Genomic DNA, 57,671 nt, shown 5'->3' with positions numbered 1-57,671 from the left:
ACCGGTTTCTCGATGGCCTCATCCACTTCCTCCAGGGTGTAGAATTTTCGGTTGATGTCCCGCAGTTCACCGGTGCTTTCCATCAACTCCCGATCGTTCTCGCCGGCCAACAGGCCAACGTAGTACACCTGGGGAATCCCCGGCGCAAAAAACTGAATGGCGCGGGCAGCAATGTAGGCGTCATCGTTCTGCATCATGGCATCATAGAAGGTGCAGGTGAGCTGATAAATGGCGCCGACGCTGTGCACGTTGGCCGCCGAACGACGCAGAATCGGGTCCGCACTGCGGGCGTCGATATTGTCGATCAGGGCTTTGATTTTATCGTCCGGCAGCACCCCTTCCACATCGGGAATGCAGATGCCGTCGTGGGTGTCCAGCACCGTCACCATATTGCGGGGGCACATGCGCAGCCAGTTTTTCAGGTGCACACTGTTGGCATCCAACAGGGAATACAATAGCAGGGGCGGCAGGGCAAATCCGTATGGATGCATATTGCGGCGCGATATCGCGTATTGGTAGCTGGTGTGATCGTGCACTTCCGGCAAGCAGGCTGCGCCGTGCTTCTGTGCCACCTCGTTCACCCATTCCAGCAACCGGTACACATCCGGCTCCACCAGAAAACAACTGGTGCCGATTTTTTTGGTGGTGTAGCCGAACGCGTCCAACCGAAACAGGTTCACTCCCTTGCCTGCCAGGAACCGGATGTAACGTTCCATGAGCGCATAGGTTTTTTCAGACTGGTAATTAAGATCAATCTGGCGTTCAGTGAACGTACACCAGACGGAAGCGCTGCTGCCGTCGGCAAAGGTCACTTTACGGAACGGTTCTTTCTCTTTGCGGATATGAATTTTGGCCAGGTCGTCGGGGCTGATTTCACCCAGCTTCTCCACGTGGACAAACAGGTCCGCGTATTCGGACTCAAAACCCTTGGCAATAAAGTCCTTGAATTCATCGGACTCGTCAGAAATGTGATTCACCGTCAGATCTGCACACAGATCGTATTTACTGGAAATACGTTCGATATCCTCCCAGGTGCCCACTGCAGGGTCCACTTGCTCATGACTCAATGGTGAGAATCCACCATCTGCATTGGAAGGATAAAACGGCAGTATGTGCACTCCCCCGATGGCATCGTGCAGGTGTTTTTCAATCACCGTATGCAGATCACGAAGATTGTCACCCAAACGATTGGGGTAGCAGATCAGTTGTACGGCGTTGCGTAGTGACATGAAAGACTCCAATCAATGGCGATGCTTTTTTACCATACCGATTTCAATTCCAGTGTGCAAACCGGATCAGGCGATCCAGATCTGCTGGGTGTTGACGAATTCCCGAATGCCGTGGGGGCCCAGCTCACGACCATAACCGGACCGACCAATGCCACCAGAGGGCAAGCGGGGGTCGGTTTTCACGATACCATTCACTGCCACCTGGCCGGCCTGCAAGCTGGTGATGGCCGTCTGGATGATCTTGTCATCGCGGGTCCAGATGCTGGCTCCCAGCCCGTACTCGGTGGCGTTCGCCAAATCCAGTGCCTCGCCAAACGTCGAAAACGGGGTCACCGCCAACACCGGGCCGAAGGTTTCCTGCTCGAACACCGGCATACCCGGTTTCACATCCAGCAGCAACGTGGGCGGATAAAAATAGCCGGGGCCGGCAACCGGATCGCCCCCTAAAATACAGCGGGCACCTGCCGCGATACTGTCCATCACCTGGCGCTGCAACGCGTCCCGCAGATCAGCCCGGGCCAGTGGCCCCAATTGGTTGCGCGTATCCAGTGGATTACCCATAACGATTGCGCTGAAACGTTGCCGCAGCAGGTCACAAAAGCGGTCGTAGACTGAAGCTTCCACCAGCAGACGCTTGGCGGCGATGCAGGACTGACCCGCGTTGATCATACGCGACAGGGTCACCACGTCTGCCGCTTTGTCCAGGTCCGCATCGGCCATCACGATGCAGGGATCAGAGCCACCGAGCTCCAACACCGCCGGTTTCAAACCCGCCGCCGCCTGCGCTGCCACCCGCTGCCCCGCCACCGAGGAGCCGGTGAACGACACCGCCTTGACCCGTGGGTGGTCAATGGCCGCGCCCACATCGGCCGTTTCAATGGGCAGGTTATCCATAACGTCTGCGGGCAGGCCGGCGCTGTGGAACAGCGCCGTCAAGTGTTGGGCCGTGGCAGGTACGTGCGGGTCCGCTTTCGTTACGCAGGTGTTCCCCGCCATCAGGGCCGGCGCCAGAAAACGCAGCGCCAGCCATACCGGCGCATTCCACGGCAGTATGCCCAGCACCGTACCCAACGGGGGATATTGCACGTAGCTGTTGCTGGCATCCGAGGGCAGCGATTCCGGCGCCAGAAACGCCTCGGCCTGTTCGGCATAATACTCAGCGCAGAAGGCACTTTTCTCCACTTCTCCCAATCCTTCTGCCAGCGGTTTGCCCATTTCCATGGCCATCCGTTCGGCGAGTTCCTGTTTGGCATCCCGCATGGCCGCCGCCATGTTCATCACAACATCCGCCCGCTGCCGGAAGCTGCGTTGTTTCCAGTGAACAAAACCGGCCGCCACCCGATCGATTACCGCGGCCGCGCTGGCCGCATCCAGGCTCGGCACTTCCGGCAACGCAACACCGGTGGCCGGATTAACAGGTTTCAACATCGCTCGTTCTCCTCAGGCCGACGAGGCCGCTTGTTTGCGTTTCGGGTCTGACGATTTATTGCCCTTGATACCGCCATCGTCGGCCGGCTCTGTTTTGCGGGCGGCGGACAGATCGATACAGTCGGGGGACGCGCTTTCGCTTTTCACCGTGAAATCACGCGCCAGTGAGAAGAAGGAGCGGCATCCATCCTCCGTAATCACAATGGTGTCGGAGATACCGCAGGTTTTGTCGCCTTCGATGCCCCACATCCATGGAATCATATGGAAAGTCATGCCCTGTTTCAGGATGGCGGAGTTACCTTGTTTGAGGCTGATGATGTAGCCCTCATCCCAACTCGGCGGAAACGCAATGCCGATGGAATATCCGGAGCGGGTAATCAGGCGGGCACCGACTTCGTTGTCGGTAATGATGTTACGCACCAGATTATCCACGTCGGATACGGTCATGCCCGGTTGCACCATATTGTGAATGGCATCCAGCGCCCGCTTCATGGTTTCCTGGGCCTGGTACATGGCATCGGACATTTCCCCCAGGATCACCGTGCGCATCATGGCGGTGTGATAGCGTCGATAGCAGCCCCCCACTTCCAGAAACACATGCTCGCCGGGTTGCACCACCCGCCCCTCGAAGGTGGCATGGCCGATCATGGTGCGCGGCCCGGAGGTCACGTAGGGCATCACCGCCGGCGTTTCACCCCCGGCACGGAACATGGCTGCACTGATGGCCGCACCGATTTCATTTTCCGTCACGCCCGCATGGCAGGCCTCGATGCCGGCTTTCATACCCGCCTCGGTGGCGATGGCCGCTTTGCCCATGATTTCCAGCTCGACAGCGGACTTGCAGATCCGCCCCTCTTCCACGATGCCGAAACAATCCAGCAATTTTCCATCTTTGAGCGAGGTATGAATGCAATCCTGTTGATACGCCGGAAAAAAGTAACTGTTGCGTTCATAACCGATGCGTTTGTCCGCCAGGCCAAACTCCCGTAAGGCATCCACCAGCATCTGGATGGCATCCCCGGTATCCGGGTAAGGCCGCGTCAACTCCACCCAGGTGCGGGCAAATACATTGGATTCCTCCAGCGCCCGGGTAATCATGAAAGGCTCTTTTTCCAACGGCACCACCAGGGCCTGAAAAAACGAGTAACCGGTGGTTTGGTAATCCGTCAGATAGGTGATGTTCTCCGGATCTGTGATCACCACCGCATCCAGGTGACGCTCGGCAATGCGTTGGCGCAGCTCATGGAGGCGGCGCTGGAATTCGGAGAATGGAAACGTCATATCATCCCGTTCAATCATGCCGCTGCCTCCATTACTGAACGTACAGAGTTGATCAGAATGTCCAGGCCCTCCACCAGATCCTCCGCGGGAATGGTGAGGGGTGGAATCAGTTTCAGAACCCGCCCGCCGGTACCGCAACTGGCGATGATCAGGCCCTCGTCAAAGCACCGTTTCACAATCGCTGCGGCCCGTTCACCGTCCCCCACATCCAGCCCCAGGATCAGCCCTTTGCCGCGCAGCTGCAGGCTGTGGTCGGCATCCAGTAACGGTTGCAGTTGTTGTTGGGCAAGCAGGGCCTTCTCGGCCACTTCATCCATAAAATGGTGGGTCTGGAAATAACTCAGGGCCTCGGCTCCCGCCACAAACGACAGGTTCTGGCCACGAAAGGTGCCGGTGTGTTCCCCCGGGGACCAGTGTCGATCCAATTCCGGATGCACCAGATTCATGGCCATGGGCGTTCCCACGCCGCCGATGCCCTTGGCCAGGCAAATGATGTCCGGCTCAATACCCATGCCATCAAAACTGAAGTACGATCCTGTGCGCCCGCAACCCACCTGAATCTCGTCCACAATCAGCACCGAGCCCACCGCTTTCGCCAGCGCCGCCAGCTCACGCAACCAGGCAGCGTCCGCCACGTTGACGCCCCCTTCCGCCTGGATCACCTCCAGCAGAAACGCCGCCGGCGGCGTGACCCCACTGGACGGATCGCGATAACGGGAGGCCAGTTCCTGCAATGTTTGCGGGCAACCAAACTCTGCGTGTTGCACATGCAGCAACGGCACACCGGCGGCACCGCGAAAATACTGGTTGGCAGTGGCGGCAAGCGCCCCCAGGGTCATGCCGTGGAAGCCGTGGCAAAAGGCCACAATGTCATGGCGCCCGGTGGCGCGCCTGGCCAGCTTCATAGCCGCCTCCACCGCATTGGTGCCGGTGGGCCCCATGAACTGCATACGATGCGGCATGTTGCGGGGTGCCAGGATCACATCGGTAAACCGTTGCATGAATTTGGCTTTGGCGGTGGTCTGCATGTCGAGGCTGTGCAGCACGCCATCCTGCTCCAGGTATTCAATCATCGCCCGTTTCATGCGCGGGTTGTTGTGGCCGAAATTCAGCACCCCCGCACCGGCAAAAAAGTCGATGTACTCCCGCCCCTGATCATCCATCTGACGGGCATTTTTCGCCGTGGAAAACACCGCAGGATACATCCGACCATAGGCCCGGATATTGGATTCTCGCTGTTCAAAGATGCTCATGCTGTCTCCTTCTGTGGTGTTTGATCCGGTTTGGGCAAGCCGGCCAGTTGACAAAACCAGCGACACACATCCGCAATCAAACGATCGTTGAAATCGTAATGGGGGCTGTGACAGGGGATATGGTGACCGCTCCCGTCATCACTGCCGATCAGCGCAAAGGCGCCGGGAATTTCCTGCAGAAAATAGCTGAAGTCTTCCGATGCCATGATCGGAAGTGGATGACCGTGATCCAACATGGAGGCACCATACAGATCCTGCCAGGCCTGTCGGGCTAACGCCGCCGGCGCCCCGTGATTGATGGTGGCCTGATAGCGGGGCTCATGGCGCACTTCACAGCGGGCGCCCCAGGCGGCGGCCGTATGAGTGGCCACGTCGGTTATGAGTTGATTGATGTGGTGGCGGGTGGCTTCATCGGGAACCCGGATACTGCCCACCAGCTGGGCCGTTTCCGGTATCACCGTAGGGGCAGACCCGGCATCGAACTGCGTCACGCTGATGACCGCCGCGGCCTGGGGTGACAGGCGCCGGCTCACCAGTTGTTGCAGCGCCAGGGTTATGGCACTGGCGGCCAGGATCGGATCAATGCAGAGCTCCGGTTGACTGGCGTGACCGCCCTGCCCGATCACGGTGATGGTGAAGGTACCGTTACCACACATTACCAGGCTATCCGGGCAGGCGATGGTGCGGTACTTCAAGGCCGGCCAGTTATGCCAGCCATAGATGCAGGCAACATCATCAAGCGCGCCATCGCGAATCATTTCCCGCGCGCCATGAAAACCTTCCTCCGCCGGCTGAAAAATCAAAGTCACCGGCTGTGGCAGCAGGGATTCGTGAAGTTTGAGCCAACGGGCAGTGGCCAGCAGGGTCGCGGTGTGACCGTCATGACCACAGGCGTGCATGCAGCCGGGCACCTGGGATGACCAGGCTTTTTGCGTTTGTTCTGTGATGGGCAGCGCGTCCATATCTCCGCGCAGCGCGATGCTGGCACCCGGGCTCCCCCGGTTCAGCCAGGCTACGGTTCCTGTGTTCGCACAGGCGCGCCACGGAATGTCCATTGCGTCCAGTGCGTTGCGCACGGCCAAAGCAGTTTGGTGTTCCTGCCAACTGAGTTCCGGTTGCGCGTGTAGTGTTCTTCGAAATGCCTGCGCAAATTCGACGGTGTCTTGCCAATGGTCCGGCATTCAGCGTCTCCAGCCTGGTGTTCCCATGCCTGACGCAACACTCCCGTGAGCGCCCGGCGCGTTATCAGTGCGGCCGACTGATAACGGTGCAGGTGCAAGGGGCGTTCCACGTGCTTCAAGACAGCTTCAGGAAAAGCCGAAAAGGTCGGAAAAAAGCGCCGTATAACAGCAGGATAATAGGATCGGGTTTTTCCCGGAAGGAAGCGTTGCCAGTCAGTGCGCGCACCAGCATGCGGCAACTGTTCACATACTGGTGCGCTGTAAGACCGAAACTACACAGCGGACGAGGAGCGGGATGCCTCTGTGTTTTTGTGGCGTTCGTAGGCCTTTTTCTTTTCTTCAATGCGCCCCAGTTCCTCCAGGGTCACCAAGCCTGGGCCGTGAATGCCCAGCATCACCAACAAGGCCACCGGGTTATAGCGCATGACCCGGGGCACCAGTCGCGCGTAGAGCTGCAGACGCCGACAGAGTTTTTCATAACGGGCCTGATCATGTGCACTCCAGGGCAGGTCAAAACGCTGTCGATAGAGCGGATGCAATTGACCGATCACCGTGAGCTTCATGGTGGGATACACCAGTTTTTGATACGCGGAATCGGCATAGGGCTGGGCCGCTTTGACGTACTTGAAGCGGGCCGGCAGCTCAATGGCACGGGTGGTCAGGTACTTCACGGTATCGTTGTACGTCATTTCCGTCATGATCAGATTTTCGTAGTACTCGTAAAAATCCTTCAGGGTGGGCTCGATGTCTTTTTCCTGGATCCCCAGCAACAGGCACAACTGCACGTATTCTTCATACAGGGTGGCCTCTTCTGCCGGGCTCAGTGGACGGCCCATGTCGCGCCGAATGCGAATCACGCCGTCCAGAAACGTATCCGGCACAATGCGAAAGGTTTTTGGATTGAGGGCAAAGTATTTGCGGCCGTCATCCAGGGTGCCTTTGATATTGGCATGCAACGCCCGCAGATCCTGGGCCTCGCGCCGGGCAAAATCCCCACCATCGTACAAAAACCGAATCATGGACCAGTTGGTCCGGCGGCCGCGGGCCTGGGGATCGGATTTGTAGATGCCATATTTGTTCACCGCGGTCCCCACCGCGGGCAAAGCGGACTGCATGATGGCAATGGGCGGCATCAGGGGCAGGTGCGCCATATCTGTCAGGGTATCCCACATGATGGAACCCCGGCCCGGCGCGCGGCCCTGGACATTGACGCCGGCGATGGCTCGGGGCGTGCCCCGGGTGGGCGCTTCCGTTGGATGTGCCATTTGACCTCCTACTCTGGGGTGAACGATACTTCGATTATTCTAATGCGAGAAAACCTGGCTGACTCTCGCGTTTTAACAACGCGCGTTGAATCTGGCAATGTGTGTTAGAAGCCTTTTCAATCAATGAGTTAGTAACCGGCGCAAGGGACTCATCACGGTGACAGGCGCCCATCGCAGCCAATCATTCGTATTTTCAACACCGCTTACCGCAACACCAACAGGAGCCCCCGTTACCGCCATGAGACGCAAGATCAGCCAGCGCCGCAAACCCAAACAGGCCCGCGCCGTGCAGAAGTACAACGAGATTCTGGATGCTGCCGCCCGGGTGTTGGTGTTGTTGGATTACGGCGACACCACCATGAGCGAAATCCACCTGGAAAGCGGTCACCCCTACGCCACCATCTACCAGTATTTCGGCAACAAGGAGGACATCTACCTGGCGTGGATCGAGCGCTTTATGGACGCCGCCATCTTCGAATTGACCGATCGCATCCGCCGTACTGACAGCCGTGATTTTGAATCCCGCCTGGAAATCAGTGTCCGCTATTCCCTGGAGCAGATTGCGTCTGAACGCCAGGTACTGGGAAAATTGCTGAACGGAATGGCGCTGGTGTCATCGCGCATGGTTGAGCACCTGGAGGAAAAAACCCGCCACTGGATACTGCAGGCCTTTGGCCCGAAACTGCAATTGCCCCGCCACCGCGAACCGCTGGAAAAAATGTTAACCGCCGCCCGCGCCACCAACGGCTACTGGTTGATGTTGATGCTGAACACCCAGCAGGAGATCCACATCCAGGAGGAAACCCGCCGGGTGAGTTCGCTGATCAAGGCGCTGCTGGCGTAACGAAAAAACCGACAGGCGTTTGACCTGCCTGTCAGCCGGAGCGGTATTTGGAGGCATCCGTGGTGTATTCCGGATGCCCGTACTCCACCAACAGTCGATTGATCTTGTTGATCAGCACCTGATCCACCATTTGATCCACAACGGGTATCCGCTGCGCCACCCGGGTGGCAACCATCTGCGGCAGCACATACGCGGTGACCATGGCAAACGAAAGGTAATCCAGCGGCGAGGCCGCCACCCGCATTTTCCTGGCCAATGAGCGATTGCCTTCACTGAGGAAGACGCGGTTGAAAAACACCTTGGAAAAGCCTTTTTCCACTTCGTTGTACAAACGGCTTTTCAGGGTTTTGTCGCGGGGGCGATAAGCCCCCATGGTAGCCCGCACCAGGGCGCCACAGGTTTCATCGTCATAGCCATCCCGCAGGGTGCCGGCGTAGGTCATCATCACATCGACGATTTCCTGCGGGGTGGCTGGCAACAGCTCTTCCGGCAATCCCAGCAGATAACTCTGGTAGCGACACAACTCCACAATGGCCCGCTCTTCCGGGGTAAATTCCGGCTTTTTTCGGCCAATGGCGGTAAAGGCCGTGAGGAAGGCGGGAATGGTACCCGCCGGCATCTGATCCACCTGGGGAATCGGGATACCGTACACCGCCACATCCCAACGTTCGGAGCGGGTCAGCAAATTGAAGCGCACCATGGAATGCATCAGCCGCACCATGGCCGCGGCCTTGAACCCGACGCCATAACGACGCAATGCTCCCGGCAGGGTGGCCGTGGTGAAGAAGCTGGCGGTTTCATTCACCCGCTGTACCGCTGCCTCCCCGGACAGTGCACCGGTGAGCGCCATGGGTAGCCCGGAATACTGGTTCATGAAGGTGGCAATGAACGTGCCACGGATGGCAAAGGGCACCAGGTTGGCCATCTGGTTACGGCTGATGCGGGCGCCTTTTTCCACCAGGTCCAGATCCACCCATCCGGGCACCTGTTCCATGGCCTGGATAAATTCCACCAGTTCCCGGGGCGCATCCGGCACCGCATCCAGCCCCTGGTCGCAGGCCAGTTTCAACATGTTAATCAACGGGCGAAACCCGTAACGGGGCATCAGGGCTGCATAGGCATCGGCGACGGAATCCCCCAGCAGCGTGTAAGCCCGGGCCCGCTCCACCCGTTCCCGGTCCGCCAGCAGGTTGTCCCGGAAGCGCTTTTCCAGACGCCGGGGCAACTGGCTTTTGACCTGGGGATCATCGGTAAAGCGAAACGGGGTCTGCTCAAAGTCCACCGCTCCATACAAGGAGGGAATGCGGGCTTTTTGGGCGTGCACTTGTTGTTGTAATTCTTGTAAGGTGATCGTCATCGTGCTGACCTCTTTTGCAGTCCGTATCGTTACAGTATAGCGCTGACTTCAACCGGTCTGTGATCGCATCCACACCGCCAGGCCCTGGGCGTTCAGCTCCATATCCATGCCTAATACCCGCTGCAGAGCATCAGTATCCAGGGTGCAGCCATGGTGGCCGGCGCGGGCAAAGGTGTAGTCCGTCAGCTGTTGCCGCAAGAAGGGTTCCCACTGTTCCGTTGGCTCCCTCCGCGCCCGCGCCGCTATCTCAAGATACGCCCCGATCTGCTCGATCAGTGCCGATCCCAGCGGTGCCGGATGCTCCACCACCCCATAGTGGGTCAGGAACATGCGTTCCGGTTGCAGCGCCAGCAACCGTTTGATGGACTGCTGCAATGCCTGCGGATCAAACTGCACCGGCGTGGTGGTGGGAATAATGAAAGGGCCGGCCGCTGTGGCCAGCTCGGGGTAGGCCAGACCGAAGGTATCACCGGTGAACAGCCCATTGGATAAGGCATCCTGGACACAGAAATGGTGGCGGGCATGACCGGGGGTATCATGGAAGGTCAGCACCCTGTCACCCAGATTCACCTGCGCCCCATCCTCCATCGCCTGCACCCGGTCAGCGTCGACCGGGATTACATCCCCATACACCCGGGCGAATTGATCCGCACCGTATACGGCAATGGCGCCGGCTTTAAGCTTTGCGGGATCGACCAGATGACGGGCCCCCTTGGGATGGACCAGCAGGGTGGCGTCGGGAAAACACTGCATCAGGCCACCGACACCGCCGGCGTGATCGAGATGTACATGGGTGGGGATGATGTACTTCAATTGCGGCGGTGCAATGCCCCGTTGTTGCAACAACGCCTGAATGGCGGGAATGCTGTGATGGGTGCCGGTTTCCACCAGGGCGCATTCACCCCCACTCTGCAGCAGGTAGAGGGCCGCCAGCCCTGGCCGGATCATACCGCTGTCGATACGGGTTATGCCGAAGCCGAGATCGTCGTAGTCCAACGTTGCGGGAGCGTTTGCTGATGTCATGAGTATCCTGTTTTTCAAGAGGACGAGCGGATGTCTTGGCCCTGCAGAGCGCTCGTCATCCAACGGAGAACGCCAACAGGGGACTCAGGCTCGAGCAAACCGGTTCGAGCACAGGGATCGGTTTAGATTACACGCCGGTGTCTGGTCAATAAACAGTAATGCTACCTTACGCTAACCACTGCGGCTTTACTGTACTGGAATGATCGGGTTTTTTGCATATTTATCAACCATCTAGAACCAATCAGTGTCGAAAATATTTACATGCTTTGTAAATGTCGACTCAATCCAAAAGTGAATAATTTAATAAAACCATAAACCGACCTTATGATATAAAGACTCCATGGTTAGCAGCCACTTAGACATAACAGTATTCCCATTTGGTATATGGTTTGCTTAATAAAGTTACCTTGCAAATTACTATCCTCACTGGACCGAGGTATTCATGAAACTGGCGTATAAAATTCATTCCAAATTAGCCGTATTGGCCCTGACTTTGACATTTTCCTCTTTATCCCAGGCTCTGACCGAGTATCCGCGCTGGTATGATGGCACCTTCGATTCGGTCACCGTGTCGTTCGGGGATCTGGAATGGCTACGTTGGGATCAGACCCTGAGCATGTCCATCAATGAAGCCCTCACCACCTTTGAAAGTGAAGGCTGGCGCCTGGCCACCAACGAAGAGATGGCTGATCTGCTGAACAGCTATTTCCCCCTGACGGACGAGACGTTTGTTTACGGTGCGCCCTCCTCAGATCCCAGCAAGGTGTTTGACGCCAATGAAAACGAAACCTACCAGTCCTGGGATCCGGCCACCCACCCTGGTTACGGTCGATTTGAAAGTGACTTCGGGCTGACGGACTTTGCCTGCGACCCGTACGAGTACTACGGTTGTGAAGCCCATGCTGCAGCACTTTTCGGCGGCGATGCTGACGGTGACAACCAATACAATATTGCCAACGTCTACTACACCTACTATTCGGACAACTCCTATTCCACCGTGGAAACAACCCGTGATCGCTATAGCGCGGACTACGCCCCGGATGGCCTGGCCGATAGTGAATTCTTCACCTACGCAACCGGGGTCGCGCTGGTACGCAACTCCGCTGTCAAAGTGCCCGAGATAAACGGCAATGGTACAATGATCGCCCTGGCCTTATTGGGTGGTTTGCTGCTGGTATACCGGGAGCGCCGCACTGTTTAGATTTAAGCATCCGGTTTGAGGAGTAACCTCAAGCGCAACCAGCGCTGATGTCCAGACCAGAGGAGGAAGCTCAAGGCATTCCTCCTTTTTTTTGCGCTGTGAACTGACGGCTGATCAGGCCTGCACCGGCGTACCGGTAAATTTCAATTTGGCCATGGCCACCTTGATAAAGCCGCTCATGTTGTTGTCGTCGTCCACGGTGGCGGTGTATTTGAGGGTCAGCTTCATGGGCTTGGTGGTTTTGCTTTTCCAGGTGAGTGTCTCACCATCGAACTTGCCGTCTTCTATTTCCTGAACACCATACTCCTCGCTGTTCATGGTGCCGGTGAGGGTTTCCCCTTCCGACTTCAGGCTGACGATGCTTTTTTCCTCTTTCCCGCCGGGGGCTTTCACCACAAAATCCCAGGTGCAATCGATTTGTTTGGACATGGCTGCTCTCCTTGTGTGCTGTACTGCTTTGTTGTTTTTAAGGCTGCTTCTGTTTGTACTTCTTATGCTTCTGCTTTTGCTTGGAATCTTGTGCTGCGGTTCTCATCCGGTGTTCTATTCCGGTGTCGGCTCGAGATCGTGGAACACCGTGGTTTCCGCCAGCCCGGCCCGTCCGATGCGGGCATTGTTGATGGGGTCGCTGGTGTCCTCATAGCCAAAGGAAATACCGAACAGCAACTTGTGACTGGCATCCACCTCCAGCACCTCCCGCACGGCGTCGGCATGAAAGCCCAGTGACGTTTGCGGGCAACTGCCCAGGCCGTGGGCGGTCAGGGCCAGCATCAGGGTTTGAGCATACATACCCACATCGGCGGCTTCCCGCAGACCGAAATGTTCCGGCAGAAACAGGAACGCCACATGGGGTGCACCAAAGAAGCGATAGTTGCGCATAAACACTTCCAGTCGTTCTGCCTTGTCCTTGCGCTCCAGGCCCACCGCCCCATACATCTGATTGGCCGCATCAAACTGCCGTTCCTGATACACCCCGTGATATTTGGGTTCATAGGGAAAATCCAGGGTCATGCGGCCGCGCTGGGTATTCAGGGGCAGGATGTCCCGCAGTTGTTCCAGCTTGCCGCCGCTGACCACATGGGTGGTCCAGGGCTGGGTGTTGCAATTGGACGGCGCACGGCTGGCCAGCGTAAACACATGCTCGATCAAAGTCCGTGGCACCGGCGTATTCAAAAAGCCGCGCACCGAGCGGCGTTGGTTGACCACCGCATCAAAGCATTCCGCCAAGGTGGCTTGTTCCAGATTCATCGTTGTTCCCCCTACAGAAAATCGCACTCAGGAACGACCATAATAATATACCTGACCGATCAGTTCCCGTTTTGTGCGCCCCTCCGCCAGCAGGTAATGAAGATGCGCCACCACCTCCCCCACCGCCAGAAAATTCTGGAAGGGTTCCAAAGACTTATCGAACAATTCTGTGGTCAGCGCCTGGGCTGACTTGGGGCGGTCCATCAACGCCAGCAAGGCTTCCAGCCGTTCCCGGTGATGCGCCACCACCTCCTGCAAGCGGCCGTGCAGTCCCGTGAACGGCAGTTGATGGGCCGGCAGCACCAGCACCGAATCCGGCACCCGTCGGGCCATGGTGGCGTGGGCCTGCAGCCAGTCCTGCAGCGGATTGTCGGCAGGCGCTGTGGGGGACACGCTGACGTTGGAGGTGATCTCGGGCAGTACCTGGTCACCGGAAATAAGGATGTCCAACTCCCGACTGTACAGGCACAGGTGCTCCGGAGCATGACCCCGGGTGGTGATGGCCTCCCACTGCTGGCTGCCAATCTGCAAACGCTGCCCATCCTGCACCCGGTGGTACGCAGTGGGAACAGAGGACACCAGGTGGTTGTAGTCTTTGTTGTCAAGCAGCGCATTGCGATCGGTGTCGGATATGCCGGTCTGGTTGAAATAGCGGGTAACTTCCCAATAGGGGCCCTGACGGCTGGCATCACCGGAGGCGCCGTTGAGCGCACAGGTGTAGAGATATTCTGCTTCCGTTGTAAACAGTGGCACCCGGTGGCTGTCGCAGAGCCATCCCGCCAGCCCCACATGATCCGGGTGATGATGGGTGACGATGACCCGGGTGATGGGTTCGCCATCCAGCTGGGATTCGATGACATCCAACCATTGCTGACGGGCAGCGTCGCCATTCATGCCGGTATCCACAACACACCAGCCACCCGTGTCCCGCAACAGATAGCAGTTGATGTGATTGAGGGACATTGGCAAGGGGGAACGCAGCCATCTTACATAGTCATTGATGGCAATGGCTTCCCCCTGGCCGGGCGCCGTTTGCAGCGGGTAGCGTTTGGCGGTATGCGAGTGGCTTATGGGTGAGTGGCTCATAGACGTTTCGCCACTTCGCCGTACATCACCTCCGTGGCGCCACCACCGATGGTCAACACCCGGGCATCGCGGTACATGCGCTCAATCACACTTTCCGCCATAAAGCCCATGCCGCCGTGCAGTTGCACACAGTCGTACATGACCTCGTTGGTGACTTCGCAGGCCCAGGCTTTGAGGCCGGACACTTCCTTGATGCAGTCGTGACCCTGGGCATCCAGCCAGGCCACGTAGTACAGGAAATTGCGGGCCGCATCCACCTTGGTTTGGGCCTGTGCCAGTTTCAGGCGCACAACATCTTTGTCGAACAGGGCGCCACCGAAAGCCTGGCGCTGCTTTACGTTTTCAATGGTGAGGTCCAGCGCTTTCTGAGCTTCTCCCACCCCCATGGCCGCCAGCATAATGCGTTCATGCTGGAAATTTTTCATCACGGCATAAAAGCCTTTGTTTTCTTCCCCCAACAGATTTTCTGCCGGCACCCGCACGTCCTCGAAGAACAATTCTGCGGTGTCGGAACTGCGCCAACCGTGTTTTTTCAGGCTGCGACCGATGCTGAACCCCGGCGTGCCCTTTTCCACAATAAACATGGAAATACCACGGGAACCCTTTGCGTTGGGATCGGTTTTCACCGCCACAAAATAAATATCGCCCTGCACGCCATTGGTGATGAATATCTTGCTACCGTTGATGATCCAGTTATCCCCGTCGCGCACGGCCCGGGTTTTGATGCCTGCCACATCGGACCCGGCGGCAGGTTCGGTCACACAGACTGCGGTGATTTTTTTACCCTGGATGATGTCCGGCAGATATTTCTGCTTTTGCGCAGGGGAACCCGCCAATGCCAAATGCGGTGAGGCCATATTAGTGTGTACCAGCGCGGTGATGGTGACGCCGGCAAAGGTACAACGGCCCAGCTCTTCCGCCAACACGGTGGCCGCCCGCACATCCATGCCACTGCCACCGTAGTCGGTGTCATGGGTCAGTCCAAGGAATCCCAGTTCCCCCATTTTCAACAGCAGTGCGCGGGGCACACAGCCGACCTGCTCCCAGGCATCGCCATTGGGCAGGATTTCTTTTTCCACAAACCGCCGTACCTGCTCCCGCAGCATGTGGTGTTCTTCCAGAAAATACGGTGTGGGCAGCACGGATCAGTCCTCAGTTGCAGGTTCGATGGTAATCAGCAGGGCGCCATCTTCCACTTTGTCACCGGCAGCCACTCTCACCTCCTTCACCACACCGCTCACCGGGCAGGGCAAATTATGGATCAGTTTCATGGCTTCCATCACCGCCGCGGTCGCACCGGCGCTGACCACATCACCGGCCTGCACCAACACGTCGGTGACCAGGCCGGGCATGGCGGCGCGCACTTCGTTGCCGGCATTCTTGCTGCCGGCGACCGCCCCCAACTGGCTCTCCTCCAGGCCGACAAACTGATAGCTGCGGCGCAAACGTGGCGAGCTGAGCGAGACATGCCGATCACGAATCACAATATCCAGGTTGCGATGGGTGCCCTCCAGCTCCACCCGCCATTGACCGGAGCTTTGCTGCGGCGAATTCAATTGCGGTGGATACAGCAGAACGGGAAAACTCACCCATTCCACCTGCTCATCCTGGCCTTCCTGCAGACTCACCTGATAATGGCCCTGCCGTCCCTGAATCCGAATCTCCTGTAACCCGGCCGCACTTTGCAGCCACAACCGACTGGTGGCCGGAGTGCCACTCAACTGTGTGAGACGCCACGCCCCCATGGACTGCCAGGGTGATCCGCTCAACGGGTCAGCGCTGTGCAAGGTTTCCTGCTGCAGGGCACAGGCGGCTGCGGCAATCGCCGCGTGCATGGATTCACCCCAGGGCTGCCAACCGTTGGGAAATTGTTGCGCCAGGTATTGAGTACTGAGTTCCTGGTGAAACGCCGGCCGGGTAATGATGCTGGTGAGGAATTCCTGATTGGTTTTCACGCCGCCGATGGCAAAGTGGTTCAGGCCCTGCAGCAGGCGTTGGGCTGCCAGCCCCCGGCTGCCACCGTGGGCGATGATCTTGGCCACCATGGAATCGTAAAATGGGGTGATCTCGGAGCCCTGGGCCACACCGCTGTCGATGCGCAGCCCTTCCGCCACCGGTTCGCGATACAGCGTGATGGTGCCGATCTCCGGCAGGTAATCATTGGCGGGATCTTCTGCATTGACCCGGGCTTCAATGGCATGGCCATTGGCATGGATAGCGTCCTGGGTGAACGCCAGGGGCTCACCCCGGGCAACGCGGATCTGCCATTCCACCAGATCCAGTCCGGTGACCATCTCCGTGGTGGGATGCTCCACCTGCAGACGGGTATTCATCTCCAGAAAATAGGCAGCGCGGCTGTCGGCATCCAGAATAAATTCCACCGTACCGGCGCCCTGATAATTCAGGTGCTGGCCCAGGCGCACGGCACAATCGAACAGTTCCTGGCGCACTGATTCATCCAGGTGGCTGACCGGCGCTTCCTCAATCACCTTCTGATAATTGCGCTGGATGGAACATTCCCGATCCAGCAAATGCAGCACATGGCCGTGATGGTCACCCAGCAACTGCACTTCAATGTGACGGGGACGAACGATGTATTTCTCCAGCAACACCCGATCATCGCCAAACGCGCTCAGGGCTTCCTGGCGCGCCTGTTTCAGCGCGCCTTCAAACTCGCCGGCCGCATGCACGATGCGCATGCCTTTACCGCCACCGCCGGCACTGGCTTTGATCAACAGAGGAAAGCCGATGCTGTGGCCTTGATCGAGCAGGGTTTCCAGATCCTGAGCCTCACCGTTATAACCGGGCACCGTGGGAATATCCAGGGATTGGGCGATGGCTTTGGCCTCGATCTTGGACCCCATGGCCGCAATGCTTTCCACACTGGGGCCGACAAAAATAATGTCCTGCTGCGCGCAGAGGGAAATCAGCGCGGTACTTTCCGACAGGAAGCCATAACCGGGGTGGATGGCATCGGCACTGATTTTGCGGGCGGCCGCAATGATGGCCTCTGCATTCAGGTAACTTTCATTGGCCGCCGAGCCGCCGATGTGCACGGCCATGTCCGCCTGCTGCACGTGCTGGCTGTGACGGTCCGCATCGGAGAACACCGCCACCGATTCAATACCCAGGCGCTTGCACGCCCGGATCACCCGACAGGCAATTTCACCCCGGTTGGCCACCAGCAATCGTTTTATGGCACTCATTTCTGTCTCCAACGGGGGGTTTCCTTATTAAAAAAGCAATGGATGCCTTCCTGCCCTTCTTCCGATTCCCAGGTGTCCGCCAACAGGTTCGCGGTGTAAATCAGGTTGGTGTCAGTATCGTGGCTGTCCACATAAAAAATCAGTTTTTTGGTGGCGGCAATGGCACCGGGCCCGCACTGCAATACATAGTTGAGCTCTTCTTCCACCGCGGCATCCAGTTGATCGTCCGGCACCACTTCATCCACCAAATTTAATTCCTTGGCTTTGGCAGCGGTGAGCGGGCGGGCATTAAGGAATGTGCGACGGGCATTGGAGCGGCCCATTTTGGCCACCACAAAGGTGGAGATGTTGGCGGGGGTCAACCCCAGACGCACCTCGGTGAGGGCAAAGTTGGCAGACTCCACGGCGATGGTGATATCGCACACCGACATCATGCCGGTACCGCCCCCATAGGCCTGGCCGTTGATGCGGCCAATCAGGGGCTTGGACAGTTCGTTCAGGGTGCGCAACATGCGCGCCAGTCGGGCGCTGTCTGCCACCCGCTCGGCACGGCTGGCGTCAAAGATGCCCTGCATCCATTTCAGGTCGCCGCCGGCGCAGAAGGATGCGCCCTGGCCGGTCAACACCACGGCCCGTACCTGGGGGTTGTTATCCAATGCGACGGCGGCTTCGGTTACTTCCCGAATCAGTTCATCGTTCATGGCATTGTGGCGCTCAGGCCGGTTCAACAACAGCGTCGCCACGCCGCGGGCATCGATGGTCACTTGAATGGTGTTGTAATTCATCTTTAGTTCACTCGCTTTCAGAATCGGGTACGGTGACGCAGGAAGGTGGAAGTGCGGTTTGGGAATCGCTGCAAGCACATCCCTGTGCGCTCGACAGCGGCCGTCCATGGCCGCTGACGCTCCCAAACCGCACTTCCACCTTCCTGCATCCCCTCTGTGCCATCCTTCTACATCCGGTACACGTAACTGCGCTCGTCATCTGCAGGCAGCGTGGAGGCTACCGACAGGCACAGCGCCAACACATCCCGGGTTTGTTCCGGCTCAATGATGCCGTCATCCCAGATCCGCGAGGTGGCGTAGTAGGCATTACTTTTTTCGGCGTACATGGCGCGGGTTTCCCGATCCAGTTTTTCTAGGGATTCCGGTGTCGCCTTATTGCTGATGCTGGACCTGGCCAACTCCATCACCACGTTGGTGCCAATGTCGGGGCTCATGGTGGCCACCACCGAATTGGGCCAGGCAAACATCAGGTTCGGTCGAAAGCCCCGCCCGCACATGCCGTAGTTTCCCGCACCGTAGGAGCCGCCCACCACAATGGTGAAACGCGGCACCCTGGCACAGGACATGGCATACACCAGCTTGGCACTGTGCTTGGAAATCCCCCCCTGCTCCGCCGCTTTGCCCACCATGAAGCCCGGCACGTTTTGCAGGAACAGCAGGGGGATGTTGCGTTGCTCACAGAGGGAAATAAAATGCGCGCCCTTCACCGACGCATCAGCAAACAGCGGTCCGTTATTACCGAGAATGCCCACCGGATAGCCGTCAATGTGGGCGGTGCCACAAATCAGGCTGGTGCCCCACTGGGGTTTGAATTCCTGGAATTCACTGGCATCCACCAACCGGGCAATCACCTCCCGAATGTCGTAGGGCTGGGCAAAATCCCGGCTCACGATGCCTTTCAACTCATCGATGTCGTAGACCGGCGGCTTGCTGTCTTTGCGCCGTTGCTGGCAGGCCGGCTTGCGATTCAGTCCCGCCACAATGTCCCGCATGCGGGCCAAGGCTTCCTGCTCGGTTTCGGCAATATAGTCCGACACTCCGGATACGGTGGTGTGCATCTCGGCACCGCCCAGCTCCTCCGGACTGATGTCTTCATTGATGGCGACTTTAACGATGGAGGGGCCGCCCAGGTGGATGGTGGCATTGCCGCGCACCATCACCACTTCATCAGATAGCGCCGGAATATAAGCCGCACCGGCGGTGGAGACACCGAATACCGCCGCCAGTTGCGGCAGACCCCGGGCCGACATATTGCATTGGCGGAAGAAAATATTGCCGAAGTGATCCCGGTCCGGAAACACCCGGTCCCATTCATGCAGGTAGGCACCACCGCAATCCACCAGATAGATGCAGGGCAGGTTGTGCTTATCGGCAATTTCCTGGGCGCGGATGTGCTTTTTTACGGTCTCCGGATAATAGGCGCCGCCTTTCACCGTGGAATCATTGGCCACGATGACGCAATGGGCTCCATGAATCACACCGATGCCGGTCACCACACCGGCACTGTGCACCCGCCCACCGTACTGCTCATAAGCTGCCAGGGTGGAGAACTCCAAAAACGGCGTACACGGGTCCACCAACAGGTCAATACGTTCCCGTGGCAGCAGCTTTCCCCGCCGGCGATGCCGTTCGATCAGGTGATCCCGGCCACCGTTGATGGCCTCTTCCATGCGACTGCGGAGTTGCAATGACAACTCAGTGTGATACGCGTAGTTATCACGGTAGGCGTCGGCATTCTTGTTGACGTTGCTCGCTATTCTGCTCATTCAGATTTCCAACTACTTAGTTCGGCCTGTGCCTTCCCAGTACGGCGCACGAATCAGTTTGCGGCTCATCTTGCCCACCGGGGTGCGGGGTAAGGGTGTGGTCTGGATTTCCACCTTGATGGGCTTTTTGTATGACCCCAATTCCTTGGCACACATTTCAATGAGTTCCTGCTCGGTCACCTGTGCCGGGTCATCCACCATGACGATGGCATAAGGGGATTCACCGAAGCGTTCATGGGGCACACCAAAGGCCACCACCTCAATCACCTGTTCATGGGTGGCCAACACATTTTCCAGCTCCGTCGGCCAGATGTTGAAACCACCGGAAAGAATCATGTCGTCTTTGCGGTCGAACATATACAGGTAACCATTGTGATCCAGGTAACCTACGTCTCCGGTGTGAATAAAGCCTCGCACCACGGTCTTGGCAGAAGCTTCCGGGTTTTCCCAATAACCACTCATCTGACCGTCGTTACGGAAACAGATCTCGCCCTCCTCACCATAAGGCAGCGCCTGCTGGGTTTCCGGATCGCGAATTTCCACTTCACAGAACGGATGCACTTTGCCCAAGGACCGCAGTGGATTGGAACCGGCCACCTCCGTCACCCACTCTGATGCCATGGTCATGGTGACCGGCACGCCTTCCGACTGACCGTACAGCTGACACAGCGCATCGCCCCAGATGCCATGGGCTTTGCGCACCGAGGCTTCGGTAATGGGCGCCGCACCGATCATCAATACCTTCAGGCTGGAGTAATCCCGCGTCTCCACGCCTTTGACGTGCATGATGTCGTTCACCATGGTGGGTGCCACAAACATGTACGCCACTTTTTCGTGTTCCATCAGATCCACCACCGCATCGGCCTGGTATTTTTCCACCACCAGGTTGACACCCCCCATCAACCAGATTGGCACAAACATATAACCGGAGGCGTGGGAGATGGGTGCGATGTGCATGCACACATCCCCGGGGGAAACCGGAGGCAGGGTGAAAAACCAGTTGCGACCGATCTCGAGCCAGGAGCGGTGGGTAAAGGCCACCCCTTTGGGTTTGCCGGTGGTGCCGCCGGTATGGCGAATCACGTAGTTCTGTTCCGGCTCCACCGCCACATCGGGGTCCGTATCCGGAAAGCTGGCCAACCAGTCCTCGTAACCGCTTTTCTGCCGCACGATGATGTGCTCCAGTTCTGCCAGCTCGTGGTTCATGCCTTCCAACTGATCTGCGTAATGTTCGGCCACCACCACCGCTCGACAATGAGTGTGTTCCATCATGTACTGGTGGCTGCTGCGGGCGTTACGGGCATAGAGCGGCACCCGCGTGATGTTGGCAATGGCCGCCCCCAGGAAGAAGTCCACCGCCTCCAGAGTATTGTCCTCCAGCGACGCCACCGCATCGCCGGGTTTCAGGCCCATGGACAACAACAGGTTCGCCATGCGACACCCCCGCTGCCAGGCCTGGGCGAACGTCAATCGTGATGTGCCGGCAATGATGGCGGGTTTATCCGCATGGAACTGGGCTGAACGACGCATCATGTCTCGAATATTCATCGTATATTCCTCGTTGTAATTATGTCTGTCCCGGTTAATCTGCGTGCCATACCCACTGCAATGGCGATCTGGTTATTACTGTCTGGTTATTACTGTGCGTCCACCCCGTGCGCTGCCTGATCGCGAAACCCCCGGCGGGGTGCGGGCGGCATGCCGTCCACATAGGCCGGATACAGGGCCTGCATCACACCATCACGCTCAGCCACCAACCGCCGGGCCTCCATATGATCGCTGTGTAGGGCTGTGGCCATATCCCGAACCACATTGAAGCAACACGCCACAGGATCAAAACGCGCCTCGCATTCCGTCACCGTGAGCTCGGCAAAATAGCGCTCCAGTTCTGACTGCAATGCGGTTTGTGGTAACGGGTCGTGCATGCGCGCCAACCATTCCGGTCGGCCTGCCGCCTCACAGAACGCCTGCCAGAATTTCGCTTCCACCGCCCCCAGCGCCACCCGTTGCCGGTCTTTCGTCTGATAGGTGCGGTAGCGGGCTGCCCCGCCGTTCAACAACGCTTGGGCGCGGGGCATTCCGGAACCGTTCTGCTGTGCGTCCACCAGTGAAAACGCCATCAACGGCATCACCGCATCCGCCAACGCCACTTCGATGTGACAGCCTTGTCCACTGCGTTGCCGTTCCAATAAGGCGGCCAGGACACTGCTCAACCCGAACAGGGATGCCGAGCAATCCGCCAACGGCGGCCAGGGTGCTATCGGTTGGTCTGCGGTGCCAGTCCCTTCCAGCACGCCATTCATGGCCAAGTAGTTGATGTCGTGACCCACGGCTTGCTGCAGCGGCGATTGCGTGCCGTAGCCATTGAGGGAACAGATCACCAGTTGCGGATACCGTTTCCGCAAATCCGCCACCGACAGATCCAGCTTATCCAGCACTCCGGGGCGGAAGGATTCGAACAGCACATCCGCATCCTGCAACAACTCCGCGAGCCTGGCCTGGCCTGCTGCGGATTTGAGGTTTAACTGCAACCCCACTTTGCCGCCATTCACCGCATCAAAATAAGCGGAATGCCCGTGCTCACCCGGCGGCCCGATGAAACGCAGCTCCTCCCCATCTGGGGGTTCCACCTTGATCACGTCCGCCCCCAGGTCCACCATCATCAACGTGGCCAGCGGGCCGGGCAGGTGGCGGCTCAAATCCACCACCTTGATGCCCTGCAGGAATTGATTGATGCGACTCATGGATGCTCCGCGTGGGCTTGATTGCGACCTCAGGTGAAGGTCACATCCAGTCCCAGTTCCTTGGCAATGATCATGGTCTGGATCTGGCTGGAGCCGTCGCCAATGCGGGTAATGCGGGTATCGCGCAGATAGCGGGACACCGGACAATCATTCATAAAGCCATAACCACCGTGCACCTGTACGGCCAGATCGGCCACCTCCGATGAGGATTCGCAGCAGTAGTACTTGGCCATGGCCAATTCATAAATACTGGCGGTGCCGGCATCGGCTTTCATGGCCGCGGAGCGTGCCAGCATGCGCGAGGTTTCCACTTTCACCGCCATGTCGGCAATCATCTTCTGCACCAGTTGCAAACCACCCAGGCTGCGGCCGAAAGCCTGGCGCTCTTTGGCGTAGGCAATGGAATGATCCAGGCAGGCCTGGGACAAGCCCAAGGCACAGGCGGACAGGAAGCAGCGGGCGGATTGATAGGTTTTGTGGACGATGTAACGGCCATCCCCTTCGTTGCCCACCATCATTTCGTCGCCCACTTCCGCGCCGTCCAGATAGATAGGGTGCGTGTCGGAGGAACGCCAGCCCAGCTTGTCATAGGACTTGCCGATGGTGACACCGGGGGTTCCTGCGGGCACCAGGAACAAACTCATTTTGGTTCGCTCTGCGTCTTTCGGGCTGGTCACGGCCCCCACCAGGTTATAGGCGGTAATGTCCGTGCCGGAGTTGGTGATAAAGGCTTTCTCGCCACTGATGGACCACTTGTCGCCTTTCTTGTCGGCACGGGTGGTGAATCCGGCAGTCCAGGACCCGGCCTGGGGCTCGGTACCGGCAATGGAACCCACCGCTGTTCCGGCGACGATACCGGGCAGGAATTCCTGCTTCTGCATGTCACTGCCGAACGTCTGCAGGGTCAGGCCGGTGGCCACCGCCACCATCACCGACAGGGCAAAGGTCTGATCCGCCCGCGCCAGCTCTTCAATGGCCAGGGACATCTCCAGAATGCCCAGCCCCAAACCCCCGTGTTCTTCTTTGAACGGAATGGCGCAGACGCCGATATCCTGATTCATTTTCAGGTAGAGGTCGGTGGGAAACTGGGCTTTCTGGTCCAGTTCATAGGCGATGGGGGCCAGCTCGGATTGGGCCCACTCCCGGACGGTGTGTTGCAAGTTCTTCTGGTCTTCCGTCAATTCAAACATCGTGAGGATTCCGTTATTGGTTCGGCGTTGAAATCATTATGCGGACAACCCCCTGGGCACCCATCGTCCAAGTGGACTAGGACATTCCAAAGCACCTGCAATACCTTTTGAATCCAGCTTTTAGCCCCAAAAAACCATAACAATTCATAACCAATTACAACAACAGAGGCTGACATGCATTCACGGTGGTTCCTGCACCTGATAACGTCGATAACGGTATTGCTATCCGGTTGTTCGGTCCGGGACATGGCCGCCTCGGGCATGGTCTCTTTCGGCAATGAGTACATCAGCCCCTGGTTTATGGCATCCGACGATACCGACGTCATGTGCGCCATGGGGGAAGGCATGGGCGCCATGACATTTCCGCTGGGGCCTAATGTGGACCCCATGATTCCCATGTTGACCCTGGCGTCCGGCATGTGCGCGGACGAGAAAGCCAAAGAGGAGGAACTGCGTTTTCTGCGCGCCATGCGCAAGAACGACGTGGCCACCGCCCAGGATGCCCGCACCCTGCAAAAACGCTGGACCACGCTGGCCGCCCGCCGCCAGTACATGGGCTACCAGGCGGTGGTGCGTTACTTCGGCGACCCCACTGACGGCTGCCCGCAGTTCGACGACCGGCACGAAGAAATGAGTTATCTGTTCGGGATGTTCGGCGGGCTGCAGGCATTTCAATCTGACCTGAACACCGGCGGTGCTGCCGGCGTATCCCTGGACACCATGCCGAAAGCCCTGGCGGGATTACAGTGCGTGAACAGCGATGCATTCTGGGGCATCCCCAATGGGGTATTGGCGGTGACCGACATCACCAAAGCCAGGCTGGACAATAACACGGCGGCCGAGCAAGCCGGCCTGGCGCGCCTGCAACAGGCAGCGGCCAGCGGTGAACAGCAAGGGGTACGGATGGTGCACCTGCTGGAAGCCACCCTCTATGCCAGCCAGGGGGACGAAGCCAACATCAAAGCGGTGGTACGCAAGCACGTTGCCGTCAAACAGGAAACACCGGCCAACCCGGACCTGAAACTGCTGGATGAAATGACCACCCGCGGCATCCGCCTGATCTCCGACAAACTGTGGACCGCCCACACCGGACAACGCACGCCGTTCGGCAAGCTGGGTACGTTCTGGGATGACCCGGCCATCCCCAGTGACGCCATGGACATCGACGATCTGCTTTAAAATCCGCCCAACCTCGCGAGGACATCAGCATGACATTCAAACCAAGCAAGCAAAGCCTGTTGCGGGGAATGGCCAGCGGCGGCCTGCTGCTGATGCACAGTCTGCTGCAGGCCGCCGAACCGGTTCCCCTTACCATGTGCGGTTTTATGATGATGGGGGAAGGCGGGCCGGAACACCAAATGCTGCTGGATTACCAGACCGCTGCGCTCAACTGGGGCGTAAAAGTAGAGCTGAAACCCTACAGCAACGAGAACATCGTAGCCGAGGAGTTGAAATCCGGCGTCTGCGACCTGGCCAACATGTCCAGCCTGCAGGCACGCAAATTCAATAAGTTCACTGGCACCCTGGACGCCCCGGCCTCCATGCCCACGTACGACCACTTGCACACGGTTCTGCAAACCCTGGCCAAGCCCTCTGCAGCCAAATACATGCGCAATGGTGAGTTCGAAGTCATCGGCGTACAACCGGCCGGCGCAGTCTACATTTTCAGTAACGACAACCGGGTGCGCAGCCTGTCCGATTTATCCGGCAAGCGCATGGGGGTCATGGACAGCATGCCCGAGATGCGGCAACTGGTGGTGGATCTGGGCATGACGCCGGTGTCCTCCACCCTCACCAACCTGTTCCAGAAGTTCAACAACAAAGCCATCGACATCACCGGTGGCCCGGCCATCCTTTATGAAATGATGGAACTGCACAAAGGGCTGGAGCCCAACGGCGGCATTCTCAACGAACCCATCCTGCAGGGCAATTCCCAGTACATTGCCCGCTGGTCACGATTACCGGAGGGCTTTGCCCAGCACTCGCGGGAATATTTTATCCGTAATTTCAACCAGAGCCTGGAGCTGATCCGCGCCGCCGAGGATAACATTCCCAAAGACCTGTGGATTCCACTGGCCGAGGACAAGCGCGCAGAATACAACGAGCAAACCCGCAAGCTGCGATTGTCGTTCCGGGATGACAATCTCTACGATGCCCGCATGCTGACCCTGTTGCGCAAGGTGCGCTGCAAAAAAGATCCTACCCGGGCCGAGTGCACCGACCCCAATGCCGAATAACCTCAACAGGGTAACCATGTGAAAGAGTTGTCGCTGCAATCCACCGCCCACCCCGTCAAAGACAGCCTGCTGGAACGACTGCCGGTGGTGGCGATTCTGCTGTTGCTGATTTTTGTCATCTTTGCCCGCACCGGTGAAAGCGTGCACGGGCAAATGACCCAGCTGGGTGCCTATCTGTGGGAGGATTACTTTGTGCTGCGGTCCGAGGTGAGCACCCCGACCTGCAATCCGCACATGGACATTGAGCAACGCCTGCAGCAACTGGAAGCCGAAGCCGGTGCCGACGATTTCGACTTATTTGATGACGCGCTTGATGATGGCTTTGATCGCGATGCCGCCCGTACCTCACTGGTCAAACAACAACAGCAATGTGCGCTGGCCCATGAACAGGCCGCCCGCTACCTGGCGCAACTGACCCCAGCCTTGGAGCTGTACCGCTCGGTGGAGCATGTGTTTTCCCAAGCCAGTATTTTTTCCACCGAACACCAGACGTTGCTGCTGATGGCGCTGCTGTTTATCTCCGCCGGGGTGGCCACCGGCAAACGCCATCACATCAGTTTCCGCCCCATGCTGTCGGCGCTGGATCACAAACTCTCCACCACCCTGCAATTGACCGCCAACAGCGCCCTGGCGATCTCGGCCTGGTTCTTCCGTCACAATGCCCTGTCATCCGACATCGCCGCCACCAATCCGGAAATCATCAACGGCCTGGTGATCGGCTCCACCGCCCTGGCCCTGTTGTCACTGTATCAATTGTTGACCCTGCCCAAGCACCTGCCGCAACAGGGCTCCCTGACCCACGCCCTGCTGTCGGTACCGCTGTACACCATCGTCATGCTGCTGTTCGCCGTTATAGTGCTGGTACACCAACAGCATACGGCCGGTTTATCCCTGTATTTCAGCGCTTTCTTCGACCACTCCGGCACCTACATTGATGTGGCCCTCTATCTCTGGTGCGGCATGCTGCTGAAGCAAACCCAACTGGGGGAACGGGTGTTCAGCCTGTTCACACCCTGGAAACTGCCGCCGGAACTGCTGGCGTTTGTCGCCATTGTGGTGATGGCCATGCCCACGGCTTACACTGGCGCCTCCTCCATCATTATCCTGGCCATGGGGGCGGTGGTGTATCGGGAGTTGCGCAAGGTGGGCACCCGCCGGCAACTGGCCCTGGCCGCCACCGCCATGAGCGGCAGCTCCGGCATTGTATTGAAGCCCTGTCTGATCGTGGTGATCATTTCCATTCTGAATAAAGAAGTGGTCACCGACGATTTGTTCTACTGGGGCATCCGGGTGTTTCTGCTGACGGCGTTTGTATTTTTCGTGTATGCCATGATCACCCGCCGCGATCCCCTGCAGATCGCCACAGCACGGGATGCCCTGCCGCAAATGACCGGCAACGCCAAACCCCTGCTGCCCTATCTGCTGGTGTTCGCCCTGGTCACCGGCGCCTATCTGTGGATTCTCGACGCCAGGCTGGATCAGTTTTCCGCCCCCATTATCCTGCCGGTGATCATCTTCTGGTGGATTGTATTCGAACGCAAAGTCAGCCGAGCGCCGGCGCTCTACCATGAGCCCGAGCGGCAGGACACATTAGGGGGCTCACTCACCTATTCCATGACCGATGCCTCCATTCATATCGGCGGACTGCTGATGATGATGTCCACCTTTATGATCATCACCAGCCTGGGTGGCAAAACGGTGTCTGCCAGCTTCCTGCTGGATGTCAGCAATCCGTTCTGGGTCATGGCGGCGCTGATGGCAATGTTCGTTCTGATCGGTATGTTTATGGAATCCATGGCGGCGGTGGGTCTGGTGTCGGTGGCCATTGCCCCCATTGCCTATCAGCAGGGTATTGATCCTGTGCACTTCTGGATGACGTGCCTGGTGGCACTGGAACTGGGATACCTGAGCCCGCCGGTGGCCTTAAGCCACATCTTTACCCGGCAGGTGGTCGGTGAAGAGGAAGCCACCCTGGCCGCAGCGGAAGGCGACAGCTTTTACTATCGGCACGAGCGGTTACTGCTGCCGCTGCTGGTGATGTCCACCACGTTGCTGCTGGTGGGATTCGGCCCGCTGTTGGTCGGTTATCAATAGGGTTTATTGTTGATAGGGCTGGGCATCGTGCCAGCGCACCCAGCGGGCTTCCAGGGCCCGCAGGTCCTCATCCTGGGGATTGATCTGCAATCCCCTGGCAATCAGCTCACGGGCGGTTTCCAGATTCTCGTCATCCAGATAATGACTGCCCATTTCATAGTACGCATTGGCATAGAGATCCTGTGCGGCTTTCACCTGCTCATCCGCCAAATTCAGCTCCAACACGGCCATGTAGGCGGCGTAGGCGTTATCCATGTCCACCATGGATAATTTTTCCTTGCGCTTCAAGCGGGCCAGCCAGCGTTCCAATCGCTCGGTCAGCTCCAGGTTTTTCAAGCGGCGAATCACCACCAGCTTGTCTTCCACCTTGAGCTCATATTCATAGTCGACCTTATCCCGGGCTGCCACCAATTGCGCACGGGCAGCATAGGTCTCCGCCTGATCCAGTTCGCCTTCGTTCAGATGCTGGCTGGCAATGGCCAGGTAACGGTCCACGATGCGGCCCAACCCGGCTTTGGCGGCGGCGTGGTCCGGGTCCCGCTCGAGGACTTTCATGTACAACTGATACGCGCTGTTTTCCATGGGCTGCATCAGGTGGTTGCTGTACATGGCGTGATTGGCGTCAGCCAACAGGGCTTCTATTTCCGCGGCGGGCGATGGCTCTGCTGTTTCGGCTTCCAACACCGGAGCAAGCGCCATCGTATCAGCGTCGGTGGGCTGTGCCTGTTCTGGGAGCGTGGTCTCGATCCGTTGCGGAGCCTCTGTCGGAGCAGTCAGTACGGCTTCATGCCCAGCCTGCGTCAGGTCGGCTGCAACATCGGCCGCAGCCACAACCTCTGTCATCGGCGCCGGCACCGGGTCGGTTACGGGTTCCACACTGCTCAGGGCGGCGTGCTGCTGCAGTGGCGTCTGCGGCGGCGGGTTAGGCTGGCTTAAATTGGCTTGCGCCGTATGCGATGGAGAGGCTGCATTCGCCAGCGGTTGTGGCACCCGGCCACTGCCATCCATACCCAGGAAAAACAACAACAGCACCACCGATGCCGCACAGCCAGCCAGAACGATCTTGGCTTTCATCGTCAACTGATCATCCCGGGCGGCGTCCGGGTAAGGGTATGAGTTGCTGGGTGAGTTACTGGATTGATGGCCAGGCGGATGAGCGGCAGGCAGGGTCAGGCTGCGGGGGGACACCTTACCCAGCGGCACCCGAATGCTGCCGCCCTGACCGGCGGCGCCTGGTGCCGGCTTGCTCCCGGTCTTTTTGGCCTGGGGTTGGGTTGTGGTTGCGCCGGCCTCCCCACTCTCAGCCTTACCGAGCGCTGGTTTGCTGTGCGCGGCCTGTTTGCGCATGACCGCCGCCTGAATACGACCGCCGCCCTGCTGCGGAGCCGCCATGCCCTCGGCTTGGGGAACACGGGCAGGCATCACGACGGTATCTTCGTCAGTGCCGCTGCCCTGCTCTGAAACCGGATCGGACTGCGCCGGGCTGACTGGCTTGGCACTCACCTCAGCCTGGGCAACGGGCACTTCCGCGGTGACGGGGGGCGCCACCACTGCGACCCCGGGCTCTGCAGTAGAGGATCCTGCAGTAGAGGGCTCTGCAGTGGCGGGTTTTGCTACTTTTGCTACTTTTGCTACTTTTGCTACTGTCGCCTGCTGCACCGCATCCGCCAGCGCCTGTCCGCTTTGGAAACGGTCATCGGGATTTCTGGCCACCATTTTTTCGAACAGGGGCTGCAGGTGGGCAAAACGCTCCGGCAATGTCGCCGCCGGCAACGCTCCATAGGCACTCTTGATGACGGAAAACACTGTGGAGTTGGCCGGGCGCAGAGGCTCCCCGGTCAACATCTCGTAGAATACCAGCCCCAGACTGTAGAGGTCTGAACGCGCATCCGGCGCCCGCGCCAACGCCTGTTCCAGACTCAAGTAAGGTGCGTAATAATCCAACACACCCGACGAGGCGCTTTCACTGAAAGATTCGTTGATCACCCTGGCCATGCCGAAATCGCTGAGCACCACACTGCCGTCTTCCCGGAACAGGATGTTCTCCGGCTTCACACAGCCGTGGATAACGGCTTTGGAATGGGCGTAGTCCAGCGCCAACGCCAACTCCACCAGAATCCGGGTGGCCTGCTGCAGTGCCAAGCCCTGACCGATCCGGCTGCGCAGATTCCCGCCCGGCAGGTATTCCATGGTGATGTAGAAACTGGCATCAGCATCGCCATCGGAGTATCCCGCGGTATAGATGGGGGCAATGCTGCGATGGTTAAGGCGCGCCGCCCCCCGGGCTTCCCGCAGGATATCTTCGCTGAAACGGGCATCGCGGCCGTACTGCGGCAGCAGCACTTTCACCGCCGCTTCCCGGGCGATCTCGCGTTGCAGCGCCAGGTAGACTTTGGTGACGCTGCCACTGCCGATTTCTTTGATTAATTCAAAACCTGGAATCGTCTGCGCCATGGTTTTACTGATATCCGTAACACGTTCCTTGTTCATGTGATTTTCAAGTTCATGTCAGTTGCATGTACGGGCAAGAGTATCAGTAAAAGCGGTCCATAAACCACTCGTCGCCATTTTTCTTACGTTCCCAGCGGGCATTCAGATCCTGCAGCTTTTCGTGTTCGGGATTGATCTCCAATCCTTTGGTAATCAGGTCGCCGGACACCTCCAGATCATCGGATTTAAAATAGCGCTTGCCGAGATTGAAGAATGCATTGGCATACACTTCGTGGGCCACAGACACTTTCGGATCACGGTAATTGTGATTCAGCACCGACATGTAGGATTCATAGGCACGGTTCAGGTCTTCCGGTGTCAGGTTTTGTTTCTGTTTCACAACAGAAATCCAGGTTTCCAGTTGCTCCATGACCTCCAGGTAGCGCACGCGCTCGATGGTGCTCTGCATGCGCCCCACCTCCTGCTTTTGCTCCGCGGACACACCGTCCAATGCTGCCACCGCAGCGGCCCGATCTGCATATTCCTGCGCCTGGTCCAGCTCACCCTCATTCAATTGCCGACTGGCCAGCACCAGATACTTGCTCACAATGCGATCCAGGCCCTGGCGTGCTTCCGGGTTGGTGGGATTCAATTCCAGCGCTTGTAAGTACAGGGTGTAGGCGCTGGTTTGTTTTGGCAGCATCAGGCGGTCCCGGCGCAGGGCCTCCCGGGCCTGCCCCAATAAACGTTCCAGTTCCCCGCTGCTGGAGCCGGTGCCGTCGATGGGTACCCAATCCGGCTCGGCATCCGAGGCATTGGTGGTTGCGCTGTCGGTTGCGGTTTCCAGCAACGCCAATTGCAGGGTCTGCTGCTCTGCATCCTGCTCCTCCGGTGCGGCCTCGGCGGTGGCGATGATGCCCACGGAATGGGCTTTTTGCTCCGGCTGCGGTGGTGGCTCCCGCGGTGGCGCAGCCTCCTCAATGACTTCCGGCGGCGTGGCCGGGCCCGCACGGGTATCCAGGTCGTCCAGATAACTGGCCAGCACATCACCGGAATCCGCCTGCCCAGATGGCGGATCGGTTTGTTCCTGTTGTGTGAGCTGTTGTGTGAGCTGTTGCGCGGGAAGTTCGACTTTGGATTCCTCAGCGTTGGAAAGCTGTGGCGTATCCTCTTCCAGTACTGGGCCGGGCGCAGGATCAGGCGCCATCACCGGCGTCTGTGCCACCGGTTGCGCTGGGGACGGCAACTCATCTGCACCCCGGTTGGACAGGGTCAACCCGGCCCCCACCAGCAACACCACAGCCGCCGCCATGGCCCCCTGTTTTCTGCGATCTGTCAGCATGCCGGAGCGCAGGTTATGCAGTCGCGCCTCAATCTTGTGCTCAACCTGGATCGCCGCCTCGGACACCCGGCTGCTGAATTTGGCACGGCCCGCATCCCCTTGCAGCGAGGGCGCAGCCGCTTGCAACGAGGGCGCTGCCGCATGCCGACCGGTGGGCATCGGGGCGGGCGTCGCCACTGCCGCCCGATGCTGACCCGTGGCCGGTACCATGATTCGGGTGCCGCCGTCGGTTTCACTGACGAACGCCTCCTGCACAACGGTATTCCAGTTTTCCGGTGCCGCCCGCAAATAGGGTTCCAGGGCAAACGCCACTTCACCGGCGGATTGATAGCGGTCTTCCGGAGCCTTTGCCACCATTTTTTCCAACAGCGGCTGCAGATAGGAGAAAGTCTCCGGCAGTTGGGGAATCGGCTCGGAGATGTGCTTGATGGCCGCCGCTACCGACGAGTTGGCATCATATAAAGGCTTGCCCACCAGCACCTCGTAGAACACAACCCCAAGGCTGTAGATGTCGGAGCGGATGTCGATTTCCCGGGCCAGTGCCTGCTCCGGGCTCATGTAATGGGGGGAGCCCACAATCATGCCGGTGGACGTCATATTGCAGTCGGATGTATCGAGGGCTTTGGCAATACCAAAGTCAGTCAGCACCACGGTATTGTCTTCCCGGAACAAAATGTTTTCCGGTTTGATATCGCGATGAATGTAGGATTTTGAGTGGGCGTAGGCCAGGGCAGTGGCGATCTCATAAATCACGTGCAGCGCTTCTTCAGCGCGAATGCCCTGCTTCAGGCGTTGTTTCAGATCGCCGCCCGGCAGATACTCCATGGAAAGGTAGTGATGGGGCCCGGCCCGCCCCACATCAAACACCGGTACAATGTTGCGGTGATTCAGGCTGGCGATGATGCGGGCTTCGCGGAAGAAACGCTCACTGAATATCTCATCGCCGGTCAGGTGACGCGCCATGATTTTCAGCGCCACCTGGCGATTGAAACTTTCCTGCACCGCCACATAGACTGTGGCCATGCCGCCCTTGCCGATTTCTTTGACTATCTTATAGCCAGGTATTACCACTTCCATTGGAATACACCACCCCTCGTACTGTGCTTGACCCCGATGACTGAATAACGACGACGGTTGGGAGAGACCAATATTCTTGTGCCCTTAACCTGCGAATGTCCAGAGCCTGTGGGGCCCTCTGTGAAAATTACGGCTTTTTGTCCGGCATTGCCCCAAAAACTGATTGATCTTCGCACTAAGCGGGTTTGTATGGGGTGCAGGGACAAGCCGTATCTGGCCGAATGTGACGGAATTGTTGCCAGCCGCTGGACACTGATAGTAGCCTTGAACCAAGCATCAGCCTTGGGGAGCCTGTCGATATGTCGTTATTCGTCAAAGCCGCGGAAGTCTGGCAACCGGATCTGAGCGGCCAGTTTCTGGTCCTGGCCTCTTCACACTACGGCGATCTGGCGCAATTTGCATCCGCCAGCCAAGCCATGGCATTTGCCTTCGCAGAGGGTATGCCGGGGCGAACCTGGGCCGAGCGCCGCCCTCTGATCTGGACCGACCTCAGCGGGGAGGATTTCAAGCGCAGCCAGCTGGCCCAGGATGCCGGCCTGGCCTGCGCGCTGTCGATTCCGGTGTTCGCGGGTGACTTCCTGTTGGGCGTGGTGGTGTTGTTCTGTGGTGCCGGCAGCGACCTGTCCGGTGCTGTCGAAGTCTGGCATAACCCTTCCGGCAGCAGCAATGAACTCAAACTGGCGGATGGTTATTACGGACAGCTGGAACGATTTGGCTGGATCTCGCGCCGCCTCACCATGTTACGCGGCCGCGGTTTGCCGGGGCAGGCCTGGGATCAGAACCGGCCGGTAATGATCAATGACCTGCCCCATTCCAACAGTTTCCTTAGGGCGCGCAACGCCGAGGAAAGCGGCATCACCAGTGGCCTCGCGATCCCCTTCAGCTACGCCGCCAAGGATGTGCGCATTGTCACCTTCCTCTCTACACTGTCCACCCCCATCGCCAAGCGCTTTGAAGTCTGGGTGCCCGACCGGGATGACCGCTACCTGTTGTTACGCACCGGCTTCTGCTCAGAGTCCAGCGATCTGGAGCAACGTTATCTGGATACGGCCTTCGCCCGCGGACAGGGCGCCCTGGGTGAAACCTGGCTCAGTGGCCGCCCCCTGGTGGAGGAGTGTGATCACGCCAACCATGAGCGCTGTGTCTTTATCCCATTTATCGTGGAGGGCAAACTGCACTCCATCATTACGCTGGTGTTTTAAGGGTCCGCAAGCGGCCAACACACCAGCACCAGTTGTTCCGGTGTATGGCAACGGTCGGCGTTGCAGGCTCGCACTGTCACGCCCACTTTCAACCCGGCACCCTGCGTATGGGGCAGCGACAGCGTCCAGGTCCACTCCCAGACGGTCGCAGCAGGGTCATTCACGGTGTTTCCCAAAGACAACGGTATGGCCTCTGGTCGCTGGTCCGATCCATAATGCACGGCGGTTACCTGCCGGGGATCAATGTAAAAGGGGCTGCGTCCACGGATTGTCAGTTGTAAACGCTGCTCGCCATTCGCCTGAACACCCCGCCATTGTAAACGGGCCCACAAGGCACCCCCGGCTCCATACTGCAGCCCCTGGGCACTACCCTGTTGCCTGTGCACAATACCCTTCACCAGCATGGGCGAGGACAGCGGCGCCTGGTTCACGGAGGCCGCAAAGGTTCGCAGCTGGGTGTTGATTTTATCCCGCAACAACCACTCACCAGTTCGATCCTGCAGCTCCTGTAAAACCGTCAACATCAAGCCATTGCCACAGACGGTGGCGGAGTCCGCCACATTCTTGCTGCGCACCGGCAACGGCCCGGACACCTGCTTACCACTCACAAAGAAGCCACCCTGCTCCTTGTCCCAATATTGCTCCATGAGGGCACAGTAAAGTGTCATCGCCTGCTGTAACCACTGCGGATCCTGGGCCACATCATACAGTCGCAACAGGGCATCCAGCAGATGGGCATAGTCCTCCAGCAAGGCTTCCTCGGAGCCCTGCCCGCCCAGGCTCAGGCGCCAGAGGGCACCACTCTCTCGGCGATGCACGGCCAACAGAGTGGTGGCCGCCTGGCGGGCAATGTCGTAATAGTCCGGCTCATCCAACAGCCGCGCGGCTTCCGCATAGGCCGCAATCATCATGCTGTTCCACTCGGTAATCACCTTGTGGTCGGTCAAGGGTGGCTGGCGCAATGCCCGGTGTCGGTACAGGATCTGGCGGATTCGTGCCAAGCGCTCCACCAGTTCCGGATAGGGTACCTGCAGACGGTCGGCACAGGCCCGCAAATCCGATTGCAGGTTCAACACCAAGCGCCCCTCGAAGTTGCCCTGTTCTGTGATGGCATAACAACGGGTCAGCAGTTCAAACTCCGCCGGCTCCAGCAGCATTTTCAGCTCGGTGTGACGCCAGATATAAAACAAGCCTTCCTCGCCTTCGCTGTCGGCATCGCTGGCGGAAAAAAACAAACCCTGCGCGTCACGCATTTCCGTGCTGACATAGGCCAGGGTTTCCACCGCCAGACGCCGGTATTCCGGATTACCACTCAACGCAAAAGCCTGGGCATACACCCGCACCAATTGCGCCTGGTTATACAACATCTTTTCAAAGTGCGGTACTTGCCAACCCGGGTCCACCGCGTAACGATGAAAGCCCCCACCCACTTGATCGTAAAGGCCTCCCTGCAGCATGGCGTCGAGGGCACCACTCAGCATCCGCCAGAGTGGATTGTGCGGCAGCGGGCACTGAACATCCCGTGCCACCTGGTCCAGCAGGAACAACAGATACGGTTCCTGGGGAAATTTAGGTGCCTGGCCAAAGCCGCCGTGTTCTTGATCCTGCAGTTTGAGCAGGTGTTGACTGAGCATTTCCGGCAGCTGCGGGTCCGGTTGCTGCGGCTTCAGAACCGGTTCCAGGTAGCCTTTGACTTGCGCCAGCAGTTGATCAGCCTGCTGCATCAACTCCGCCTGTTCCTCCTGCCATAACAGGTGCACCTGTTGCAGCACTTCGATGAACTGGGCCTTGTTGTAATAGGTGCCCCCAAAAAATGGGGCGCCTTGCGGCGTCAGGAACAACGACATGGGCCAACCGCCACTGCCACGAATGATCTGCAACGCCGTCATGTACAATTCGTCCAGGTCCGGGCGCTGCTCGCGATCCAGTTTGATGGCAATGAAGTTCCGGTTCAGGTGCTCAGCCACCTGCAGGTCATCAAAACTTTCTTCTTCCATCACATGGCACCAGTGACAGGTACTGTACCCCACTGACAGGAACACCGGCTTGTTCTGCTCTTTGGCCAGCTGCAATGCGCCGGCATCCCAGCTGCGCCATTTCACCGGGTTGTGGGCATGCTGCAACAAATAGGGGGAGGATTCCCGAATCAGGTGATTCACGAAACGTGGATTGCCATCGGCATCCCGATGCCGGGTTCGAATGTCGTATTGCCCACGTTTTTGTTCCTGGGCTGCCTGCAGGCCAATACTGCGGATCATGGTTGGATGGTGACTCCTGATGCCTGTCGCAAACATGACAATGTCATATAGCAGTCAACCGTTTGGCCCTGCAACGGCGCTGACACTGTCGCCTTGAAACGCAATAACCATCTGTTCTAGCTGCAGTTATCGCTTCAACACCGGAACTCACTGGAGGCCGTCCGGATGGTTCGGGGATTGCAGATTCCATTCCAACAGAACGTCATCCGTACCCTGATGGAGGAACCGCCATGTCCATGGAACAACTCGCTGTCAGCAATGATTACGACTCCGTTGCCGATGCTGTCGATGACAGCCGTCAATTGATTGTGGCCTTCGCCTCTTCTGACGGTGACCTGGTGGATCAGCACTTTGGCTCGGCGGAAGCGTTTTATGTTTTCAGCATCAGTGCCGACACCGCCGACCTCATCACCCACAAGGATTTCGGTTATGAGAAAAAAGACGGCAACGAGGACAAACTGAAACCCAAGCTGTCCTGGCTGGTGGGTGCGGACATTGTTTACTGCGGTTCCGTGGGCGGCTCCGCCAGTCGCCAGTTGATCGCCTTGGGCATTACCCCCATGAAAGTCACCGGCGGGCCGGATGTGGAGGAACTCATCGCCGGCATCCAGAGCGAGTTGCAGGGTACACCGGCATTCTGGCTGGCCAACATTCTGAAGAAAAAACAGGGGCAAAGCGAAAGCCGGTTTGACGCCATGGACGACGAAGGTTGGGACGGCTGATCACCCGCCATGGATACCCTGAATTTTATTACCCAACTGGAACGCAACCTGAAAGCCCACATCCGCCTCAACCCCGACCCACAACAGAACGCCAACTGGAATCTGGAAATCCAACTGTTTTACCAGGGTCATCCAGCCGGACGCACCAGCTTTAATCTGCACGGTTATTCCCAGGCGGAAGCCGAAAACATCGCCCGCACGGTGAAGGACAATCATTTTATGATGCGGGAGATCGATGAATACCTGTGGGGCGAAAGTGATTGAGTCCGGTGGCTGTGACGCTAATTTGACATCACCAGACTCTTGAAAATGCGATTGGCCAGGCGCAGGTGTTCCGCCAACACCGGTTCGGCGTCGTAGTCCTCCCCCAACAGCTGCATCTGCATACCCCGGGTGGAAAAGATTCCCAGGATCAGGTTGGTGCAGGTGATCATGTTGGCCACCACCTGGGTTTTGTTGATCCTTGACCTCTCCATACCGGTTTTCTCAGGCCCTGGTGTCTGCGACCGGGCACTGCCTGTCAGCGCGCCGTCCGGCAGACCTTCCATAAAGCGCTGCGACTGCGCCACAAACTGTTGCTGCCATTGCAGCACCTGCGGGCTGATGCGCGCCGGCGGACTGGTGAACTCCCGATGCAGGATCTGGGCACTGTACGGGTGGCGGGCGTGCAACTGCACCAGCCTGGCAGGCATGTCGAACAGGGTTTTTACGGTCAGTTCCGAGCGGTTCCAGTCCTGCAGCAGATCACTGAACGGGATCAGGGCCCGATCAATGACCGCCGTGTAAATGGCGTCCTTGCCGGCAAAATGGGTGTACAGGCTGGGTTCACGAATGCCCACCAACGCTGCGATTTCCCGCAGGGTGGTGCCTTCAAAAGCCAGTTCCGCAAACAGTTGCTCTGCCGCGTCCAGAATCCGTTCCCGGGTTACCTCCCCTTTACTGCGGACGGCGTCCACGGCTGCATTCATATCCACTCCTCTTATCGACAATCCATTTTATAATCATTTTGCAATATATATTGCATTTATACGGATCATACTTTACCGTTCAGAAAAAAACTAATAATTGATAGGAAGAATCATGGCTTCCGCACACAGCAATTCTCCATCCCATACTCAACTTCAGGCTGCACAGCCCCTGCAGGACAAAGTGGCCCTGATCACCGGTGCCGGTCAGGGCGTCGGCCAGGGGATTGCCCTGGCGCTGGCCGAGCAGGGTGCGCGCATCGCCGTGGCCGGACGCACACCGGACAAGCTCCAGCACACCTGCGACCTGATCCGGGAACGGGGTGGCGAGGCGCTGGCCCTGACCTGCAACGTACTGGAGGCAGCGCAACTGGAACCGCTGGTGCAGCGGGTGTTGGACGGGTTCGGCCGGCTCGACATCCTGGTGAACAACGCCCAGGAAATGTGCCTGGGCAACCTGTTGGAGTTAAGTGACGAACAACTGGAGCGGGGCTGGCAGTCGGGCCCCATGGCCACCTTACGACTGATGAAGCTCTGTTATCCCCACCTGAAAAACGGTGGCTGCATTGTCAACCTGGCGTCCACTGCCGCCAAACGCTGGGACAGTTCCGGCTATGGCGGTTACGCTGCCGTGAAAGAGGCCATTCGCGCCCTCACCCACAGCGCCGCCTGCGAATGGGCCAAAGACGGCATCCGCAGCAATGTGATCCTGCCCCTGGCGGCCTCCCCCGGCCTGCAATGGTGGATGGACAACAACCCGGCGGAATCCCAGGCCTTTATCCGCTCCCTGCCCATGCAGCGGGTGGGCGATTGCGAGCAGGACATCGGCCGTTTTGTGGCCCTGCTGTGCAGCGACCAGTGCGCCTACATCAATGGCCAAAGCATTGCCATCGACGGTGGCCAGGCCTATATGGGATAGCGGTGAAGCCTGATGAAACTTGCCATCCGCCTGTTGAATCGATTCCGTCAGATCACCCTGTGGTGGCGCCAGCTGCGGGGGATCAGCGCCGCCTCTGTGGCCGAGCAACGCATCCTCTCCGGGCAGAGCTGGGAAGACTTCTGTGACACCCTGAAAGCCGCCGGTGCTGCCCTCAGTTTTCCCGGCACACCGCAGGATGCATTCAACCAGGCGGAGGGCTATCGCTACCTGACCCGCCTGACCCGCGCCGGCCTGATGGCGTTTCTGGAACACGCAGACCCCAAAGCCCCTGTGTTGCATCGTGTGGTGCACGAGACCGTCAAAATGGGGGCGGACAACCCGGACAATTTCTACCAGACCGCCTGCATCAGCGGGGCCTACGACTATCGCATCCGCGGCCGCCGCAACAGCGTGAAGTACCTGGGCTTCGGCACCCAGATCGGCCACTACGGCCAGGGCGGCGGCATGCCCCCTTCCGGTTACCTGGAAGCATCGCTACTGGAAATCGACGCCGACGGCAACTTTGACATCATCGTCAGTTGCCGGCCGCATCCGAAAAACTGGCTGCCCATGCACGCGGACAGCGGCAACCTGATCGTGCGGCAAACCTTTCTGGACCGGGAGCGGGAAATTCCCGCCGAGCTGCACATCGAGCGGATCTGCGCCGACGGCGAGCACTCGGGGCCTTCCCCCCTGACGCCCCAGCAAGTGGACGCAGGCCTGAAATCCACCAGCACCCTGGTGGCCGGTGCCGCCTTGTTGTTTGCCAAGTGGGCGCGGGATTTCCAGCAGCACAGCAATCAGTTGCCCCAGTTCGACCCGGCAACCTCCACCGCCGCCGGCGGTGATCCCAACATCATCTATTACCACAGCCACTGGGCCCTGGCGCCGGATCAGGTGCTGCTGATTGAGGTCACACCGCCGCCCTGTGAACACTGGAATTTCCAGCTCAACAATTACTGGATGGAATCCCTGGATTACACCCATTACCGCATTCACACCAACAAACATCTTGCCCATTACGAAACGGACGGATCGGTGCGCATTGTGGTGGCCCACCAGGACCCCGGCCTGCCCAACTGGATCAACACCACCGGACATGAGAGCGGCACCATGTGCTTTCGCTGGATTCGGGCCCAGCACCACCCGCAACCGCGCACACAGGTGCTGAGCCTGCACCAGCTGCACGCCCTGACACAGCAACAAAAACAACAACAAAAGACCACAACAGCATGAGTACCGATCATGGGGAAATCCACACTGCAGACCGGCAACCGCTACGATAAACCTTATCGTCCGTTGCCCGTTGCCCTCTTCAACCGGGCCGGCCGGGCGGCGCAAAAACTGGGCTGGGGGCACGACTTGAATTGCCGGCAACTGATCGCCGCGGCCCGGCAGAAAACCGGGCTCACGGATTTTGGCGATGAGTGGTTCCTGGAACCGTTACAGGTATTGGTGGATTCCATCAACCAGGAGGCGCAACTCACCCCGCTGGGCCGACTGATTCAGAAAAACCGGTTGGAAAGCGCGCTGGCAGTGCGCCTGCGGGTGCAGCAATTACTCAAAGAGCAGCCGCAGATTCTGCAGCTGGATCTGGGCAAAATCATCATTATTGCCGGCCTGCAACGCACCGGCACCACCACCCTGCACCGCCTGCTGGCCGCCGATCCCAATATGCGCGCCCTGCTGTCCTGGGAGGCCCTGAACCCCCTGCCGTTGCCCAAGGAGCCATCCGGCAATCCCAAAAAACGCATTGCCATGGCCCGCACCGCCGAGAAAGGGCTGGCGTATCTGGCACCGGAGTTTTTTGCCATTCATCCGGTGGAGCACGATGCCCCGGAAGAGGACGTACTGTTGCTGGACCTGTGCTTTATGAGCCAGTCCCCGGAGGCCACACTGCATGTCCCCACCTACGCCCGCTGGCTGGAACAGCAGGATCACACCCGCGCCTATGAATACCTGCGCACGTTGCTGAAGATCCTCACCTGGCAACGCCCGGCCCAAAACTGGGTGCTGAAAACGCCCCATCACATGGAATACCTGGATGTCATCCTCAAGGTCTTCCCCGAAGCCAGCATCGTGCAAACTCACCGCGACCCGCAAAAAACCACCGGTTCCTTCTGCAGCATGGTGTCCCATGGCCGCGGCGTGTTCAGCGATCAGGTGGATGCTCACGAAGTCGCGCGCCACTGGTTACGCAAAGTGAACCGACTGATGCAATTGTCCATCAACGTGCGCGAGCAATACGGCGAGGAACGTTTTATCGACGTGTCCTATTACGATCTGCTGCAGGACCCTGTCGCCCAGGTGGAACGCATTTACCGGTTTGCGGGTCTTGCGTTTGATCAGGCCATTGCCACTGCGGCCAAGCACACCAGCCAGCGCAATGTGCAGCACCGTTACGGCAAACATGTGTATCGCCTGGCGGACTTTGGTCTGACCCGGGATGACATCGAACGGGAATACGCCTTTTATCGCCGCCGCTATGGAATCCCCTATGAAAATGAATAACGTCGGTCACAAAGGTGTGGTGTCCGCGGTGGTCACCGGCCTGCTGGATCTGTTCAGCCGCCAGGATCAGCTGCCACCCCTGGACCCGGGGCTGCGCCTGGACGGTAAAGTGGCTCTGGTCACCGGCGCCAACAGTGGTCTGGGCAAGGCCGTCGCCATTGACCTGGCGCGACGCGGTGCGCACCTGCTGATGGTGTGCCGGAGCGGCATTCCCGACGCCGGTGAAGCGGTCAAACAGGCCTCCGGCAACCCCAATGTGGAAATGCTGCAGGCCGACCTCTCAGACCTTGCTTCAGTGGCGCAACTTTGTGACCGGATGCAGGCCCGCAACATCCGTCTGGACATCGCCGTCATGAACGCGGGCCTGATGCCGTTGCACGCCCGCCGCACCCCCCAGGGTCACGAAGTGATGTTCGCTGTGCACTTTCTGGCAAACCGTTTACTGATGGCACGCTGGCTCGAAGACGGCGTGATTCCGCGCGCGGCGAATCGCACTCCATCCGCATTGCCCCGGGTGGTGTTTGTCTCTTCAGAGGCGCACCAGTCATCGCCCCCCATTGATTTCAACCGGTTTGCGGCATTCCAGGATTACGGCATCAAGCACGGCATGAAATTTTACGGGCTGAGCAAACTGCACCTCACCACCTTCGTGCAGGAACTGGAGCGGCGCGTCAATGGCAACGGCCCACCACAGGTTCTGTTCCACAGCCTGTGCCCGGGCCCCATCGCTTCCAATATCGCCCGCGAATCACCGGTTTATATCAAACCGATTTTGTCCCCCATCATGAAGCTGTTGTTCCGGTCACCGGAACAGGCGGCCGAGCCGGTCATGTTGCTGGCCTGTTCACCGGACATGACCGAACACAGCAATGTTTACCTGCATATGATGAAAGCAAAACAGCCATCCCCCTTGGCGCTGGATGCCCTGAATGGAAAACAGTTGTGGGAATGCAGCGCCCCGTTAATCCAACCCTATCTCACTGCAAACCGGAGGGAAACGGAATGCCTATGAACGACGTTCGAATCGCCATCACCAGCGTGTTACGACGGATTTTCAGCAAGCCTCCCATGGCGACGCCGGTGGACCTGCACCATAAAACCGTCATCGTCACCGGCACCTCACCCGGTTCCATCGGCTATGAGACGGCCAAGACCCTGGCCGCCTGGGGCGCCCGTGTCATCGTCACCACCCGCAGCAAAACCGATGCCTGCGTACAGCAATTACGGGCCGAGCTGCAGGCGGATGGTTTCCCCTGTGCGGTAGAGGGCCACCCGCTGGATCTGACCCACGCCGAGTCGGTGGAAACCTTTGTGCGCTGGTATCACAACAGCATCGACGCGCCGCTGCACATCCTGCTCAACAATGCCGGCGTGCACTCCGACATCCTGGGTAGCTGGACGGAGCCTCACCTGTCCGACGACGGCTTTGAAATCCATTGGCGCACCAACTACATGGGGGCCATGCACCTGACCCATCGCCTGCTGGATCGTCTGCAGCAGGCGGGCACCCCAATGGAGCCCGCCCGGGTGGTGTTCGTCGCCTCCCACCTGCATCAAAAAGGCCTCAACAGCGAGCTGTTTCATCCCAGCCGGCCTTACAGTTCCTGGCTCATCTACGGGCAATCCAAGCTGGGACTGGTGCACGGCGCCTTTGAACTGCAACGTCGTTATGCCGCCCACAATGTGCAGAGCTATGTTCTGCATCCCGGCTCCATCGCCACCAACATCGCCATCAAAGGACTGGAAACCAATAAGCGCATGCAAAAATTACTGCAGATCGTGAATCCCCTGCAGATGCTGTTTATGCTGAGCCCGTTGCAAGGGGCGCAAACCCAGATCTACTGTGCCACCCAACCGGGCCTGCAGGGGGGCCGGTACTTTGATCGCTGCGCAGTGGCCACCGCCAGCCCGGAAGCCGACAACCGGGTCGTGGCACAACGCCTGTGGGAGGAAACCCAGCAATGGATTGACGGGCTGCCAACACAGCCATCGGCACAACACCTTGCCACACCACCCAGCGCAACCCATTCCGGCGCCACCAGCCAGACAGCAGCGGGCACCGCCTGATGCTGGAGTTCACGGTGTATTCCGAGCGGGTGGAAATCCATGCCCCACAGACCACCGTGTGGAATATTCTGCTGGACGTCGACCGCTATCCGGAATGGAACCCGTTTACAGAAAAAGTCGTCACCCGTTTCGAGCTGGGCAGTCCGGTGGAATTGCATGTCAACCTGCCGGGGCGGGGCAAACGCCTGCAACGGGAATTCATCACCGGGGTGCACCCGCCCCACAAACTGGGTTGGGGCATGCACATGCTGCACGAGCGCCTGTTGCGGGCACGCCGCTGGCAAACCGTCGAAGCCCTGGGTGCAGACCGCTGCTGTTATCACACCGAAGATCACCTGAGTGGACTGCTCACTCCCCTGGTGCGCTGGCTGTATTTTCACTCCATGCAGGAGGGTTTCAACAACATGGCCTATGCCCTCAAGCAACGGGCAGAACAGGAGACGGCCCATGCCTGACAACCATCATCATAACCATAACCCACGCCACGCCCAGCCGGACTGGCCGCAACGGATGCAACGGCTGGAAGATATCGAAGCCATCCGCCAGTTGAAAGCCGCGTACCTGCATCATTGTGATCGCAAAAACGTGGACGCCATCGGCCAGTGTTTCGCCACACACGACGTGCTCATCGATTACGGTGCCCTGGGCGTCTTTACCCGGCGGGAGGATTTTCTCGCGCTGTACCGACAACTGGCCTGCCACGATCACATCATCGACATGCACCACGGCCAGAACGGTCAGATCCAGTGGCATTCACCGCAGCAGGCCAGCGCCACCTGGGATCTGTACTTTCACCAGATCAATACCCAGGCCAACACCCTTACCCAACTGGCCGGCTACTACCAGGATCGGTACATAAAACAAGCCGATCACTGGCGCATTCAACAGACCCTGTTCCGCGCCACCTCCACCTGCGTAGTCCAAATGGACGATAGCCGTCTCCAACTGCTGTTTGCAGGAGTCCAGGCACCGGCGCTTTAAAGCTGTTTATTTTCAGCCGGTTACCTGATACCAGGGGTTCAGGCTGCGGAATTCCTGAACAATCCGCCCAACGGGGCAAGACAGGCCGATGCCGCGGCCTATTGATGTGCGGCGCGAATGGGTATACGGTGTAAACCTTAGAGTTACAAAAAGCCAAGACAAGACAAAAACAACGAGAAATACTGTAGGAGAGGAATCCATGTACATTGGCAAAACCCTACCCGAGCGCCCCATTCCGTTTGAGCAATTCGATCCTGACTACCTGGCGAATTATGTCCGCGACAACATCCTGCCCAAGTGCGTTACCGAGCGTCAGAAACTGATCTGCCAGAACTTTGTGGATCACGCCTCCGCTGAGTGCAAAGGGGATTTCGAGACGCTGATGGCGTCCTGCTCCCGCCGCCGCCAGGACTATCGCCGCTGGGGTAAAGGCGACGACGGCCTGATGGAAGGCATCCAGCCCCAGTCCTACGACGAGCTGTGCGTATTCTATGGCAACCTGGTCACCTTCAACTTGTTCGTGATCCACCTGGAGCTGGAAAAGTTCATCGTCGGTGAAGACACCCTGGTGCTGGAAGGCAACGTGCACCAGATGTATCCCGGCGCCATGTTGCCAGTGGCCTTTGGCATTGAGCCGGATGACGAAGACGCCGTGTACATGCTCACCATCCGCATGGCCCTGTTCTTTATCTTCGACGAAGACGGCATGGGTTGCGGCGAACAATCCTACACCAATGGCGATCCTACCGAAGCCAGCTTTGTGAAAGTACCCAACGAATTCGTACCACAGCGTTTCTGGGACAACATGAAAAAACAACAGGAACTGCAGGACGCCGACGACTGATCCCGGCGTACGCCCACACCACCGCCGGAGCCGGTCTCCGGCGGCGTTGATACTCCCGCAACGCATCCAGGATACGGAGAATCACGATGACGGCCACCACCAATAAACCACAATTGCCCCCCGGCCCCAAAGACATGAAAGTGAAGCAGGCCATGAACATGGGATACGGCCTGTGGGATTATCTGAAACAACAGCAGCAGGCATTCGGTGACTATTTTACCCTGCGTTTGCCGGGCCAGGGCCCCATGGTGATCCTCAGCGACCCGCAAGCCATCAAGGATGTTTTCTCCCTCAAGCCGGAACAGTACGACGCCTCCAAAACCCAACTGCCCATGGATGTGGGCGAAGACAACACGGTGTTCCTGAATCAGAAAGCCCATCAGGATTCCCGCAAGATGATCATCCCGCCCTTGAATACAAACCGACTGAAAGACCGTGCCGGGGTGATGCATGAAATCGTCACCGAGCACATCAATTCCTGGATGGTGGGGGATGAGTTCAACATCCCCAGACTGGTGGGCGACATCACCCTGGACGTGATCTGCTACACCGTATTCAATCTGCGGCAGGGCGATCGCAAAGACAACTACAAGCGCCTGATGCTGGGCTGGCTGTTATCCGCCTGCAGCGATGCCAACTTTGCCATCGGGTCCATGATCGGGGCCAAACGCTACCGAGGCATGCTCAACAAACAATACCTGAAGCGCACCCAACAGCGTGATTTTGGTAATGGCGAAAAAGGGTTGTTCCCCTGGAAGCAGGCCATCGACCTGAAAGTACAACTGGCTGACCTGATCCGGCAGGATATCCGCGCCATTCGCAAACGCATGGACGCCAATGAATCCCACATGTTATCCATTGTGGCCCGCGCCACCGATGAAGACGGCAACCTGCTGGCGGAAGAGCGGGTGATTTCGGAAACCGTGGGGCTGCTCATCGGCGGCCACGAAACCAGTGCCGCCACTTCTGCCTGGTTTATGCTGTGGCTGCTGAAAAAGCCCGATGTTTTACAGAAAATCCGCCAGGAAGTGCAAGCCAGCATCGCCACCGAAGGCCATTTCGATCCTTTGAAAATAGCCGAGCTGCCCTACCTCACCGCCTGCCTTAACGAATCCCAGCGGCTCACCCCGTCCGCCGTGGGTACCGTGCGCTGGCTGACCCAGGACACCCGCATTGGCGACGCTTTCATTCCAGCAGGCGCCTGCGTATTCCCCTGTATTTACCTCACCCAGCGCAATCGCCGTGTCTATGGCGAAGATGCTGAGGAATACCGGCCGGAGCGTTGGCTGGAAGGAAACAAATTTGGCCCCAACGAATACTTTCCTTTCGGTGGCGGTCGGCGGGCCTGCGTGGGCATGAATCAGGCACGCCAGCAATTGCGCATCATCTTTGCGGAGTTCGCGCGCCGGGTGACCTTTGATTCCGTGCACGCCCATACCGACCAATGGCCCACGCCCCGCCAAATCGGTGGCCAGACAGAACCGGAAGCGGGCGTTATCGTACGGGTCACCGGGATTCGCCCGCACAATGCCGACTATCCCCATGCCCGCACCGAGCCCAAACTCGCGCAACCCGCCTATTAAAACGGCCAACGCCGCAAAAACTGCCAACTCTTCGCGCTTTCTTGGGAACAACGGTTGCAACTGAATGCAGCAGCCCCTATAACAGGGGCTCGTCGCATCAATGTTGCTTTAGTAATCAATTAATGCATGGAAGGCTTGAGAGTTAACCCCGCGACACCCCACTCCATTGCCTGATAAAAAACAAAAAAAGCATTGGCGTTAAAGGTTCACTATGAAGTCCGGCTCACACAATTCGATCCTCAACTGGATTCCCCGCATCATGTTCCTGTTCGCACTGGTGTTCATCAGTGTGATTTATGGCATGTATGCGTCCCTAAACCGCACCTTTCCCTATTACACCCTGATCGAAGCGGCGGAATCCCTGCGTTATCTCATGCCGGAAAACAAATCCCTGTATTGGTTCTACATCCAATCCCCGCAAACCGAGACCATCACCGTTAAACAGGTCGAACGCATGGCTCCGGGGCTGACCAAAACCGTGACCGTGGAGGGCGACCACACCCTGGCCGTAACCGTCATCGATGCGGATGCCAACCCGGTGCAGAGCTGGTCCATCCAGTGGTGGGATATCTGGCCTGAGCCACCGGCCTACCTGTACTGGATTGAAATTCCGAAGGACCGCCCCGGTACCCACATTCACGGCGCGGAGATTCTGTCCAACGGGGATCTGGTGTTTAACTTTGAACACCTGGGCCTGGTGCGGCTGGATGCCTGTGGCAACGTGGTGTGGCGCCTGCCCTATCGCACCCACCATTCCGTTTTTATCGACGACGATGAAACGATCTGGGTCTCGGCCCAGCGCAACCACACCCAGCCAGACCCGGATTTACCATTGTATAAACCGAATTTTGTCGAACCCATGATCCTGCAGGTGGCCGCCGATGGCCAGATACTGCAGGAAAAGTCCGTATTTGACCTGCTGCGGGACAACAACCTGGACGGCGCCCTGTACCAGACCAGCCTGGATAACTGGTATCCCTACAGCCAGGGTGACACCCTGCACCTGAACGATGTGGAAGTGTTCAGCCGTGATCTGCAGCCAGGGCATTTTGTGGCAGGCGACATCATGATATCCCTGCGCAACACCAACACGGTGCTGGTATTCGACCGACATTGGCAACTGAAATACAGCCTGAGCAACGAATTTGTGCGCCAGCACGATCCGGATTTTCTCGATGGCAATCGCATTTCTGTGTTCGACAATCACAACACATCACGACGCGAAGACGGAGACCACCCTGCCAGCCGCATCCTGGTGAAGGACGTCAGCACGAACCTCACCACCATCCCCTACCAAGGGACGAAGCAACAACTTTTTTTCACCAATATAATGGGCAAACATCAATGGTTGGACAACGGTAACCTGTTGATTTCCGAAAGCCGACTGGGACGTGCCCTGGAAGTGGATCGCAACGGTGAGATCGTCTGGGAGATGTATAACGTTGTCGAACCGGGCTGGCTTGGTATCATGGAGGAAGTTGAGCGCCTGCCGCCGGAAATGAATGGGGATTTTTTCGGCCGGGCACGCCAGCAATGCGAAGCCTCTTAGGCCGTCTCGATTCGTCGTTCACCATCATGCAACTCAGCAACATGAAATGAAGGAACACGCAACACTGAACCTGTTTAGATAAGCAGTTTGAAGTATTAAGCGGGGAAATACACAAAAGTACTTCGACCAAGGAGTTCAATAATATGAAAATTCAAAATCTGATCCCAATGATTCTATTGGCCGCCATCCCTTCACTGGCGAGCGCTTACGTCGGCCCAGGCGCCGGATTATCCGCTATCGGTTCGCTGTTGGCGTTGTTACTGGCCGTATTCGTCGCCTTTGTGGGCTTCTTCTGGTATCCCATCAAGCGCCTCATCGGTGGTCGCCGCAGCCCCGGCATTGAAGACGACGCAGTGATCGATGGCAACGATCAGGCGGAAACCCACACCCGCAACGGCTAATGTTGAGCTGGGTACTCGCCCTGTTATTGTTGGGCACCTTTATTTATCTGCTGACCCTGTTCCGGGTGGTGGCGGTAAGTCGCGAGGTCATGTCCCTCTCCCGCCAGGTGATGACCACGCTGAACAGCCGTGAGCTCAGCGACCTGGAAAAGGAAAAGGCCATGCAGGCTTTTTCTGTGCGCCTGTTCAAGGCGTTCCTGCTGATCATCGTGGGCAGTGGTCTGGCGTTACTGATTCCGGTGGCGGTGATCTGGGGGTTGGATCGTCTGCAGTGGGTGTCGCTGCAGGCCGTGGTCACCACGTCACTCAGCTGGCCGTTTCTGATGCTGAGCCTGGTGGTTGGCTGCGCGGCCTTTTACCTGCTGCGCCAACGGGCACGCTAGTGGATTCCAGCTCCGACTACTCCGCGTTGGATCGCTGGGTTCACAACATTGCGTTTGCCAGTCGCGGTGCCCAGGTGGCGCTGTCTGACCTTGAAGACAAACTGTTCGCCGGCGCCCTGCAGCCCATCACCCCAGAACGCCCCGTGTTCGTCACCGGCCTGCCCAGAGCGGGCACCACGCTGCTACTGGAAATGCTGGAAGCCAGCGGCGAGTTCGGTGTCCACACTTACCGCGACATGCCTCTGCTGCTCACCCCCCTGCTGTGGTCGAGGCTGTCCCGCTGGTTTCGCCGTGAAGCCACAATGAAGGAACGCGCCCACGGCGACGGCATGCTGGTGAGCGAGGAAAGCCCCGAAGCCTTTGAGGAAACCCTGTGGGCGGAGTTCTGGCCCAAACAATATCAGGCGCACTGGGTGGAACCCTGGGACCCACGCTTCACTCACCCCGAGTTCGAGCAGTTTTTTCGCCGCCACATCCGCAAGATTCTGCTGCTGCGCGCCACCGCCGAACGCCAGCCCCGCCGCTACCTGTCGAAAAACAACATGAACATTGCCCGCCTGCCCTATCTGGTGAAGCGTTTTCCCGATGCCCAGGTACTGGTGCCCTTCCGCCAACCATTGCAGCACGCGGCGTCCCTGCTGCGACAGCACCTGGGCTTCCTGCAACTGCATCAGAGCGACCCTTTTGCCCGCCGTTACATGCGCGGCATCGGGCACTATGATTTCGGCGCCAACCTCAAACCCATCAATTTTGGCAACTGGATGCAGCCCCAATCCCTGGATCACGCCGACAGCCTCAGCTTCTGGCTGCAATACTGGTGTGCCACCTACCGCACCCTGCTCAGCCAGCTCGAACCCCGCATCCGCCTGTTCAGCTTTGACCACTTTTGCAAAGCCCCCCACCACAGCCTGACCACCCTGGGGGCACTGTTGGAGTTGGAGCAACCCGCCGCACTTTTGGCCCAGGCTGAGCGGGTAAGCCCACCCAAAGCCCACGCCCCGGCCGGCACCGCCATCGACCCGGACCTGCTGGCGGAAGCACAGCAGCTCTACACCGAACTCTGCCGGCAGGCCCACAACGGGTAGCCAATTCCCGGTTCGCTGTATCCTTGACGACCAACCTCTGCGCGTTGACAAAATTCCAACAAAACGACGTCTATTGATACGACTTAGGCTAACCCTCTGTAATTACAGAGCCCGACAGCCGGATCACCCCATTTCACCCCGCTTTTGATTGATCAATAAGCCACCAGAAAATTGACAACACATATTGTCAAAAATATTATTAATGTCTGAAAATCAGGATAAACCACTGAGATTAAAACCAAAAAAGCATCCTGAGTCACAACAAATCGACAACACAAACAACAAAACAAAAGGGAAAGCAGCACCACCGGCGGTGGTAGCAGCGAATCTCTCAAGGGAAGTGCAGTAGCAATGAACAATAATTTCACCAAACCGGCAGCCCTGCTGTTGGGAACATTATTCCTGGGGGGAATGCTGGCGGCCTGTTCCGGCGGCGATGCCACGGAAACCAACTCTGGGTCGGTCCCTGAATCGACACGCGGCGCCGATAGCGGCAACGACGCGCCAACCTCGATTCCCGCCAGCGAGCAAATCATCCTCGACGAGCACTCCACCCCCCTGCTGGAAACCAGCGGCACCATCTATCAGCGCGCCGCCGAGTATCCCAAAGCGGTGAACCTGCCGTTGCAGTTTATCGACACCATCAATGGCAAAAAGCTGGGCGTGCGGGTTACCCTGCCGGCGGATGAAAACGGCAACCCGGCCCCGGGCCCGTTCCCGGTGATTCTTACCCAGTCCGCCTACAACACTAATCTGTTGAGCCTGATGCTGGGCAAGGTACCGGGCAACCTGATGCTGGGCGTTACCGACTCCTTTATTGTGCGTCGCGGTTATGCGCAGGTGGCTGTGGATGTGTACGGCAACGGTGTCTCCAGCGGCGGCTGGGACCTGCTGGGCCCCAATGAGCAGGCCGGCTACATCGACGCAGTGGAGTGGGCGGATTCCCAGCCCTGGTCCAACGGCAAGCTGGGCCTGGCCGGTGTTTCCTATATGGCCATCACCTCCCTGTTCACTGCGCAGCTGCGACCGGAACTGGTGGACGCCGTGTTTGCCAGCCTGCCCCTGGGGGACGCCATGCGCGGCACAGTGGGCATCGGTGGCATGCTCAATGGGCTGTTCATGGCCAAGTGGCTGCAACTGACCCACTTCACCGCCACCCAGAACGTGCCCACCGCCCTGCTGAACCCCAAGCACATGAACCACATTCTGGAAGCCACCGACGATCATGTACTGCAAATGCAGACCTACTTTCTGCCCATGATCAATTCAGCCCTCGACGGTGAACCCACCTATAACTACGAAACCGATTACTGGACGCTGCGGTCCCCCATGACCCACTTCGACAAGATCAAAGCGCCCACCTTCATGCTCGGCGCACTGCATGACCTGTTCCAGCGCGATGAGCCCCTGATGTACGAAATTCTGAAAAACAACAACGTGGACACCCGTCTGGTCATTTATGACGGCAGTCACTTCATCAACTTCGTGGCCACCCACATCGGCAACGAAACCGTGCCGCCGGTGGACCTGTTGTTGCTGCAGTGGTTCGATAAATATCTGAAAGGCCTGGACACCAACATTGAAGCCATGCCCAAGGTAGTGCAGCACGTGAAGAACTACCCCACCGCCAGCACGCCGGAAGCATTCCGCAACGATCACTATGCCACTGCAACCGATTGGCCCCACCCCCTGCTGGAACCGGAACGCTGGTATCTGCGGGAAAATGAAGGCCTGACCCGAACGCCACCCACCGCAGTCGAAACCGGCCCCCAGATGACCCAGCCGGAGCATCCCTATGGCTACGGCTATGATGCCAACGGCCTGCTGGGTATCGAAATTCAACTCAACGATGGGACCAAGTGTTCCCGCAGTTTCGACCAGTGGACTTTGGGCCTGAACCTGCCCAAAGCCTGCTTCAGCAACAGCGACCTGGTACCGCAACAGCGCGTCATTTTTGAATCCGAGCCCATGGCTGAGGATTACTACTTTAATGGTCCGATCCAGGCGGATATCTGGATTGAAAGCACCGTAACCGAAGCCGTTGTGTCAGTGCAGATTGAAGAGGTGTCGGCACGCCAGTCGCTGCCCATCACCAATGGACAATTGGCGGCAACCGGTCGTTTGGTGGATGAATCCCGCTCCCGTTTCATCAACGGTGTCATGATTCAGCCGTATCATTATTTCAAGGAAGAGACCAGCCAGCCGCTGGTGCCAGGGGAAGTGGTGAAAATGCAGGTGGAAGTATTCCCCACCAGCGCCATTATCCGCAAAGGCAACAAGCTGCGGATCTCCATCAGCCCCAGCAATCAGGCGCAGGCGGTACTCAATTATCCGCGCCAGGCCATGGCGGAAGGTGGTGTTACCACCATTCACATCAGTCCGGAATATCCATCCAGCGTGGTGATGCCCATGGTACCCACTTCGGCTCTGGACTGAGGCAATGCAACGAATAACGAACCACCTTAATCTCGCAAACTACTGGAAACCAAAGGAACAAGCATGAAAGCGGAGAAGAACCAACAACAGCCCGAATTCAGCCGTCGTAAATTCCTGGGCGGCGCTGCAGCCACAGCCGCCGCAACCACGCTGTTGCCCGGTTGTAAATTCGTTGCCGGCTCTGGCAGTAATACTATCCCTGAGCCGCCGGAATTTCCCGAAGGCATCGAGCTCTACCAGCAAACGTTCATCAACTGGGCCCGCGAAACCAAGATTTCGGGCGTCTGGTTCACTTCGCCCCGCAATGCAGATGACGTTCTCACCATCGCCAACTGGGCCAAGGATCATGGCTATCGTCTGCGCCCCATGGGCAGCGCTCACGGCTTTGCCCCCACGCTCATTCCCCGCGGTCACAGCGGCGAAAACATATTGATCGTGAACACCCACGAATACATGACCGACATCGTGGTGAACGCCGAGGAGAGCGTCAAATCCGTCAGCTGCGGTGCCGGCGCGTTTATTGAAGACATCTGTGCTGAGCTGGAGAAATTCGATCTCGGCCTGTATCACACCACCGCCCCTGGCGGCGTTTCCATTGCCGGTGTTCTGGCCATGAACGCCCACGGCGCCGCCGTGCCCAAAACCGGCGAAACCCTGCAACCCGGTCATTCCTGGGGCACCCTCAGCAACCTGGTACTGGAAATCACCGCCGTGGCCTGGGACGAAACCCTGGGTGAATATGTACTGCGTACTTACCAGCGCACCGACCCGGCCATCGGCCCCCTGCTCACCAGCCTGGCCCGGGCCTTCATCACTGCGGTCAAAATCCAGGTGGGCCCCAACCTGAAAATCCGCCTGCAAAGCCGGGTGGATCTGACCGCCGCCGAAGTGCTTGCGCTGCCGGAGAACGAAACCGAAAACTCCTTCTCCAACCTGTCGGATCAGTACGGCACCGTGGACATCATTTACTACCCCTTCAACCCGGACAATCTGGTGTGGTTGAAGACCTGGACCGTGACGCCGGAAAAGCCGGACCACGCCCGCGAGGTATTCGAACCCTATCAACTGTCGGAAGGGGTCAGCATGCCGGCCTGGCAGGCGGATATGCTGGGTTCCACCCTGCGCACCTTCCCCCGCATTGTGCCCCAGTTCAACAAGACCTCTGTGGATTCCCTGGTGAGCATGATGGCCAATGAAGACCCGGAGACGCTGATCAACGACCTGTGGGGTTCTGCCTACACCAACACGCTCTATGTGCAGCCCATGACGCCGCGCCTGACGGTGGCCGCCTGGGGCCTGATTGTGTCGCGGGCTAACCTGCAGCGCGCCCTGGCCGAGTGGTATGAGTTTTTCACCGAACTGCTGGCAGACTTCCAGTCCCGTCACGAATACCCTTACGTGGGGCCGGTTGAGATTCGCGCCCACGGCCTGGAGCGCACCGACGAAGTGCTGGTTCCCGGTGCGGTGGAGCCCACCCTGTCCGGCGCCCGTCCGCACCCGGATCACCCGGACAAGGACACCATCATCTGGTTCGCCATCAATAACAACCCGGATCAGCCCCTGGCAGCGGAATTCAACACCCGCCTGGAACAGTGGTTCTACAGCAATTACGCCAGCTATGGTTTGGTGCGTCCGGAATGGACCAAGAGTTACGCCTACACCGCTGACGGCCAGTTTGGCGGCGCCTGGACCAACGACGAAATTCTGCGGGAGGTGTACCCCAACACCTGGACCGAAGGCTATCCGGAGGACAACAACTGGCACACCGCAGCGGCGCAGTTTAATGCCATGGACCCTCACGGGATTTTCAGCAACAGCCACCTGGACAAACTGTTCCCACGGGAGGCCTGATTCGTTCCCGCCGAAACAACCAGGGCCTGCACAATGCAGGCCCTTTTTCGTTTCAGAAGCCGACGCCGTAGGCGGCTTTCAGTTCCCGCATGGTACCCAGCACCACCAACTTCAAGCTTTCCACCAGGGTTTCCTGGGGAATTTTGTAGCCACTCAACATCCACTGCACCGCGGTGGCCGAACAGGCGCCGTTGATGGCCGCCGACATGGCCTCAATGAAATCCGCTGACAGTTTCAGGTCCGGATTGTCCACCTTCAGCATGGTCTCCGCCAGGGACGATTGCGCCCGCACAATACCGTGCAGAATTTCATTGACGCGATCCGAGCCCACCATGCTTTCGATGTAGAGCACCCTGACCATGCGGTCGTCGCGCATCAGGGAGAAATACAACTGTAGACACACGCGGATACGATCTTCCAGAGGTTCCGGCAGGGAGGGTAATTCTGACAGGAAACGTTGGGTCAGAGAGCTGATCTGGCCGTTATACACCGCACAGTACAGGTCTTCCGTGTCGGTGAAGGATTCGTAGAAATAGCGCTCGGTGAGGCCGGCCTCTTTACACAGCTTGCGCACCGTAGCACCACGCATACCGTGACGGCCGAAGATCTCCAGGCCCGCTTCCAGAAAGCGCTCCCGACGCTCATGGACCCGCTCCGATTCACTCTGGCCGGCATAAACCCGTTTCGCTGATTTTTTGGTGGTTGTCGTGGTCATGAGTGAATTTCACTACAAAGCGACTGCGCAGTAAAGCATCAGCATGAGAACCACCGGTCAGGTTGTATTCACCGGCCAGAGTTACGTCGAACTGGCCGGTTTATTCCAGCGGTGGAAAATCAGTAGTCCTGCTGGGCGATGGTGACCTTCATGCCGTCCATGTCATCGGTGAGCGTAATCTGGCAGGAAAGGCGCGAGCTGTCCTTGAAATGTTCGGTGCTGCTCACCAACTGCATTTCGTCTTCACTGGGTGCGTGCAGTTTTTCTTTCCACTCGTCTTCGATATAACAATGGCAGGAAGAGCAGGAACAGACCCCGCCGCAAATCGCCAGAATGTCGTCATAGCCGTTATCCCGCAGAGCCTCCATCAGGGTTTCCCCCGACTTCGCCTCCAGAGAGGTAACATTTCCCGCTAAATCAGTAATCTCTAGTGTTGGCATCTCTCTCTACTCCTGCATTTCTTGTTATCATGTCCCGGTTGCTAGAAAACCCTTTAGGGCATAGGGTCTGAGGCCCCTGTCCCCTCTTGGATGGAGTTAGTATACACAGTATACTAACAACAACAACAGCTATTCATTTTTCAATATTTAAAATAAAGGCAGTCCGAGGGATAACCCAATGAGTGAAGAACAAGTCTGTATCATCATCGGCGCGAGTCACGCCGGTGCCCAATTGGCCAATAGTGTGCGCAAGGAAGGCTGGGAAGGCCGTATTCTGGTGATCGGCGACGAGCCCATCGCCCCCTATCATCGTCCTCCGCTGTCAAAAGCCTTTTTGATGCAAGAGAAAACCGCAGACCAATTGGAGATCTTCAAACCCTCGGTTTACGAAAAAGCCGGCGTTGAATTCAAGCTGAATACCCGCGTCAGCAAGATCGATCGCGCCAACAAGAGCATTACCCTGGACAGCGGTGAGACCCTGCCCTACACCAAACTGGCCCTGTGCACCGGCGCGCGGGTGCGCAAGCTGGACATCCCCGGTGCAGATCTGCCGGGGGTTCACTATCTGCGGGATCTGGCGGATTCCGAAGCCATTCAGGGCAGCGTCAAGGAAGGCGGCAAAGCGGTGATCGTGGGTGGCGGTTACATCGGCCTGGAAACCGCAGCATCCCTGCGCAAGCTGGGTATGGACGTGACCGTACTGGAGATGATGAACCGGGTTCTGGAGCGGGTTACCGCCCCGGCGCTGTCTGAGTACTACACCAAACTGCATGAAAGCCACGGTGTAAAGATCATCACCGACGCCCAGGCCCAGGCCATTCTGGGTGAAGGTCAGGCGCAACAGGTGCAGTGCAACAACAACCTGACCCTGGATGCCGACCTGGTGATCATCGGCATCGGCGTAATTCCCAACACCGAGTTGGCCGCGGAAGCCGGCCTCGAGATCGAAAACGGCATCGTGGTGGATGAATTTGCCTGCACCCAGGACCCGGATATCGTGGCAGCCGGTGACTGTACCTTCCACCCCAACAATCTGTTGGGCTACCGCCTGCGCCTGGAATCCGTGCCCAATGCCATGGAACAGGCCAAAACCGCGGCGGCGTCCATCTGTGGCAATCAGAAGGCCTATCACGCCATGCCCTGGTTCTGGTCCGATCAGTACGACATCAAACTGCAGATCGCAGGCTTCAACAAAGGCTATGATCGCGTGGTGTTGCGGGGCAATCCGGATGACAACCAGTTCGTAGCCTGGTACCTGCAGGGGGATAAGATCCTGGCCGCCGACTGCATCAACAGCCCCAAGGAATTCATGCAAGCCAAGAAGATCCTGGCGCAGCAGCTGTCCATCAGCGCCGACGACCTGGCGGATACCGGCAAGGATCTGGTGCAACTGGTGCAGGCAGCCAGCGAAGCTGCGTAAGCAACAAGCCGCTTTGATCACCAGAACCGAGCGGAACATAAATTATGCATTATATTTGCAAATATAATGCAT

At 58.2% G+C, this 57,671-nt stretch carries 48 protein-coding genes (1 of these 48 running past the window's edge); 24 read left to right on the top strand and 24 right to left on the bottom strand.

The window, feature by feature from the left end:
- The 6 genes from gtfA to D9N14_RS04670 all read right to left on the bottom strand — a co-directional run.
- A protein-coding gene (gene gtfA, locus D9N14_RS04695) for a sucrose phosphorylase (RefSeq protein WP_290577454.1) crosses the window boundary here: on the bottom strand, positions 1-1,229 show its 5' portion. Its footprint begins 214 nt before the window's first position; only the first 1,229 of its 1,443 coding nucleotides appear in the window; the start codon lies at positions 1,227-1,229; the stop codon falls past the left edge of the window.
- Between the two features lie 66 nt (positions 1,230-1,295).
- A complete protein-coding gene (locus D9N14_RS04690; RefSeq protein ID WP_290577452.1) occupies positions 1,296-2,657 on the bottom strand; it encodes an NAD-dependent succinate-semialdehyde dehydrogenase in 1,362 nt (453 codons plus the stop codon).
- 12 nt (positions 2,658-2,669) lie between these two features.
- Entirely contained in the window at positions 2,670-3,956 is a 1,287-nt protein-coding gene (gene doeA / locus D9N14_RS04685; RefSeq protein WP_290577450.1) for an ectoine hydrolase, read from the bottom strand.
- On the bottom strand, positions 3,953-5,191 hold the full coding sequence (locus tag D9N14_RS04680; protein ID WP_290577448.1) for an aspartate aminotransferase family protein: 1,239 nt from the start codon (positions 5,189-5,191) through the stop codon (positions 3,953-3,955). The genes doeA and D9N14_RS04680 overlap by 4 nt, the downstream gene beginning before the upstream one ends.
- Entirely contained in the window at positions 5,188-6,372 is a 1,185-nt protein-coding gene (gene doeB2 / locus D9N14_RS04675) for a N(2)-acetyl-L-2,4-diaminobutanoate deacetylase DoeB2 (protein ID WP_290577446.1), read from the bottom strand. The genes D9N14_RS04680 and doeB2 overlap by 4 nt, the downstream gene beginning before the upstream one ends.
- A 272-nt stretch (positions 6,373-6,644) precedes the next feature.
- Positions 6,645-7,637, bottom strand: a complete 993-nt coding sequence (locus D9N14_RS04670; protein ID WP_290577444.1) for an oxygenase MpaB family protein — start codon at positions 7,635-7,637, stop codon at positions 6,645-6,647.
- Between the two features lie 238 nt (positions 7,638-7,875).
- Between D9N14_RS04670 and D9N14_RS04665 the strand changes: the two genes are divergently transcribed.
- Entirely contained in the window at positions 7,876-8,481 is a 606-nt protein-coding gene (locus D9N14_RS04665; RefSeq protein WP_290577442.1) for a TetR/AcrR family transcriptional regulator, read from the top strand.
- Between the two features lie 31 nt (positions 8,482-8,512).
- On the opposite strand, the gene D9N14_RS04660 is transcribed toward D9N14_RS04665, so the two are convergent.
- Both D9N14_RS04660 and D9N14_RS04655 read right to left on the bottom strand, forming a co-directional pair.
- Positions 8,513-9,838 carry an oxygenase MpaB family protein gene (locus D9N14_RS04660; RefSeq protein WP_290577440.1) on the bottom strand — a complete coding sequence of 442 codons (1,326 nt, stop codon included), beginning with the start codon at positions 9,836-9,838 and terminating at the stop codon, positions 8,513-8,515.
- A gap of 48 nt (positions 9,839-9,886) precedes the next feature.
- On the bottom strand, positions 9,887-10,861 hold the full coding sequence (locus D9N14_RS04655; RefSeq protein WP_290577438.1) for an MBL fold metallo-hydrolase: 975 nt from the start codon (positions 10,859-10,861) through the stop codon (positions 9,887-9,889).
- A gap of 442 nt (positions 10,862-11,303) precedes the next feature.
- Between D9N14_RS04655 and D9N14_RS04650 the strand changes: the two genes are divergently transcribed.
- Positions 11,304-12,062, top strand: a complete 759-nt coding sequence (locus tag D9N14_RS04650) for a hypothetical protein (protein ID WP_290577436.1) — start codon at positions 11,304-11,306, stop codon at positions 12,060-12,062.
- Positions 12,063-12,176: 114 nt separating this feature from the next.
- Here the strand turns inward: D9N14_RS04650 and D9N14_RS04645 are convergent, their stop codons facing one another.
- The 10 genes from D9N14_RS04645 to D9N14_RS04600 all read right to left on the bottom strand — a co-directional run bounded on the left by D9N14_RS04645 (position 12,177) and on the right by D9N14_RS04600 (position 24,087).
- Complete coding sequence (locus D9N14_RS04645; protein WP_290577434.1) at positions 12,177-12,491, bottom strand: hypothetical protein; 315 nt, start codon at positions 12,489-12,491, stop codon at positions 12,177-12,179.
- 114 nt (positions 12,492-12,605) lie between these two features.
- The gene (locus D9N14_RS04640; protein ID WP_290577432.1) at positions 12,606-13,310 is read right to left on the bottom strand and encodes a nitroreductase; all 705 of its coding nucleotides are present in this window, start codon (positions 13,308-13,310) and stop codon (positions 12,606-12,608) included.
- Positions 13,311-13,337: 27 nt separating this feature from the next.
- Positions 13,338-14,396 (bottom strand): MBL fold metallo-hydrolase, encoded by a 1,059-nt coding sequence (locus D9N14_RS04635; protein WP_290577430.1) that lies wholly within the window; start codon positions 14,394-14,396, stop codon positions 13,338-13,340.
- Complete coding sequence (locus D9N14_RS04630) at positions 14,393-15,538, bottom strand: acyl-CoA dehydrogenase family protein (protein WP_290577429.1); 1,146 nt, start codon at positions 15,536-15,538, stop codon at positions 14,393-14,395. Before D9N14_RS04630 ends, D9N14_RS04635 begins: the two co-directional genes overlap by 4 nt.
- A gap of 3 nt (positions 15,539-15,541) precedes the next feature.
- Positions 15,542-17,602 (bottom strand): acetyl/propionyl/methylcrotonyl-CoA carboxylase subunit alpha, encoded by a 2,061-nt coding sequence (locus D9N14_RS04625; protein ID WP_290577427.1) that lies wholly within the window; start codon positions 17,600-17,602, stop codon positions 15,542-15,544.
- Positions 17,599-18,387, bottom strand: coding sequence for a crotonase/enoyl-CoA hydratase family protein (locus D9N14_RS04620; RefSeq protein WP_290577424.1), 789 nt, complete (start codon positions 18,385-18,387; stop codon positions 17,599-17,601). Before D9N14_RS04620 ends, D9N14_RS04625 begins: the two co-directional genes overlap by 4 nt.
- Before the next feature lie 167 nt (positions 18,388-18,554).
- Positions 18,555-20,153: an acyl-CoA carboxylase subunit beta gene (locus tag D9N14_RS04615; protein WP_290577422.1), complete on the bottom strand. Its 1,599-nt coding sequence runs from the start codon at positions 20,151-20,153 to the stop codon at positions 18,555-18,557.
- A 12-nt stretch (positions 20,154-20,165) separates the two neighbouring features.
- On the bottom strand, positions 20,166-21,701 hold the full coding sequence (locus tag D9N14_RS04610; protein ID WP_290577420.1) for a class I adenylate-forming enzyme family protein: 1,536 nt from the start codon (positions 21,699-21,701) through the stop codon (positions 20,166-20,168).
- An 89-nt stretch (positions 21,702-21,790) separates the two neighbouring features.
- A complete protein-coding gene (locus D9N14_RS04605) occupies positions 21,791-22,897 on the bottom strand; it encodes a CaiB/BaiF CoA transferase family protein (protein ID WP_290577418.1) in 1,107 nt (368 codons plus the stop codon).
- A 29-nt stretch (positions 22,898-22,926) separates the two neighbouring features.
- Positions 22,927-24,087 carry an acyl-CoA dehydrogenase family protein gene (locus D9N14_RS04600; protein ID WP_290577416.1) on the bottom strand — a complete coding sequence of 387 codons (1,161 nt, stop codon included), beginning with the start codon at positions 24,085-24,087 and terminating at the stop codon, positions 22,927-22,929.
- A 174-nt stretch (positions 24,088-24,261) separates the two neighbouring features.
- Between D9N14_RS04600 and D9N14_RS04595 the strand changes: the two genes are divergently transcribed.
- The 3 genes from D9N14_RS04595 to D9N14_RS04585 are packed head-to-tail and all read left to right on the top strand — an operon-like array spanning position 24,262 to position 28,418.
- Positions 24,262-25,266, top strand: coding sequence for a hypothetical protein (locus D9N14_RS04595; protein WP_290577414.1), 1,005 nt, complete (start codon positions 24,262-24,264; stop codon positions 25,264-25,266).
- A 29-nt stretch (positions 25,267-25,295) separates the two neighbouring features.
- On the top strand, positions 25,296-26,324 hold the full coding sequence (locus tag D9N14_RS04590) for a putative solute-binding protein (protein ID WP_290577412.1): 1,029 nt from the start codon (positions 25,296-25,298) through the stop codon (positions 26,322-26,324).
- A gap of 18 nt (positions 26,325-26,342) precedes the next feature.
- Complete coding sequence (locus D9N14_RS04585) at positions 26,343-28,418, top strand: TRAP transporter large permease subunit (RefSeq protein ID WP_290577410.1); 2,076 nt, start codon at positions 26,343-26,345, stop codon at positions 28,416-28,418.
- A 3-nt stretch (positions 28,419-28,421) separates the two neighbouring features.
- Here the strand turns inward: D9N14_RS04585 and D9N14_RS04580 are convergent, their stop codons facing one another.
- Both D9N14_RS04580 and D9N14_RS04575 read right to left on the bottom strand, forming a co-directional pair.
- On the bottom strand, positions 28,422-30,908 hold the full coding sequence (locus D9N14_RS04580; RefSeq protein WP_290577408.1) for a serine/threonine protein kinase: 2,487 nt from the start codon (positions 30,906-30,908) through the stop codon (positions 28,422-28,424).
- A 43-nt stretch (positions 30,909-30,951) separates the two neighbouring features.
- A complete protein-coding gene (locus D9N14_RS04575; RefSeq protein WP_290577406.1) occupies positions 30,952-33,267 on the bottom strand; it encodes a serine/threonine protein kinase in 2,316 nt (771 codons plus the stop codon).
- Positions 33,268-33,566: 299 nt separating this feature from the next.
- On the opposite strand from D9N14_RS04575, the gene D9N14_RS04570 reads away from it, so the two are divergent.
- On the top strand, positions 33,567-34,469 hold the full coding sequence (locus D9N14_RS04570; RefSeq protein ID WP_290577404.1) for a GAF domain-containing protein: 903 nt from the start codon (positions 33,567-33,569) through the stop codon (positions 34,467-34,469).
- On the opposite strand, the gene D9N14_RS04565 is transcribed toward D9N14_RS04570, so the two are convergent.
- Positions 34,466-36,727 carry a thioredoxin domain-containing protein gene (locus tag D9N14_RS04565; RefSeq protein ID WP_290577403.1) on the bottom strand — a complete coding sequence of 754 codons (2,262 nt, stop codon included), beginning with the start codon at positions 36,725-36,727 and terminating at the stop codon, positions 34,466-34,468. The genes D9N14_RS04570 and D9N14_RS04565 overlap by 4 nt on opposite strands.
- Positions 36,728-36,957: 230 nt before the next feature.
- Between D9N14_RS04565 and D9N14_RS04560 the strand changes: the two genes are divergently transcribed.
- Both D9N14_RS04560 and D9N14_RS04555 read left to right on the top strand, forming a co-directional pair.
- On the top strand, positions 36,958-37,449 hold the full coding sequence (locus D9N14_RS04560) for a NifB/NifX family molybdenum-iron cluster-binding protein (RefSeq protein ID WP_290577401.1): 492 nt from the start codon (positions 36,958-36,960) through the stop codon (positions 37,447-37,449).
- A gap of 9 nt (positions 37,450-37,458) precedes the next feature.
- Positions 37,459-37,713, top strand: coding sequence for a hypothetical protein (locus D9N14_RS04555; protein WP_290577399.1), 255 nt, complete (start codon positions 37,459-37,461; stop codon positions 37,711-37,713).
- A gap of 17 nt (positions 37,714-37,730) precedes the next feature.
- Here D9N14_RS04555 and D9N14_RS04550 read toward each other — a convergent pair whose 3' ends face one another.
- Positions 37,731-38,417, bottom strand: a complete 687-nt coding sequence (locus D9N14_RS04550; protein WP_290577397.1) for a TetR/AcrR family transcriptional regulator — start codon at positions 38,415-38,417, stop codon at positions 37,731-37,733.
- 112 nt (positions 38,418-38,529) lie between these two features.
- Between D9N14_RS04550 and D9N14_RS04545 the strand changes: the two genes are divergently transcribed.
- From D9N14_RS04545 to D9N14_RS04475, 15 genes are all read left to right on the top strand, one after another.
- The gene (locus D9N14_RS04545; protein ID WP_290577395.1) at positions 38,530-39,333 is read left to right on the top strand and encodes an SDR family NAD(P)-dependent oxidoreductase; all 804 of its coding nucleotides are present in this window, start codon (positions 38,530-38,532) and stop codon (positions 39,331-39,333) included.
- Between the two features lie 12 nt (positions 39,334-39,345).
- Positions 39,346-40,569, top strand: coding sequence for a DUF1214 domain-containing protein (locus tag D9N14_RS04540; RefSeq protein ID WP_290577393.1), 1,224 nt, complete (start codon positions 39,346-39,348; stop codon positions 40,567-40,569).
- Between the two features lie 9 nt (positions 40,570-40,578).
- Positions 40,579-41,844, top strand: a complete 1,266-nt coding sequence (locus tag D9N14_RS04535) for a sulfotransferase family protein (protein WP_290577392.1) — start codon at positions 40,579-40,581, stop codon at positions 41,842-41,844.
- On the top strand, positions 41,831-42,856 hold the full coding sequence (locus D9N14_RS04530; protein ID WP_290577390.1) for an SDR family NAD(P)-dependent oxidoreductase: 1,026 nt from the start codon (positions 41,831-41,833) through the stop codon (positions 42,854-42,856). Before D9N14_RS04535 ends, D9N14_RS04530 begins: the two co-directional genes overlap by 14 nt.
- Positions 42,853-43,911, top strand: coding sequence for an SDR family NAD(P)-dependent oxidoreductase (locus D9N14_RS04525; protein ID WP_290577388.1), 1,059 nt, complete (start codon positions 42,853-42,855; stop codon positions 43,909-43,911). Before D9N14_RS04530 ends, D9N14_RS04525 begins: the two co-directional genes overlap by 4 nt.
- The gene (locus D9N14_RS04520; RefSeq protein WP_290577386.1) at positions 43,911-44,366 is read left to right on the top strand and encodes an SRPBCC domain-containing protein; all 456 of its coding nucleotides are present in this window, start codon (positions 43,911-43,913) and stop codon (positions 44,364-44,366) included. Before D9N14_RS04525 ends, D9N14_RS04520 begins: the two co-directional genes overlap by 1 nt.
- Positions 44,359-44,892 carry a nuclear transport factor 2 family protein gene (locus D9N14_RS04515; RefSeq protein WP_290577384.1) on the top strand — a complete coding sequence of 178 codons (534 nt, stop codon included), beginning with the start codon at positions 44,359-44,361 and terminating at the stop codon, positions 44,890-44,892. Before D9N14_RS04520 ends, D9N14_RS04515 begins: the two co-directional genes overlap by 8 nt.
- Positions 44,893-45,091: 199 nt before the next feature.
- Complete coding sequence (locus D9N14_RS04510) at positions 45,092-45,736, top strand: hypothetical protein (protein WP_290577382.1); 645 nt, start codon at positions 45,092-45,094, stop codon at positions 45,734-45,736.
- Positions 45,737-45,822: 86 nt separating this feature from the next.
- Positions 45,823-47,319 (top strand): cytochrome P450, encoded by a 1,497-nt coding sequence (locus D9N14_RS04505; protein ID WP_290577380.1) that lies wholly within the window; start codon positions 45,823-45,825, stop codon positions 47,317-47,319.
- Between the two features lie 211 nt (positions 47,320-47,530).
- Positions 47,531-48,868 (top strand): arylsulfotransferase family protein, encoded by a 1,338-nt coding sequence (locus tag D9N14_RS04500; protein WP_290577378.1) that lies wholly within the window; start codon positions 47,531-47,533, stop codon positions 48,866-48,868.
- 143 nt (positions 48,869-49,011) lie between these two features.
- Positions 49,012-49,269: a hypothetical protein gene (locus tag D9N14_RS04495; RefSeq protein ID WP_290577376.1), complete on the top strand. Its 258-nt coding sequence runs from the start codon at positions 49,012-49,014 to the stop codon at positions 49,267-49,269.
- Complete coding sequence (locus tag D9N14_RS04490; protein ID WP_290577374.1) at positions 49,269-49,652, top strand: hypothetical protein; 384 nt, start codon at positions 49,269-49,271, stop codon at positions 49,650-49,652. The genes D9N14_RS04495 and D9N14_RS04490 overlap by 1 nt, the downstream gene beginning before the upstream one ends.
- Positions 49,652-50,737, top strand: coding sequence for a sulfotransferase (locus tag D9N14_RS04485; protein ID WP_290577372.1), 1,086 nt, complete (start codon positions 49,652-49,654; stop codon positions 50,735-50,737). Before D9N14_RS04490 ends, D9N14_RS04485 begins: the two co-directional genes overlap by 1 nt.
- Before the next feature lie 351 nt (positions 50,738-51,088).
- The gene (locus D9N14_RS04480; RefSeq protein WP_290577370.1) at positions 51,089-53,173 is read left to right on the top strand and encodes a CocE/NonD family hydrolase; all 2,085 of its coding nucleotides are present in this window, start codon (positions 51,089-51,091) and stop codon (positions 53,171-53,173) included.
- 63 nt (positions 53,174-53,236) lie between these two features.
- Positions 53,237-55,024 (top strand): cholesterol oxidase substrate-binding domain-containing protein, encoded by a 1,788-nt coding sequence (locus tag D9N14_RS04475; protein ID WP_290577368.1) that lies wholly within the window; start codon positions 53,237-53,239, stop codon positions 55,022-55,024.
- 52 nt (positions 55,025-55,076) lie between these two features.
- Here the strand turns inward: D9N14_RS04475 and D9N14_RS04470 are convergent, their stop codons facing one another.
- Both D9N14_RS04470 and D9N14_RS04465 read right to left on the bottom strand, forming a co-directional pair.
- Positions 55,077-55,739, bottom strand: coding sequence for a TetR/AcrR family transcriptional regulator (locus D9N14_RS04470; protein WP_290577367.1), 663 nt, complete (start codon positions 55,737-55,739; stop codon positions 55,077-55,079).
- Between the two features lie 119 nt (positions 55,740-55,858).
- A complete protein-coding gene (locus D9N14_RS04465) occupies positions 55,859-56,179 on the bottom strand; it encodes a 2Fe-2S iron-sulfur cluster-binding protein (protein ID WP_290577365.1) in 321 nt (106 codons plus the stop codon).
- 178 nt (positions 56,180-56,357) lie between these two features.
- On the opposite strand from D9N14_RS04465, the gene D9N14_RS04460 reads away from it, so the two are divergent.
- A complete protein-coding gene (locus tag D9N14_RS04460) occupies positions 56,358-57,599 on the top strand; it encodes an NAD(P)/FAD-dependent oxidoreductase (RefSeq protein ID WP_290577363.1) in 1,242 nt (413 codons plus the stop codon).
- Positions 57,600-57,671 lie beyond the last annotated feature (72 nt).

This window comes from Ketobacter sp. (assembly GCF_003671495.1).
In the GTDB taxonomy this organism is placed as follows: domain Bacteria; phylum Pseudomonadota; class Gammaproteobacteria; order Pseudomonadales; family Ketobacteraceae; genus Ketobacter.
Note: the sequence above shows the minus strand (reverse complement) of the source record. Positions and strands in the feature narration are given on the sequence as shown.

Bases quoted from the DNA above. Each gene is read 5' to 3' on its own strand.
- D9N14_RS04600 (WP_290577416.1), bottom strand. From the start codon at position 24,087: ATGTTTGAATTGACGGAAGACCAGAAGAACTTGCAACACACCGTCCGG.
- D9N14_RS04590 (WP_290577412.1), top strand. From the start codon at position 25,296: ATGACATTCAAACCAAGCAAGCAAAGCCTGTTGCGGGGAATGGCCAGC.
- D9N14_RS04690 (WP_290577452.1), bottom strand. From the start codon at position 2,657: ATGTTGAAACCTGTTAATCCGGCCACCGGTGTTGCGTTGCCGGAAGTG.
- D9N14_RS04620 (WP_290577424.1), bottom strand. From the start codon at position 18,387: ATGAATTACAACACCATTCAAGTGACCATCGATGCCCGCGGCGTGGCG.
- D9N14_RS04510 (WP_290577382.1), top strand. From the start codon at position 45,092: ATGTACATTGGCAAAACCCTACCCGAGCGCCCCATTCCGTTTGAGCAA.
- D9N14_RS04505 (WP_290577380.1), top strand. From the start codon at position 45,823: ATGACGGCCACCACCAATAAACCACAATTGCCCCCCGGCCCCAAAGAC.
- D9N14_RS04680 (WP_290577448.1), bottom strand. From the start codon at position 5,191: ATGAGCATCTTTGAACAGCGAGAATCCAATATCCGGGCCTATGGTCGG.
- D9N14_RS04650 (WP_290577436.1), top strand. From the start codon at position 11,304: ATGAAACTGGCGTATAAAATTCATTCCAAATTAGCCGTATTGGCCCTG.
- D9N14_RS04555 (WP_290577399.1), top strand. From the start codon at position 37,459: ATGGATACCCTGAATTTTATTACCCAACTGGAACGCAACCTGAAAGCC.
- D9N14_RS04645 (WP_290577434.1), bottom strand. From the start codon at position 12,491: ATGTCCAAACAAATCGATTGCACCTGGGATTTTGTGGTGAAAGCCCCC.
- D9N14_RS04655 (WP_290577438.1), bottom strand. From the start codon at position 10,861: ATGACATCAGCAAACGCTCCCGCAACGTTGGACTACGACGATCTCGGC.
- D9N14_RS04560 (WP_290577401.1), top strand. From the start codon at position 36,958: ATGTCCATGGAACAACTCGCTGTCAGCAATGATTACGACTCCGTTGCC.
- D9N14_RS04640 (WP_290577432.1), bottom strand. From the start codon at position 13,310: ATGAATCTGGAACAAGCCACCTTGGCGGAATGCTTTGATGCGGTGGTC.
- D9N14_RS04495 (WP_290577376.1), top strand. From the start codon at position 49,012: ATGAAAATTCAAAATCTGATCCCAATGATTCTATTGGCCGCCATCCCT.
- D9N14_RS04570 (WP_290577404.1), top strand. From the start codon at position 33,567: ATGTCGTTATTCGTCAAAGCCGCGGAAGTCTGGCAACCGGATCTGAGC.
- D9N14_RS04530 (WP_290577390.1), top strand. From the start codon at position 41,831: ATGAAAATGAATAACGTCGGTCACAAAGGTGTGGTGTCCGCGGTGGTC.
- D9N14_RS04575 (WP_290577406.1), bottom strand. From the start codon at position 33,267: ATGGAAGTGGTAATACCTGGCTATAAGATAGTCAAAGAAATCGGCAAG.
- D9N14_RS04500 (WP_290577378.1), top strand. From the start codon at position 47,531: ATGAAGTCCGGCTCACACAATTCGATCCTCAACTGGATTCCCCGCATC.
- D9N14_RS04460 (WP_290577363.1), top strand. From the start codon at position 56,358: ATGAGTGAAGAACAAGTCTGTATCATCATCGGCGCGAGTCACGCCGGT.
- D9N14_RS04525 (WP_290577388.1), top strand. From the start codon at position 42,853: ATGAACGACGTTCGAATCGCCATCACCAGCGTGTTACGACGGATTTTC.
- D9N14_RS04635 (WP_290577430.1), bottom strand. From the start codon at position 14,396: ATGAGCCACTCACCCATAAGCCACTCGCATACCGCCAAACGCTACCCG.
- D9N14_RS04465 (WP_290577365.1), bottom strand. From the start codon at position 56,179: ATGCCAACACTAGAGATTACTGATTTAGCGGGAAATGTTACCTCTCTG.
- D9N14_RS04550 (WP_290577397.1), bottom strand. From the start codon at position 38,417: ATGAATGCAGCCGTGGACGCCGTCCGCAGTAAAGGGGAGGTAACCCGG.
- D9N14_RS04565 (WP_290577403.1), bottom strand. From the start codon at position 36,727: ATGATCCGCAGTATTGGCCTGCAGGCAGCCCAGGAACAAAAACGTGGG.
- D9N14_RS04595 (WP_290577414.1), top strand. From the start codon at position 24,262: ATGCATTCACGGTGGTTCCTGCACCTGATAACGTCGATAACGGTATTG.
- D9N14_RS04580 (WP_290577408.1), bottom strand. From the start codon at position 30,908: ATGAACAAGGAACGTGTTACGGATATCAGTAAAACCATGGCGCAGACG.
- D9N14_RS04660 (WP_290577440.1), bottom strand. From the start codon at position 9,838: ATGACGATCACCTTACAAGAATTACAACAACAAGTGCACGCCCAAAAA.
- D9N14_RS04480 (WP_290577370.1), top strand. From the start codon at position 51,089: ATGAACAATAATTTCACCAAACCGGCAGCCCTGCTGTTGGGAACATTA.
- doeB2 (WP_290577446.1), bottom strand. From the start codon at position 6,372: ATGCCGGACCATTGGCAAGACACCGTCGAATTTGCGCAGGCATTTCGA.
- D9N14_RS04545 (WP_290577395.1), top strand. From the start codon at position 38,530: ATGGCTTCCGCACACAGCAATTCTCCATCCCATACTCAACTTCAGGCT.
- D9N14_RS04470 (WP_290577367.1), bottom strand. From the start codon at position 55,739: ATGACCACGACAACCACCAAAAAATCAGCGAAACGGGTTTATGCCGGC.
- D9N14_RS04615 (WP_290577422.1), bottom strand. From the start codon at position 20,153: ATGAGCAGAATAGCGAGCAACGTCAACAAGAATGCCGACGCCTACCGT.
- D9N14_RS04515 (WP_290577384.1), top strand. From the start codon at position 44,359: ATGCCTGACAACCATCATCATAACCATAACCCACGCCACGCCCAGCCG.
- D9N14_RS04625 (WP_290577427.1), bottom strand. From the start codon at position 17,602: ATGAGTGCCATAAAACGATTGCTGGTGGCCAACCGGGGTGAAATTGCC.
- D9N14_RS04535 (WP_290577392.1), top strand. From the start codon at position 40,579: ATGGGGAAATCCACACTGCAGACCGGCAACCGCTACGATAAACCTTAT.
- D9N14_RS04605 (WP_290577418.1), bottom strand. From the start codon at position 22,897: ATGAGTCGCATCAATCAATTCCTGCAGGGCATCAAGGTGGTGGATTTG.
- D9N14_RS04540 (WP_290577393.1), top strand. From the start codon at position 39,346: ATGAAACTTGCCATCCGCCTGTTGAATCGATTCCGTCAGATCACCCTG.
- D9N14_RS04490 (WP_290577374.1), top strand. From the start codon at position 49,269: ATGTTGAGCTGGGTACTCGCCCTGTTATTGTTGGGCACCTTTATTTAT.
- D9N14_RS04670 (WP_290577444.1), bottom strand. From the start codon at position 7,637: ATGGCACATCCAACGGAAGCGCCCACCCGGGGCACGCCCCGAGCCATC.
- doeA (WP_290577450.1), bottom strand. From the start codon at position 3,956: ATGATTGAACGGGATGATATGACGTTTCCATTCTCCGAATTCCAGCGC.
- D9N14_RS04665 (WP_290577442.1), top strand. From the start codon at position 7,876: ATGAGACGCAAGATCAGCCAGCGCCGCAAACCCAAACAGGCCCGCGCC.
- D9N14_RS04520 (WP_290577386.1), top strand. From the start codon at position 43,911: ATGCTGGAGTTCACGGTGTATTCCGAGCGGGTGGAAATCCATGCCCCA.
- D9N14_RS04610 (WP_290577420.1), bottom strand. From the start codon at position 21,701: ATGAATATTCGAGACATGATGCGTCGTTCAGCCCAGTTCCATGCGGAT.
- D9N14_RS04475 (WP_290577368.1), top strand. From the start codon at position 53,237: ATGAAAGCGGAGAAGAACCAACAACAGCCCGAATTCAGCCGTCGTAAA.